The 48,798-nt window shown below is 69.6% G+C and carries 50 protein-coding genes and 1 pseudogene; 22 read left to right on the top strand and 29 right to left on the bottom strand.

The window, feature by feature from the left end:
- Window positions 1-71: 71 nt before the first annotated feature.
- The 6 genes from K206_RS0108555 to hemA form a co-directional block, all read right to left on the bottom strand.
- Entirely contained in the window at window positions 72-686 is a 615-nt protein-coding gene (locus K206_RS0108555; protein ID WP_020202000.1) for a UbiX family flavin prenyltransferase, read from the bottom strand.
- A 7-nt stretch (window positions 687-693) separates the two neighbouring features.
- Complete coding sequence (grxD, locus tag K206_RS0108550; RefSeq protein WP_020423715.1) at window positions 694-1,005, bottom strand: Grx4 family monothiol glutaredoxin; 312 nt, start codon at window positions 1,003-1,005, stop codon at window positions 694-696.
- A 119-nt stretch (window positions 1,006-1,124) separates the two neighbouring features.
- On the bottom strand, window positions 1,125-2,024 hold the full coding sequence (prmC, locus tag K206_RS0108545; protein WP_029043382.1) for a peptide chain release factor N(5)-glutamine methyltransferase: 900 nt from the start codon (window positions 2,022-2,024) through the stop codon (window positions 1,125-1,127).
- A 184-nt stretch (window positions 2,025-2,208) separates the two neighbouring features.
- Window positions 2,209-2,535, bottom strand: coding sequence for a hypothetical protein (locus K206_RS0108540; protein ID WP_020201997.1), 327 nt, complete (start codon window positions 2,533-2,535; stop codon window positions 2,209-2,211).
- 233 nt (window positions 2,536-2,768) lie between these two features.
- Window positions 2,769-3,851: a peptide chain release factor 1 gene (gene prfA, locus K206_RS0108535; RefSeq protein WP_020201996.1), complete on the bottom strand. Its 1,083-nt coding sequence runs from the start codon at window positions 3,849-3,851 to the stop codon at window positions 2,769-2,771.
- A gap of 152 nt (window positions 3,852-4,003) precedes the next feature.
- Window positions 4,004-5,308 (bottom strand): glutamyl-tRNA reductase, encoded by a 1,305-nt coding sequence (gene hemA, locus K206_RS0108530; RefSeq protein WP_020201995.1) that lies wholly within the window; start codon window positions 5,306-5,308, stop codon window positions 4,004-4,006.
- Window positions 5,309-5,580: 272 nt separating this feature from the next.
- Between hemA and K206_RS0108525 the strand changes: the two genes are divergently transcribed.
- Window positions 5,581-5,817, top strand: a complete 237-nt coding sequence (locus K206_RS0108525; protein ID WP_020201994.1) for a hypothetical protein — start codon at window positions 5,581-5,583, stop codon at window positions 5,815-5,817.
- A gap of 46 nt (window positions 5,818-5,863) precedes the next feature.
- Here the strand turns inward: K206_RS0108525 and K206_RS0108520 are convergent, their stop codons facing one another.
- Window positions 5,864-6,631 carry a 5'-methylthioadenosine/adenosylhomocysteine nucleosidase gene (locus tag K206_RS0108520; protein WP_020201993.1) on the bottom strand — a complete coding sequence of 256 codons (768 nt, stop codon included), beginning with the start codon at window positions 6,629-6,631 and terminating at the stop codon, window positions 5,864-5,866.
- Window positions 6,632-6,785: 154 nt separating this feature from the next.
- On the opposite strand from K206_RS0108520, the gene K206_RS0108515 reads away from it, so the two are divergent.
- The 8 genes from K206_RS0108515 to K206_RS0108480 all read left to right on the top strand — a co-directional run bounded on the left by K206_RS0108515 (window position 6,786) and on the right by K206_RS0108480 (window position 13,276).
- A complete protein-coding gene (locus K206_RS0108515; protein ID WP_020201992.1) occupies window positions 6,786-7,817 on the top strand; it encodes a DUF2157 domain-containing protein in 1,032 nt (343 codons plus the stop codon).
- Window positions 7,814-8,941, top strand: a complete 1,128-nt coding sequence (locus K206_RS0108510; protein ID WP_020201991.1) for a DUF4401 domain-containing protein — start codon at window positions 7,814-7,816, stop codon at window positions 8,939-8,941. The genes K206_RS0108515 and K206_RS0108510 overlap by 4 nt, the downstream gene beginning before the upstream one ends.
- Window positions 8,938-9,438 carry a GDYXXLXY domain-containing protein gene (locus tag K206_RS0108505; RefSeq protein ID WP_020201990.1) on the top strand — a complete coding sequence of 167 codons (501 nt, stop codon included), beginning with the start codon at window positions 8,938-8,940 and terminating at the stop codon, window positions 9,436-9,438. Before K206_RS0108510 ends, K206_RS0108505 begins: the two co-directional genes overlap by 4 nt.
- Before the next feature lie 452 nt (window positions 9,439-9,890).
- On the top strand, window positions 9,891-10,553 hold the full coding sequence (locus K206_RS0108500; RefSeq protein WP_020201989.1) for a CsgG/HfaB family protein: 663 nt from the start codon (window positions 9,891-9,893) through the stop codon (window positions 10,551-10,553).
- Window positions 10,554-10,601: 48 nt separating this feature from the next.
- Window positions 10,602-10,988, top strand: a complete 387-nt coding sequence (locus K206_RS0108495; RefSeq protein WP_020201988.1) for a DUF4810 domain-containing protein — start codon at window positions 10,602-10,604, stop codon at window positions 10,986-10,988.
- Complete coding sequence (locus K206_RS0108490) at window positions 10,985-11,641, top strand: GNA1162 family protein (protein ID WP_020423711.1); 657 nt, start codon at window positions 10,985-10,987, stop codon at window positions 11,639-11,641. Before K206_RS0108495 ends, K206_RS0108490 begins: the two co-directional genes overlap by 4 nt.
- 802 nt (window positions 11,642-12,443) lie before the next feature.
- A complete protein-coding gene (locus K206_RS0108485; RefSeq protein WP_029043379.1) occupies window positions 12,444-12,773 on the top strand; it encodes a type II toxin-antitoxin system PrlF family antitoxin in 330 nt (109 codons plus the stop codon).
- Window positions 12,770-13,276, top strand: a complete 507-nt coding sequence (locus K206_RS0108480; protein WP_020423710.1) for a type II toxin-antitoxin system YhaV family toxin — start codon at window positions 12,770-12,772, stop codon at window positions 13,274-13,276. Before K206_RS0108485 ends, K206_RS0108480 begins: the two co-directional genes overlap by 4 nt.
- 29 nt (window positions 13,277-13,305) lie before the next feature.
- On the opposite strand, the pseudogene K206_RS41500 reads toward K206_RS0108480, so the two are convergent.
- The 4 genes and pseudogenes from K206_RS41500 to ychF all read right to left on the bottom strand — a co-directional run.
- A pseudogene (locus K206_RS41500) lies at window positions 13,306-13,617 on the bottom strand (hypothetical protein); the annotation flags it as partial.
- Between the two features lie 9 nt (window positions 13,618-13,626).
- The gene (locus tag K206_RS0108475; RefSeq protein ID WP_020201984.1) at window positions 13,627-13,941 is read right to left on the bottom strand and encodes a DNA-binding transcriptional regulator; all 315 of its coding nucleotides are present in this window, start codon (window positions 13,939-13,941) and stop codon (window positions 13,627-13,629) included.
- Between the two features lie 122 nt (window positions 13,942-14,063).
- On the bottom strand, window positions 14,064-14,276 hold the full coding sequence (locus K206_RS44260; protein ID WP_231401584.1) for an addiction module toxin RelE: 213 nt from the start codon (window positions 14,274-14,276) through the stop codon (window positions 14,064-14,066).
- Window positions 14,277-14,467: 191 nt separating this feature from the next.
- Window positions 14,468-15,559: a redox-regulated ATPase YchF gene (ychF, locus tag K206_RS0108465; protein WP_020201982.1), complete on the bottom strand. Its 1,092-nt coding sequence runs from the start codon at window positions 15,557-15,559 to the stop codon at window positions 14,468-14,470.
- Between the two features lie 150 nt (window positions 15,560-15,709).
- Here ychF and K206_RS0108460 point away from each other — a divergent pair, with 150 nt between their 5' ends.
- From K206_RS0108460 to K206_RS0108440, 5 genes are all read left to right on the top strand, one after another.
- Window positions 15,710-16,966, top strand: a complete 1,257-nt coding sequence (locus K206_RS0108460) for a UbiH/UbiF family hydroxylase (protein ID WP_029043378.1) — start codon at window positions 15,710-15,712, stop codon at window positions 16,964-16,966.
- A 42-nt stretch (window positions 16,967-17,008) separates the two neighbouring features.
- Window positions 17,009-17,767: a DsbC family protein gene (locus K206_RS0108455; RefSeq protein WP_020201980.1), complete on the top strand. Its 759-nt coding sequence runs from the start codon at window positions 17,009-17,011 to the stop codon at window positions 17,765-17,767.
- A 97-nt stretch (window positions 17,768-17,864) separates the two neighbouring features.
- Window positions 17,865-18,854, top strand: a complete 990-nt coding sequence (locus K206_RS0108450; protein WP_020201979.1) for an MDR family oxidoreductase — start codon at window positions 17,865-17,867, stop codon at window positions 18,852-18,854.
- Window positions 18,855-18,935: 81 nt separating this feature from the next.
- Window positions 18,936-20,741: a M61 family metallopeptidase gene (locus K206_RS0108445; protein ID WP_020201978.1), complete on the top strand. Its 1,806-nt coding sequence runs from the start codon at window positions 18,936-18,938 to the stop codon at window positions 20,739-20,741.
- A 42-nt stretch (window positions 20,742-20,783) separates the two neighbouring features.
- Window positions 20,784-23,234: an FUSC family protein gene (locus K206_RS0108440; RefSeq protein ID WP_020201977.1), complete on the top strand. Its 2,451-nt coding sequence runs from the start codon at window positions 20,784-20,786 to the stop codon at window positions 23,232-23,234.
- A 41-nt stretch (window positions 23,235-23,275) separates the two neighbouring features.
- Here the strand turns inward: K206_RS0108440 and K206_RS0108435 are convergent, their stop codons facing one another.
- Window positions 23,276-24,637 (bottom strand): AAA-associated domain-containing protein, encoded by a 1,362-nt coding sequence (locus tag K206_RS0108435; RefSeq protein WP_052165825.1) that lies wholly within the window; start codon window positions 24,635-24,637, stop codon window positions 23,276-23,278.
- A 45-nt stretch (window positions 24,638-24,682) separates the two neighbouring features.
- The gene (locus tag K206_RS0108430) at window positions 24,683-26,437 is read right to left on the bottom strand and encodes an ABC transporter permease subunit (protein WP_020201975.1); all 1,755 of its coding nucleotides are present in this window, start codon (window positions 26,435-26,437) and stop codon (window positions 24,683-24,685) included.
- Between the two features lie 248 nt (window positions 26,438-26,685).
- Between K206_RS0108430 and K206_RS0108425 the strand changes: the two genes are divergently transcribed.
- Window positions 26,686-26,994, top strand: a complete 309-nt coding sequence (locus K206_RS0108425; protein ID WP_020423708.1) for an acylphosphatase — start codon at window positions 26,686-26,688, stop codon at window positions 26,992-26,994.
- On the opposite strand, the gene K206_RS0108420 is transcribed toward K206_RS0108425, so the two are convergent.
- The 8 genes from K206_RS0108420 to rpe form a co-directional block, all read right to left on the bottom strand.
- Window positions 26,991-27,794, bottom strand: coding sequence for a uracil-DNA glycosylase (locus tag K206_RS0108420; protein WP_020201973.1), 804 nt, complete (start codon window positions 27,792-27,794; stop codon window positions 26,991-26,993). The genes K206_RS0108425 and K206_RS0108420 overlap by 4 nt on opposite strands.
- Before the next feature lie 72 nt (window positions 27,795-27,866).
- Complete coding sequence (locus K206_RS0108415) at window positions 27,867-28,505, bottom strand: inorganic triphosphatase (protein ID WP_020201972.1); 639 nt, start codon at window positions 28,503-28,505, stop codon at window positions 27,867-27,869.
- A 93-nt stretch (window positions 28,506-28,598) separates the two neighbouring features.
- Window positions 28,599-29,402: an indole-3-glycerol phosphate synthase TrpC gene (trpC, locus tag K206_RS0108410; RefSeq protein WP_020201971.1), complete on the bottom strand. Its 804-nt coding sequence runs from the start codon at window positions 29,400-29,402 to the stop codon at window positions 28,599-28,601.
- A gap of 37 nt (window positions 29,403-29,439) precedes the next feature.
- Window positions 29,440-30,477, bottom strand: a complete 1,038-nt coding sequence (gene trpD / locus K206_RS0108405; protein WP_043365885.1) for an anthranilate phosphoribosyltransferase — start codon at window positions 30,475-30,477, stop codon at window positions 29,440-29,442.
- A gap of 62 nt (window positions 30,478-30,539) precedes the next feature.
- A complete protein-coding gene (locus K206_RS0108400; RefSeq protein ID WP_020201969.1) occupies window positions 30,540-31,109 on the bottom strand; it encodes an aminodeoxychorismate/anthranilate synthase component II in 570 nt (189 codons plus the stop codon).
- 23 nt (window positions 31,110-31,132) lie between these two features.
- Complete coding sequence (gene trpE, locus K206_RS0108395) at window positions 31,133-32,650, bottom strand: anthranilate synthase component I (protein ID WP_020201968.1); 1,518 nt, start codon at window positions 32,648-32,650, stop codon at window positions 31,133-31,135.
- A 517-nt stretch (window positions 32,651-33,167) separates the two neighbouring features.
- Window positions 33,168-33,899 (bottom strand): phosphoglycolate phosphatase, encoded by a 732-nt coding sequence (gene gph / locus K206_RS0108390; protein WP_020201967.1) that lies wholly within the window; start codon window positions 33,897-33,899, stop codon window positions 33,168-33,170.
- A complete protein-coding gene (gene rpe / locus K206_RS0108385) occupies window positions 33,896-34,609 on the bottom strand; it encodes a ribulose-phosphate 3-epimerase (RefSeq protein WP_020201966.1) in 714 nt (237 codons plus the stop codon). The genes gph and rpe overlap by 4 nt, the downstream gene beginning before the upstream one ends.
- Before the next feature lie 178 nt (window positions 34,610-34,787).
- Between rpe and apaG the strand changes: the two genes are divergently transcribed.
- Window positions 34,788-35,162, top strand: coding sequence for a Co2+/Mg2+ efflux protein ApaG (gene apaG / locus K206_RS0108380; RefSeq protein WP_020201965.1), 375 nt, complete (start codon window positions 34,788-34,790; stop codon window positions 35,160-35,162).
- A 48-nt stretch (window positions 35,163-35,210) separates the two neighbouring features.
- Here the strand turns inward: apaG and K206_RS0108375 are convergent, their stop codons facing one another.
- Window positions 35,211-35,420, bottom strand: coding sequence for a hypothetical protein (locus K206_RS0108375; protein ID WP_020201964.1), 210 nt, complete (start codon window positions 35,418-35,420; stop codon window positions 35,211-35,213).
- Window positions 35,421-35,508: 88 nt separating this feature from the next.
- Between K206_RS0108375 and K206_RS0108370 the strand changes: the two genes are divergently transcribed.
- Window positions 35,509-36,669, top strand: coding sequence for a murein transglycosylase A (locus K206_RS0108370; protein ID WP_020201963.1), 1,161 nt, complete (start codon window positions 35,509-35,511; stop codon window positions 36,667-36,669).
- A 14-nt stretch (window positions 36,670-36,683) separates the two neighbouring features.
- On the opposite strand, the gene paaK is transcribed toward K206_RS0108370, so the two are convergent.
- The 3 genes from paaK to paaG form a co-directional block, all read right to left on the bottom strand.
- Window positions 36,684-37,988 carry a phenylacetate--CoA ligase PaaK gene (gene paaK / locus K206_RS0108365; RefSeq protein WP_020201962.1) on the bottom strand — a complete coding sequence of 435 codons (1,305 nt, stop codon included), beginning with the start codon at window positions 37,986-37,988 and terminating at the stop codon, window positions 36,684-36,686.
- Between the two features lie 67 nt (window positions 37,989-38,055).
- The gene (paaI, locus tag K206_RS0108360; protein ID WP_020201961.1) at window positions 38,056-38,502 is read right to left on the bottom strand and encodes a hydroxyphenylacetyl-CoA thioesterase PaaI; all 447 of its coding nucleotides are present in this window, start codon (window positions 38,500-38,502) and stop codon (window positions 38,056-38,058) included.
- Between the two features lie 68 nt (window positions 38,503-38,570).
- The gene (gene paaG / locus K206_RS0108355) at window positions 38,571-39,383 is read right to left on the bottom strand and encodes a 2-(1,2-epoxy-1,2-dihydrophenyl)acetyl-CoA isomerase PaaG (RefSeq protein WP_020201960.1); all 813 of its coding nucleotides are present in this window, start codon (window positions 39,381-39,383) and stop codon (window positions 38,571-38,573) included.
- A 404-nt stretch (window positions 39,384-39,787) separates the two neighbouring features.
- Between paaG and K206_RS0108350 the strand changes: the two genes are divergently transcribed.
- On the top strand, window positions 39,788-41,122 hold the full coding sequence (locus K206_RS0108350; protein WP_020201959.1) for a sensor domain-containing diguanylate cyclase: 1,335 nt from the start codon (window positions 39,788-39,790) through the stop codon (window positions 41,120-41,122).
- A gap of 48 nt (window positions 41,123-41,170) precedes the next feature.
- Here K206_RS0108350 and K206_RS0108345 read toward each other — a convergent pair whose 3' ends face one another.
- Window positions 41,171-42,370 (bottom strand): acyl-CoA dehydrogenase family protein, encoded by a 1,200-nt coding sequence (locus K206_RS0108345; RefSeq protein WP_020201958.1) that lies wholly within the window; start codon window positions 42,368-42,370, stop codon window positions 41,171-41,173.
- A gap of 256 nt (window positions 42,371-42,626) precedes the next feature.
- Between K206_RS0108345 and K206_RS0108340 the strand changes: the two genes are divergently transcribed.
- Window positions 42,627-43,262 (top strand): GntR family transcriptional regulator, encoded by a 636-nt coding sequence (locus tag K206_RS0108340; protein WP_020423707.1) that lies wholly within the window; start codon window positions 42,627-42,629, stop codon window positions 43,260-43,262.
- 50 nt (window positions 43,263-43,312) lie between these two features.
- Here K206_RS0108340 and K206_RS0108335 read toward each other — a convergent pair whose 3' ends face one another.
- Window positions 43,313-44,227, bottom strand: a complete 915-nt coding sequence (locus K206_RS0108335) for an AraC family transcriptional regulator (protein WP_020201956.1) — start codon at window positions 44,225-44,227, stop codon at window positions 43,313-43,315.
- Between the two features lie 144 nt (window positions 44,228-44,371).
- On the opposite strand from K206_RS0108335, the gene K206_RS0108330 reads away from it, so the two are divergent.
- A complete protein-coding gene (locus K206_RS0108330) occupies window positions 44,372-45,154 on the top strand; it encodes an SDR family NAD(P)-dependent oxidoreductase (RefSeq protein WP_020201955.1) in 783 nt (260 codons plus the stop codon).
- A 291-nt stretch (window positions 45,155-45,445) separates the two neighbouring features.
- A complete protein-coding gene (locus K206_RS41495; protein WP_020201953.1) occupies window positions 45,446-45,592 on the top strand; it encodes a DUF3563 family protein in 147 nt (48 codons plus the stop codon).
- 29 nt (window positions 45,593-45,621) lie between these two features.
- On the opposite strand, the gene K206_RS0108315 is transcribed toward K206_RS41495, so the two are convergent.
- Together K206_RS0108315 and K206_RS0108310 are read right to left on the bottom strand one after the other, a co-directional pair.
- The gene (locus tag K206_RS0108315; protein ID WP_020201952.1) at window positions 45,622-46,281 is read right to left on the bottom strand and encodes a response regulator transcription factor; all 660 of its coding nucleotides are present in this window, start codon (window positions 46,279-46,281) and stop codon (window positions 45,622-45,624) included.
- Between the two features lie 40 nt (window positions 46,282-46,321).
- Complete coding sequence (locus tag K206_RS0108310; protein WP_020201951.1) at window positions 46,322-47,650, bottom strand: HAMP domain-containing sensor histidine kinase; 1,329 nt, start codon at window positions 47,648-47,650, stop codon at window positions 46,322-46,324.
- Between the two features lie 169 nt (window positions 47,651-47,819).
- Here K206_RS0108310 and K206_RS0108305 point away from each other — a divergent pair, with 169 nt between their 5' ends.
- Complete coding sequence (locus K206_RS0108305) at window positions 47,820-48,596, top strand: enoyl-CoA hydratase (protein WP_020201950.1); 777 nt, start codon at window positions 47,820-47,822, stop codon at window positions 48,594-48,596.
- Window positions 48,597-48,798: the final 202 nt, after the last annotated feature.

Here is a 48,798-nt window from a genome sequence, read left to right as displayed (position 1 = left end):
CGGCTACTACGGCGGCGGCCGCCGCTACCGTTACTGGCATTGAGGCGGACGGGGCCGCGCCCGCCGCGGCCTCAGGCCTGGCCGTTGAGCCCGCCCCAGCTCGGCGCCAGCGTCTGCGGCACGTCGATCAGGTCGAGCACGCGGCCGACGGTGTGGTCCACCAGCTGGGCCACGCTCTGCGGCTTCTGGTAGAAGCCCGGCACGGGCGGGAAGATGATGCCGCCCATCTCGGTGACGGCGGTCATGTTGCGCAGGTGGGCCAGGTTCAGCGGCGTCTCGCGCACCATCAGCACCAGCTTGCGGCGCTCCTTGAGCGTGACGTCGGCGGCGCGCGTGATGAGGTTGTCGGACAGGCCGTGCGCCACCGCGGCCAGCGTGCGCATCGAGCACGGCGCCACCACCATCGCGTGGGACGCGAACGAGCCGCTGGCGATGGTGGCGCCGATGTCGCGCACGTTGTGCACGACGTGCGCGAACGCTTCGACCTCGGCCTTGCCCATGTCGAGCTCGTGCTGGAGGTTCATCACGCCCGCGGGCGAAATCAGCAGGTGGGTCTCGACGCCGGGCACGGCGCGCAGGATCTGCACCAAGCGCACGCCGTAGACCGCGCCGGTGGCGCCGGTGATGGCGACGATCAGGCGCCGCGGCTTGCCGGCGCCCCGGCCCGCATCACCGGCTGCGCTCATCGCGTGCTCAGGCCTTGAGCAGCGATTGCAGTTCGCCGTTCTGGTACATCTCCATCATGATGTCCGAGCCGCCGACGAATTCGCCGTTGACGTAGAGCTGGGGAATGGTCGGCCAGCTCGCGTATTCCTTGATGCCCTGGCGGATGCCTTCGTCTTCCAGCACGTTGACCGTGGTCGGCGCGTCCACGCCGCAGGCCTTCAGGATCTGGATGGCGCGGCCGGAGAAGCCGCACATCGGGAACTGGGCGGTGCCCTTCATGAACAGGACCACCGGGTTGCCCTTGACGATCTGGTCGATCTTTTGTTGCACGTCACTCATGATGTCTCTTTCGGTTGCGCGGGGCCGGTCGTGCCGGCGGCCGCAGGCGGGGGAAATCGGCAGGCGCGCGGAGTGCACGCCATGAAGGAAACGATTTTACCGGAATCAGCCGTTCCCGTTCAGGCGCCGCCGCCGGATGCCGGCGGCGCCACAAAGCGCCGCGCGCCGCTGCAGCGCTCGTGGCCGGCGAGGTCGCGCGCGGTGAAGATGTCGGCCAGGCCTGCCGCCGCCAGCAGCCCGCGCGCGGCCTCGCCCTGGTCGTAGCCGTGCTCCATCAGCAGCCAGCCGCCGGCGCGCAGGCGCGCGGCGGCGCCGGCGACGATGGCGGCGAGGTCGGACAGGCCGTCGCCGTGGTCGGTCAGCGCGTCGACCGGCTCGAAGCGCAGGTCGCCCTGCGTGAGGTGCGGGTCGCCTGCCGGGATGTACGGCGGGTTGCTGACGATCAGGTCGAAGCGCAGGCCGTCCGGCAGCGCGGCGTACCAGTCCGACGCCAGGAAGCGCACGTTGGCCGCGCCGAGCGCGCGCGCGTTGTCCTGCGCCACCCGCAATGCGCCCGCCGAGACATCGGTGGCCCAGACTTCCGCGTCCGGCCGCTCGCAGGCCAGCGTGACGGCGAGCGCGCCCGAGCCGGTGCCCATGTCGAGCAGGCGCGGCGCGGCCAGCGGCGCGATCAGCCTGAGCGCGGTCTCCACCGCGATCTCGGTGTCGGGCCGCGGAATCAGCACGTCCGGCGTGACGCGGAACGGGCGCCCGAAGAACTCGCGCTCGCCGAGCAGGTAGGCTACAGGCTCGCCGGCGAGCCGGCGCGCGAGCAGGGCGCCGAAGCGGTCGCGCTCGGTGGCGGCCAGCGTGTCGCCGTCGCGCGTGATCAGTTGCGTGCGGGTCAGCCCGGTGACGTGCGTGAGCAGCATGCGCGCCTCCAGCGCCGGCAGGCCGGCCGCCGTGGCCAGCGCCAGGGCATGGCGCACCGTGACGGTTTCAGGCAGGACGGCGGGCTGGGCAGGGGCGGGGCTGGACATGGGTGAAAGTCAGGCGGCGGACGGGTAACAAGCGAATGACAAGCGGGTGACAGGCGGGTGCCGGAAAAACGACGGGACGGGCGCCGGGAAAGGCGCCGGGAAGGGCGCCGGAAAAAAGGAAAACCCCGCCTGGCGCGTGCCTCGGCGGGGTTCGCAGTGTAGCGCGCTTGTCCGCGCGGCGGCATTACTTGTTGACGGCGTCCTTGGCCTTGTCGGCGCCGGCGTTCACGGCATCCTTGGCGGCATCCTTGGCGCGCTGCATCGCGTTGCCGGCGTCCGTCTTGGCCTGCTCGGCGGCGGCGGAGACGTCGGCTGCGGCACCGCTGGCGGCGGCCTTGGCGGCGTCGGCGGCATTGCTGGCTGCGGCTGCGGCATCGCTGGCGGCGGCCTTGGCGGAATCGGCGGCGTTCTGCATGGCGCTGTCGGCGCTAGGCGTGGCGGGCGCTTCTTCCTTCTTGCCGCAGGCGGTCAGGGCAGCGGTGATCATCAACAGCGCGAGCAATTTCTTCATGATTTCGTCCTTTTGTCCATTAGGAGGGTCGACACGCCGCCCTCTGTGTGGCGACTCGGTCGAAATCGATTATAGACAGCGGCATATGTCACGCCAGTGCTGTTTCAAGCATTTACAACAGATACAAAGGTTTTCGTTAAGAGCCGATTTATAGGTCGCGAGATGGGTTATCGCGGCCCCGGCCGCCATAACCGGCGCCCGATAATGGCGGCGCCGCGCGGCCATTCATGCGATTAATGGTCCTCGCCGAGCGCCGCGAGCTGGTCGGCCTGGTGTTCCGCCGCCAGCGCGGACAGCAGTTCGTCGAGGTCGCCGTCCATGATCGCCTCGATCTTGTACAGCGTCAGGTTGATGCGGTGGTCCGTGACCCGGCCCTGCGGGAAGTTGTACGTGCGGATGCGGTCGCTGCGGTCGCCCGAGCCGATCAGGTTGCGGCGGGTGCTGGCCTCCTTGGCCTGCGCGGCGCGCAGCTGCGCGTCCATCAGGCGCGCGGCCAGCACCTTCATGGCCTTGTCCTTGTTGCGGTGCTGGCTGCGGTCGTCCTGGCACTCCACCACGATGCCGGTGGGGATGTGGGTCAGGCGCACCGCCGAGTCGGTCTTGTTCACGTGCTGGCCGCCGGCGCCGGAGGCGCGGAAGGTGTCGACGCGCAGGTCGGCGGGATTGATCTGCACCTCGGCCACTTCGTCGGCCTCGGGCATCACCGCCACCGTGCAGGCCGAGGTGTGGATGCGGCCCTGCGCCTCGGTGGCCGGCACGCGCTGCACGCGGTGGCCGCCGGACTCGAACTTCAGGCGCGAGAATGCCGCGTCGCCGGCGATGCGGATGATGACTTCCTTGTAGCCGCCGAGGTCGGAGGGCGACTCGCTCATCACCTCCACCTGCCAGCGCTGGCGCTCGGCGTAGCGCGTGTACATGCGCAGCAGGTTGGCGGCGAACAGCGCGCTTTCCTCGCCGCCGGCGCCGGCGCGGATTTCCAGCAGCAGGTTGCGGTCGTCGTTGGGGTCCTTGGGCAGCAGCAGCTTCTGCAGGCTGATCTCCAGCGCCTCCAGGCGCGCGCGCGCGGCGCCGATCTCGTCGGTGGCGAACTCCTTCATCTCGGGGTCGTCCAGCAGCGCCTGCGCGGTGGCCAGGTCTTCCTGCGCCTGGCGGTACTGCGCGTACTGCTCGGCCACCGGCGACAGTTCCGCGTGCTCGCGCGTGAGCTTGCGGTAGACGTCGATCTTGGCGGTGGCGTCCTCGCGGGCGAGCAGGGCGTTGACTTCGTCGAGTCGCTCGGACAACTGGTCGAGCTTGGCTAGCATGCTGGCTTTCATGGGTATCCGGGCAGGGTCGCGCTGAAGCGGAGGTCGTACTGGGTTGGGGCGGATGCCGGCAGGCGGCGTCGGGATTGCATGTCCGGGCAAGATGCCGCGGCAGGCAAGGGCTGGTGGCGCGCAGGACGCGCGCCGCCGGTGGCAGAGCGCTGCTAGCGCTCGGAGTGGCTGCTGTGGCGGAACAGGCCCGGCACCAGGCGCAGCAGGGTTTCGCGGTCGTCGCCCTGGGTGTGGTTGAGCGCGTGGGTGGGACCGTGCAGGAACTTGCGGGTGAGCGCGCCGGAGAGCGCCTCGAGCACCGCTTCGGGGTCGTCGCCGCGCGCCAGCATGCGGCGCGCGCGGTCCAGCTCGGCCTGGCGCATGGCCTCGCCCTGCGCCTGCAGGTCGCGGATGACGGGCACCACGCTGCGGGTTTCCAGCCAGTGCATGAAGTTCTGCACGCGGCTTTCGATGATGGCCTCGGCCTGCGCCACGGCGGCCTGGCGCATGGCGTTGCCTTCGCGCACGATGGCGCCGAGGTCGTCCACGGTGTACAGGAACACGTCGTCCAGGCGCGCGACTTCGGGCTCCACGTCGCGCGGCACGGCCAGGTCCACCATCATGATCGGGCGGTGGCGGCGCAGCTTGACCGCGCGCTCCACCGCGCCCAGGCCGATGATGGGCAGCGAGCTAGCGGTGCAGGACACCACGATGTCGAATTCATGCAGGCGCGCGCCCAGGTCCGACAGGCGGATCGCCTCGGTGGTCAGGCCCTGCTCGGCCAGTTGCTCGGCCAGCTTCTCGCCGCGCTCCACGGTGCGGTTGGCCACCACGATCTGGCGCGGCGTCTGCGCGGCGAAGTGCGTGGCGCACAGCTCGATCATCTCGCCCGCGCCGATGAACAGCACGCGCTGGGTCGAGACGCTTTCGAAGATCCGCTGCGCCAGGCGCACCGCGGCGGCGGCCATCGACACCGAATGCGCGCCGATCTCGGTCTGGCCGCGCACTTCCTTGGCCACCGCGAAGGTGCGCTGGAACAACTGGTTCAGGTAGGTGCCGAGCGCCCCGGCCTCGCCGGCGGTGCGCACCGCGTCCTTCAACTGGCCCAGGATCTGGGTTTCGCCCAGCACCATCGAGTCCAGCCCGCTGGCCACGCGGAACGCATGGCGCACGGCTTCGGACTGCGGCAGCGAATACAGGTGGGGCGCCAGTTCGCCGGCCGGCACGTTGTGGTGCTGCGCCAGCCAGCGCAGCGTGTGCTCGAAGCCGGCGTCGCCGTTGACCAGCACGTCGGTGGCGCAATAGATCTCGGTGCGGTTGCAGGTGGACAGGATGGCGGCTTCGGTGCCGTTCCTGCCCGCCAGGTGCGTGCGCAGCGCCCCCAGCGCCGGCTTGATCTGCTCAAGCGGAAACGCCACCCGTTCGCGCAGCGAGACGGGCGCCGTGGTGTGATTGATACCGATCGCAAGCAGTTGCATGGTGGGGGACACGTCTTTGGGTCCGGGCCCCGCGGGGTGCCATGCTCCAGGCTGGCTGCCGCGCGGGCTTCAAAAGGCAAATCTGCGGCGCGGTTTCCACGCGGCGGATTCCGGCGCATTGCGCCGCCGAACCGGGCTACATTATAACGCCCGATGCAGAATTTGCTTCGGAAGGGCGGGGTCGGGAACGGTTTACCGTATCCTCGGAGCCACGTGGCGCCGGCGCTCGTGCCGCAAACGCTGCGTCATGGCACGGATTCTTGGGAAAAGTGATGCTTGGGACGCTGATTGTGGGCGTATTGGTCGGACTCGCCGCGCGCTCGCTCCACCCCTCGGGGCGGGTCAGCGTGCCGGCGGCCGTGGTGTTCGGCGCGCTTGGCGCGATGGCGGCCTTCTATGGCGGCCGCGCGCTGCACTGGTTCACGGACGGGCAGATGGCGGGCTGGTTTGCCGGCGTCGCCGGCGCCGGCGTGCTGGTCGGAGTCTGGGGGCTGGCGCGGCGGCGCTGACCGGCATTCTTGCCCGGGTTATCGCGGTGGCCCGTGGCGAATCGGTTTATTTGCGGTTGCGCAAGAATCGCCCCAATACCCCTTCCGAATAATGGCTGGCCACCTCGGTCAGGAACGCGGAAAAATCCACGTGCGCGGTATCGTCGGCGCGGTCCGACAGGGTCCGCATCACCGCATGGCGCACGCCATATTCATGGCAGACCTGCGCCACCGCGGCGCCTTCCATTTCCACCGCCAGCACGCTCGGCAGGCGCTCGCGCAATTCCGCCGCGGCCGCGGGCGAGCCGATGAACTGGTCGCCGCTGGCGATCATGCCCACGTGCAGCGCGGGCGCGCCGACGCCGAAGCGGGCCAGCACATCGGCGGGAATCGCCGTGGGCAGCTCCTCGCGCAGATAGCCGTCCACGGCCGCGCGCAATTCGGCGGTCAGCGCCGGGTCGGCGGGGAATTCGGCGCGGTCGAGCAGCGGCACCTCGTGGCGGGCGAAGAACGGGCGCGCGTCCAGGTCGTGCTGCAGCGTGCGGTCGGCCACCACCACGTCGCCCACGCGCGTGCGCGCGCCGATGCCGCCGGCCAGGCCGGTGAAGACGATCTCGTCCACGCCGAACTCGCGCACCAGCGTCACCGTGGTGGCCGCGGCCGCCACCTTGCCCATGCGCGCCAGCACCAGCACGCAAGGCTGGCCGTACAGGTGGCCGACGTGATAGTCGCGCATGCCGATGCGCCGCACGGTGGCGCGCGCGTCGTCGTGGCGCATGGCGGCCACGAGGCCGTCGACTTCATCGTGGATGGCGGCGAGGATACCGAGGGTCATGGCGGGCGCAGGTAGAGAAACGCACAGCATACCGGCCCGCCGGGCGGTCGCAAAGCGGTGGCGGCGCCGGCAAGGAAAGCTGCGCGGCCGCGCGCGCGTTTGCTACAGTGCACAGGCGTATCCATCACACGGGACACCCATGCAGCCATCCTCGATGCAAAGCATGCAAGACCGGCGCGCCGTGCGCCAGGCGCTGGCGGACTGGCGCGAGCAGCATGCCATCGCCGCTGACGGCGTGGCCGCCGCCTGGCCGCGCGCCGAGCCCGACGCCGCCGCGTGGCGCCACTGGCTGGACCGCGCGCTGCTGGCGCTCGGCGCGGCGCTGCTGTGCGCCGGCGTGATCGTCTTCTTCGCCTTCAACTGGCAGGACCTGCACAAGTTCGCCAGGTTCGGACTGCTGGCCGGCGCGTTGAGCCTGCTGGCCGCCTTCGCGTGGCTGCGCCCGGGCGGCGACATGGCTGCCCGCGCCGCGCTGTGCGGCGCGCAGGTGGTGGCCGGTGTGCTGCTGGCCGTGATCGGGCAGGTCTACCAGAGCGGCGCCGACGCCTGGCAACTGTTCGCGCTGTGGGCGCTGCTGGCGGTGCCGTGGGCGCTGGCCGCGCGCGCCGCGCCGCACTGGTGGCTGGTGCTCGTGCTGGCCAACGTGGCGCTGCTGCGCTACTGCAGCGTGCGGCTGGGCGTGGGCGGCATGTTCGACCTGCTGTTCGGCGCGGCGGGCGAGCGCGGCACCACGCTGTTCCTGCTGGCCGCCGCGCTGGCGCAGCTCGCGCTGTGGTTCGCGCTGCGCGCCGCGCTGCCCGCGCTCGGTTTTCGCGGCCTGGCCGGCGCGCGCATGCTGGCCGCGCTGGCGTGCGCGTATGCCGGCTGGCTCGGCATCGGCAGCCTGCTGGACAGCCGCTTCGACGCCGCCATGTTCGGCCTTGCGCTGCTGGCGCTGGGCGCACTGCTGGCCTGGTTCCGGCTGCGCGCGTTCGACGTGGTGGCGCTCAGCCTCGCCAGCTTCGCCCTCATCGTGGTGGTGGTGACGGCCGCCGCGCGCGTGCTGCTGGACGGCAGCCACGCGGGCTTTGGCGCGTTCCTGCTGCTGGGGCTGCTGACCATCGGCCTGTCCGCCACGGCCGCCGCGTGGCTGCTGCGCGCCCAGCGCCAGCACGACGCGGCCTTCGCGCAAGGAGAGCCGGCATGAGCAACCAGCGCGAAGTGGTGCAAGTAGTGCAGCGGCTGTGGCAAGACCTGGTCGCGCGCGGACTGGTGCACGCGCAGCCTGTGCCGGCGCAGGCGCGCGCGCCGCGGGCGGTGCGGCTGCTGATGGGCGCGGCCGGCTGGCTGGGCGCGATCTTCTTCCTGGCCTTCCTGCTCGGCTCGGTCTTCGTGGCCGCGCGCGACAGCGGCGTGGCGATGGCCCTGTGCGGCGCCGCCATGATCGCGCTGGCGGCGGTGCTGTACCGGAGCCGCACCGGCATCGCGCTCGAACAGTTCGCGCTCGCCGTGAGCCTCAGCGGGCAGAACCTGCTGGCGTTCGGCGCGGGCCAGGCCTACGGCGGCACCCGCCTGCTGGAGACCGCCGCGTTCTGGATCGCGCTGGCCTTGCTCGAAGCCGTGCTCTACGCGCTGGTGCGCAACCGGCTGCATCGCTTCCTGTGCGCGCTCGGTGTGTGGAGCGGCGCGGCGGTGGCGCTGCAACTGGCGATGATGCCGGACCTGCGCCATGCCTGGGAATGGACGGCGCTGTCGCTGGTCTGGCTGGCGCCGCTCGCGCTGGCCCTGCTGGCCGGATTCACGTGGGCCGAAGGCCGGCTCTGCGCCGCGGGCCGGCACGGCTGGCTCGAGCCGGCCGCGGATGCCACGCTGCTGTTCGCGCTCGGCGCCGCGCTGGTGGTGACTGGCCTGGGCACGCCCTACACCTTCCTGTTCGATGCCGAGACCGCGCGCCGCGCCACGCCATACTGGATGGCCGGCGCGCTGTGCGGCGCGGTGCTGGCCGCCTTCGTGCTCGCCGAGAGCGGCCGCCTGCGCCTGGCCGGCCCGATACGCGCCGCGGCCGTGGCGGGCGCGGTGCTGTTCGGCGCGCTGCTGGCCGGCGCGCCCGCAGTCGTTGCCGCCGCGCTCGCGCTCGGCCTCGCGCTGCGCCGCGGCTCGCTGCCGTGGCTCGGGCTGGCCGTGGCCGCGCTGGCCGGCGGCTTCATCTGGTACTACGGCGCGCTGCACTGGACGCTGCTGATCAAGTCCGCCACGCTGGCCGGCGCCGGCCTCGCCGTCCTGGCATTGCGCGCCGGGCTGCAACGCGCCGGCGCAAGGAGCTCGTCATGAAACGCTGGATCCTGATCGCCTGGGTGCTCACGCTCGGGCTGGCCGCCGCCGCCGTCGGCACCAAGGAGCACCTGCTCGCGCGCGGCGACACCGTCTATCTGCGGCTGGCGCCCGTCGATCCGCGCTCGCTGATGCAGGGCGACTACATGGCGCTGAACTTCGCCATTGCCGACGCCATCCGCGCGGCGCGCCAGCGGCAGGATCTGCCCGCCGAGCGCGAGCAGGTCGCCGTGGTCCGCCGCGACGCGCGCGGCGAAGCCAGCCTCGTGCGCCTGCATGCCGGCGAGCCGCTCGCCGCGGGCGAGCAACTGCTGCGCTTCCAGACCGTGCCGTCGCGCTGGGGCGGCGTGCAGGTGCAGGTATCGACCGACGCCTATTTCTTCCAGGAAGGGCAGGGCGCGCGCTTCGAGAAAGCGCGCTTCGGCGAGTTCCGTGTGGGGGCTGAGGGGCAGGCACTGCTGGTAGGGCTGCGGGACGAAAACCTGCAGCCCCTCTGAAACTGACATTCGCATACGATTCACGGCCACGCACCCGGCGATACCCCGTTTCGTTTTATTTCGAGATGGCTATATAAGACCGCTCTGATTGCGTGTCGCGGCATTGCCACAACGCGCAATGATTCGCGCAGGTCCTGCTTGGTATCGTCTTCAAGACATGGCGCAACGCTGTGCGCGCGATGCGCAAAGCCGCGCCTTGCGCCTCGATCCCTGCGTGCCTTGACGGCACGTTCAGCCCAGGCGATCGCCGCACGGATTTCGTCATTTCCCGCAAGCCGCCGGCACCATCCATTCGCCCTGTACACCCGACGATGGAAGGGTGCGGGCATGGCGGCGCGCTGCCGTTACTCTTATCGGTTGTCCGGATTTCCGCGACCGCCCCGCGCGGCGGAGTCCGATGTTTGATGGGGCAATGAAGAGGAGAAATCTTAGTGAACAAGAAATCCAGCGCAATGCACCTGCTCGGGGCCGTGGCCTTGGCCGGGCTGCTCGGCGGCTGCGCGACGGAGACGTCGACCGCGCTGCCGGTGCAGAAAGTGGAAAGCGCGAGCCGCCCATACGCCGGCGTGCGCACGCCGATCGCCGTGGGCAAGTTCGACAACCGCTCGAGCTACATGCGCGGCGTGTTCTCGGACGGCATCGACCGCCTCGGCGGCCAGGCCAAGACCGTGCTGATCACGCATCTGCAGCAGAGCAACCGCTTCAACGTGCTCGACCGCGACAACATGGCCGAGATCAAGCGCGAGGCGGAGATCAAGAGCCAGGCGCAGCGCCTGAAGGGCGCCGACTACGTGATCACCGGCGACGTGACCGAATTCGGCCGCAAGGAAGTCGGCGACCAGCAGCTGTTCGGCATTCTCGGCCGCGGCAAGTCGCAGGTGGCCTACGCCAAGGTCGCGCTCAACGTGGTCAACATCGCCACCTCGGAAGTCGTGTTCTCCAGCCAGGGCGCCGGGGAATACGCGCTGTCCAGCCGCGAGGTGATCGGCTTCGGCGGCACGCAGAGCTACGACTCCACGCTCAACGGCAAGGTGCTCGACCTGGCCATGCGCGAAGCGGTCACCAACCTGATCAGCGGCATCGAAAGCGGAGCGTGGAAGCCGGGCAATCCGTAAAGCCGGTGAGACCGGCCAGGCCGGTTCGTTTGTCGAAGAGGAGAAGAAGTGAAAGAAGTCAAAAAGCAAAAGCAGTACCGGCCGTGGCGCCCCGTGGCGCTGGCCTTGACGGGAAGCGTTCTGCTGGCCGGGTGCGCGGCACCCAAGACCCTGTACCAATGGGAAAGCTACCAGCCCCAGGTCTATGAATACTTCAAGGGCGAGCCCAAGCAGGCGCAGATCGAAGCGCTCGAGCGCGACATGCAGAAGATCGCGGCCGCCGGCGCCACGCCGCCGCCGGGCTACCACGCCCACCTGGGCATGCTCTACGCCGAGATCGGCAAGGACGACCAGATGGTGCAGGAATTCCAGACCGAGAAGACTCTGTTCCCCGAGTCGGCCACCTATGTCGATTTCCTGATGAAGAACGTCAAGCGGGGTGAAGACAAGAAATGAAGCCCATGTTCAAACGCCTTTTCGCCGCCGCCGCGATCACCGTGCTCGCGGCCGGCTGCGCCGCGCCGCGCAAGAACGTCGACTACACCGCGTTCAAGTCCAGCCGCCCGCGCTCCATCGTGGTCCTGCCGCCGCTCAACGAATCGCCCGAGGTGAAGGCGACCTACAGCATGCTGTCCCAGGTCACCTACCCGCTGGCGGAGTCCGGCTACTACGTGCTGCCCGTGGCGCTGGTGGACGAAACCTTCAAGCAGAACGGCCTCACCACCCCCGGCGACATCCACCAGGTCGCTCCGGCCAAGCTGCGCGAGATCTTCGGCGCCGACGCCGCGCTCTACATCACGGTATCGAAGTACGGCACCTCGTACATGGTCATCAACAGCGTCACGGCCGTGACCGCCAGCGCCAAGCTGGTCGACCTGAAGACCGGCGCCACGCTGTGGAGCGGCAGCGCCTCGGCCACGGACGACCAGGGCAACAGCGGCGGCGGGCTGATCGGCGCGCTGGTGGCCGCGGCGGTCAAGCAGGTGCTCAACAACGTCACCGAAGCCGGGCACAAGGTGGCCGGCGTGACGAGCACGCGGCTGCTGTCGGCCGGGCATCCGGGCAGCATCCTGTTCGGGCCCCGGTCGCCTCGGTATGAGACGGATTGAGGTTGGTTGTGCTTGGGTTTGAGCGGCTGGTTTGAAGGGCTGCTTGGACTTGGGAGCCCCGCGGGTTGATGGACTTGCGGGGCTTTTTGTTGGGGCGGCAGAGTCGGTATGCCGAATGCTCGGAATTGTCTTGTGAGCCGATTCTCAAATGCTGCGACAGCAGCGCTGACGCACAGAGCAAACACTATACTGGGCTAGCCGCAGAAACGAGCGCGGTCGGGATTGGCGTCTCGGGGACGTAGGAAGACCACCGTCAGGTAGTGTGTGAACGGTTCAGGAGGCAACTCTATGTGCAGACGTTCGTTCGCCCATATCGGGCGATTTCTATCCCAGCAGAAACCAGTATGTTCTCAACGTGTGTTGGTTGCACAAAGGGGGACATACGATGCATAAGCACACCCGCTTTGGTATCACCGCCGAACATACAGGCGTCGGACATTCGTGACGGCACATGCGCCAGCGGAAATCCCGCTCAGCCTTGCGGCCGAGAAGGCGGCCCAGCTTCATGCGCTGCTTTCGATGGCGAGCGATTACGCTGCCGCGGGTACGCTCGAAAGGCAGCCGGATGACATGCAGGGCCGGCTGCTTTCGTTGGCGGCTGGGCTGGTGAACGAGACGTTGGTGTCAGCGAACTGGCCGCGTTGCATAGCGGAGGGACGTGCGGCACGTAGCACGGCGACCGCAGCGAAACAAAAGCATCGCAGACATCATGTCTAGCGGATCTTTTCAGACGTTCGCATTGACTTGGTAATGCGATTGCATTACCTTGTTTGTTGTTTCTTTTCTTTTGATGGGAGCGCCCATGTCCGCCACCGTCGAGGCCGAATCGACCCTGACTGATCGTTACCAGACCACCGTGCCGGAGACTGTCCGGCGGGCTCTGGGCCTGGGTAAGCGCGACAGGATCCACTACACCATTCGTCCTGGCGGCGAGGTCGTGCTGTCGCGGGTCGAGGCACAGACGGAGGACGATCCTGTACTCGCCCGGTTCCTGGACTTCCTTGCCCACGACCTCGTCACGCATCCGGAGCGGCTGCAGATAATTGATGCCAGTCTGGTGCATCGCCTCCAGTCGCTGGTCGGTGGCGTCGAAGTCGATCTTGATTCTGCGCTGTCGGCGGATGACGAATGAGGGCGCACAAGTCTGCGCCATTGCTGATCAATGGCTGGACGATCTTTGCACATCCGCTGTTCCTTGATCAGTTCGCGGCGTTGACTCGGCAGGTCGAATCGCTCAGGCAAAAGGACCCGGCCGGGTATATGAAGAAGAATGCCAGCAAGCGGCTGGCGGCCATCTCCAAGTTGGTGTTCGAGGTCATTCCGCAGGATCCCTCACGGCCGGAATATCGCCAAGGCAATGCCCTTGGCGATAGCCATAAGCACTGGTTCCGGGTGAAGTTCTTCCAGCAATACCGTTTGTTCTTTCGCTATCACGCGCCGAGCAAGATCATCGTATTCGCGTGGGTCAACGACGATGACACCCGGCGTGCTTATGAGAGCAACGACGACGCGTACCGGGTGTTTCGCAGGATGTTGGAGAGCGGGCATCCGCCTGATGACTGGGCGCAGTTGCTTGGCGAAGCATCTCAAGATGAATTGCGGCTGCACCGAGTGGGTCTTGAACGACTCGATTGAGTCCGCGAATTTCCCGAGAGCAGCGTTGCTCAGTCCGGTGTGGCCGTGGTCCGCTGGGCATCTGTCTCGTCTGAAGTCTCCAATTCGAAATCCAGATCGTTTCCGATTGAAGACGCTGGAATCCGATAACCCATCGCCTGGTAGCCGCGCCGTCGCCGATCCCACATCCGCAGCAGGGCGGGGTGGCCGGAGTCGATGAAATCGATGATACACACGCGAGTCTTGTTTGCATGTTCGCGGTGGAGGCGGCCTGCGTATTGTTGCAGCGTTCCCTTCCACGAGATCGGCATGGCGAGCACGAGGGTATCGAGCGGAGGATGGTCAAATCCCTCGCCGACCAATTAATCCCCTCACACCGCCGCCAGCCGTTCCACCGTATCAGGAAACTTCTCGACCAGGCGGATCAGCAGGGCGGCCTGGGCATTTGGCTTGGCCCGGCCCTGCTCCCAATTTTCCAGCGTGCGGGGGTTGGTGCGCAGGTAGCTGGCGAACACCGGCCGCGACAGGTGCAAGCGCTTCCGCAGCGCGAGCAGTTCGCCGGCGGTGATCTCGGGCGCCGGCTTCATCTCCACCTCGTGCGTACGCAGTGTCTGCTTGCCAGTACGCGCATCGGACAGGGCATCAAAACCCTCGGCAATTTCCGCAAACAGGTTCCGTTTTTTCATCGCCTGACTTCCAGTTCTGCTTTCAACATACGCTTGAGCGCTTTCTTCTCGTCGGCGCTCAAGTCCTTCAACTTATTCTTGTCGTACAGGGTGAATAGCCAGAATTGCCGGCCACCGTCCCATCAGTAGTAGATCACCCGCAGGCTACCGCGCTTACCTTTGCCCCTGCGCGGATCACCATGCCGCAGTTTGCGCAGGCCGCCGGTGCCTTCGATCACATCGCCGGCCTCCGGATTGATCATCATGGCCGATTGCAGTCCACGGAACTCATCATCATCCAGGTAAGCGGTCCGGTATCGGGCGAAGGCGGGCAATTCGACGAAGACGGCTTTCATGGATTCAAGTTATACGCAAATTGCGTATAGATGGCAATCTATACGCCGAGTTGCTGGCTCTCGACTGGCATGGGCTGCAGGGTGCTCGCCAGCAACATCCCAAATGAAAAAGCCCCGCCGGCTTCACGCCTTGCGGGGCTTTTCCCTTGCGAGCCGGTCAGAGATGGCCGCTGAGGATGCTCAAACGCTGATCAAACGTTAAACAAGAAATTCATCACATCCCCATCCCTGACCACATACTCCTTCCCTTCCGCCCGCATCTTCCCGGCTTCCTTCGCCCCCTGTTCGCCCTTGTAGGTAATGAAGTCCTCATAGGCGATGGTCTGCGCGCGGATGAAGCCGCGTTCGAAGTCGGTGTGGATCACGCCGGCGGCCTGCGGGGCGGTGTCGCCCACGTGGATGGTCCAGGCGCGGACTTCCTTCACGCCGGCGGTGAAGTAGGTCTGCAGGCCGAGCAGGGTGAAGCCGGCGCGGATCACGCGGTCCAGGCCCGGTTCTTCCATGCCGAGGTCGGCCAGGAATTCGGCCTTGTCGGCGTCGTCGAGGTCGGCGATCTCGGCTTCGATGGCGGCGCACACGGCGACCACCGGCGACTTGGTCTTGGCGGCGTGGGCGCGCACGGCGTCCAGGTGCGGGTTGTTCTCGAAGCCGTCTTCACGCACGTTGGCCACGTACATGGTGGGCTTGGCGGTGATCAGGCAGAGCGGCTTGATGGCGGCCCATTCTTCGTCGGACAGGTCGAGCGTGCGCACGGCCCTGGCTTCGTTGAGCACGGCCTGGGCCTTTTCCAGCACGGCGACCAGGCGCAGCGCTTCCTTGTCGCCGGCGCGCGCGGGCTTGATGTAGCGGGCGTGGGCCTTTTCGACGGTGGCGAGGTCGGCCAGCGCCAGTTCGGTATTGATCACTTCGATGTCGGACAGCGGATCGACCTTGCCGGCCACGTGAATCACGTTGTCGTCTTCGAAGCAGCGCACCACGTGGGTGATGGCGTCGGTTTCGCGGATGTTGGCGAGGAACTGGTTGCCCAGGCCTTCACCCTTGGAGGCGCCCGCCACCAGGCCGGCGATGTCGACGAACTCGACCACGGCCGGCAGCACGCGCTCGGGCTTGACGACCTCGGCGAGCTTGGCAAGCCTCGGATCCGGCACTTCCACCACGCCCACATTGGGCTCGATGGTGCAGAACGGATAGTTCTCGGCGGCGATGCCGGCCTTGGTCAGGGCGTTGAACAGCGTGGACTTGCCGACGTTGGGCAGGCCGACGATGCCGCATTTGAGGCTCATGGTAGAAAGCTTGAAATAGCAAAACCCCTATTCTAGCGGATGGGCGTGTGCGCACCGTGCCCGGGGTGGCCGGCGGCGGCGGTCCGGCGCGGCGTTGGCCGGCGCACGGGACGGGCGCGGGCGAAGTGCCGGGATGGCTATAATCCAGCCATGACTCGTCCATCTCCCTCCCGTTTCCAGGTTGCCGTGGTCGGCGGCGGTATCGTCGGCAAGGCTTGCGCGTTGTTGCTGGCCCAGCAGGGCATGCAGGTGGCGCTGGTCGCGCCGCGTCCGCAGGCGAGCGCGCCGGCGGCGGACCAGTGGGACAGCCGCATCTATGCGTTCTCGGCCAGCTCGCAGGCGCTGCTGGCGCAGTTGCGCGTGTGGGAGGCGCTGGACCCGGCGCGGGTGCAGCCGGTGTGCGACATGCGGGTGTCCGGCGACGCCAGCGCGGCGCGCGAGGATGCCCCGGCCGCGGGCGACCTGCATTTCTCGGCGTATGCGGCCACGGTGCCGCAACTGGCGTGGATCATCGAGTCGGGCCAGGTGGAGCGCGTGCTGGATACGGCATTGCGGTTCCAGCACCAGGTGCACTGGTTCGACGATACCGCCGCGGCGTTCCAGCGCGACCACGATGGCGCCACGCTGACGCTGGCCGGCGGCGACAAGGTGCGCGCGGCGCTGGTGGTGGGCGCGGACGGCGCGCGCTCGTGGCTGCGCGACCAGTGTCATATCCCGGTCTCCAAGCGGCGCTACCGTCAGCTTGGCGTGGTGGCCAATTTCGAATGCGAGCAGCCGCACCAGGACACGGCCTGGCAGTGGTTCCTGGGCGCGCCGGCCAAGCTGATGGCGGACGAGGAGCCGGCCAACGGCGAGATCCTGGCGCTGCTGCCGTTGCCGGGGCGGCGCGTGTCGATGGTGTGGTCGGCCGACGAGCCGCACGCGGCGGAGCTGCTGGCCTTGTCGCCGGAGGCGCTCTCGGCCACCGTGATGCAGGCCGCCAGCGGCGCGGTGGGCCGGCAGTTCGGCGCGCTGCGCTGCGTGACGCCGGCGCAGGGTTTCCCGCTGGTGCTGCAGCGCGCGGAGCAGTTCGCGCAGCCGCACGTGGCGCTGGTGGGCGACGCGGCCCACGTGGTGCATCCGCTGGCCGGGCAGGGCATGAACCTGGGCCTGCGCGACGTGGCGGAACTTGGCCGCGTGATGGCCGCCAAAGAGTCGTTCCGCGGCGAAGGGGACCTGCGCCTGCTGCGCCGCTACGAGCGCGCGCGCGCCACGGACCTGCTGTCGCTGACGGCGGCCACCGACGGCCTGCACCGGCTGTTCTCGCTGCCGGGCGGCATGGCGCGCACGGTGCGCAATGCCGGCATGCGGGCGGTGGGCGGCCAGCCGCTGCTCAAACGTTTTCTCATCGGCCGCGCGCTGGGCTGAGTCCCGAAGCGCGCGCCGGATCACCGGATACCTGGAGTCATCATGTTGCAATTCCTGCGCCGCCGTCCCGCCCTGTCGGCGACCGTCGCCACTCTCGCCGGCGGCCTGGCGGCGGCCGGCTTCGCGCTGCACGCCGTGGCGGCGAGCGAGCCGGGCACCGACCGCATCAAGGAGTCGATCCAGAAGATGCTGGGCGGGCGCGCCGAGGTCAAGAGCGTGGGCAAGACGCCGGTGCCGGGCCTGTTCGAGGTCAATATCGGCGGGCAGGTGGTCTATACCGACGCCACCGGGCGCTACGTCATCAACGGCGAGATGGTCGACACCAAGACCGGCACCAACCTGACCGAGGAGCGCGTGGCGGACCTGAACCGCATCAAGTGGTCGGACCTGCCGCTGGCGCGCGCCATCAAGTGGACCAAGGGCGACGGCAGCCGCCAGGTGGCGGTGTTCTCGGACCCGAACTGCGGTTACTGCAAGCGCATCGAGCAAACCTTCCAGCAGATGGACAACATCACGGTCTACACCTTCCTCTACCCGGTGCTGTCGCCGGACTCGGAGGTCAAGGCCAAGCAGGTCTGGTGCGCGACCGACCGCACCAAGGCCTGGCGCGACTGGATGCTCAACCGCGTGGCGCTGACCGGCAACGGCAGTTGCAAGACGCCCGTGGACGACAACCTGACGCTGGGTCAGAGTCTCAACATCACCGGCACCCCGGCCGTGTTCTTCATGGACGGCACGCGCATCCCCGGCGCCGCCGACGCCGCCACGCTCGAGCGCAAGCTCGCCGGCCTCAAGAAGTAAGCTCTCGCGCCGGCGGCCATGCCCGGCGCGCCGCGCCGGGTCGGCCGGCGCCTCGTTCATCTGACCTTCGCTATCCGCTGACGCGGAAGGAGACATCATGACGTTCCAGGCATTGCTGCTGACCCAGGACGGCGGCGCCACCCAGGCCGCCGTCACCGCGCTCGAGGAATCCGCCCTGCCGGCGGACGGCGACGTGCTGGTCGCGGTCGACTATTCCACCATCAACTACAAGGACGGCCTGGCCATCACGGGCCGCGCGCCGGTGGTGCGCAAGTGGCCGATGGTGGCGGGCATCGACGGCGCCGGCACGGTGCTGGAATCCGCGCACCCGCGCTGGCGGGCGGGCGACCGCGTGGTGCTCAACGGCTTCGGCGTGGGCGAGACGCACTGGGGCTGCCTGGCGCAGCGCGCGCGCCTGAAGGGCGACTGGCTGGTGAAGTTGCCGGACGCCTTCACCGCGCAGCAGGCGATGGCCATCGGCACGGCCGGCTACACCGCCATGCTGTCGGTGCTGGCGCTGGAGCGCGCGGGCGTCGCGCCGGGCGATGGCGAGGTGCTGGTGACCGGCGCCTCGGGCGGCGTGGGCACGGTGGCGATCGCGCTGCTGTCCAAGCTCGGCTATCGCGTGGCGGCGTCCACCGGCAAGACCGCCGAGGCGGATTTCCTCAAGGCGCTGGGCGCGGCCGAGGTGATCGACCGCACCGAGCTGGGCAAGCCCGGCAAGCCGATGCAGAAGGAGCGCTGGGCCGCGGTGGTGGACTCGGTGGGCTCGCACACGCTGGTCAACGCCTGCGCCCAGGTGCGCTACGGCGGCGCGGTGACGTGCTGCGGGCTGGCGCAGGGGCTGGACTTCCCGGCCTCGGTGGCGCCGTTCATCCTGCGCGGCATCACGCTGTACGGCATCGACAGCGTGATGGCGCCGATGGCCAGGCGCGAGCAGGCCTGGCAGCGGCTGGCCACGGATCTGGCGCCGGACCGCCTGCGCGCCATCACCAGCGAGATCGGCTTGTCCGGCGCCATCGAGGCGGGCCGCAGGATCGTCGAGGGCGGCATGCGCGGGCGCGTGGTGGTGAACGTCAACGCCTGACGGCCCGGCCGGCCGCCAGCGCAGCGCGGCACGGCGCGGCATGGCGGAAGCGCGTGCGGGCATGGCGCTACAATCACGCTCATGAAGCCGATCCACTACGCCATCGCCCCGCTTCAACCGGAAGCGCACCTGTTCGCCGTCACCGTCACGGTGGACGCCCCCGATCCCGCCGGCCAGCAGTTCTACCTGCCGGCGTGGATTCCCGGCAGCTACATGATCCGCGACTTCGCCCGCAACATCGTGCGCATCCGCGCCGACGCGGGCGGCCGGCAGGTCGCGCTGGCCAAGCGCGACAAGCAGAGCTGGCAGGCCGCGCCGGTGGACGGGCCGCTGACGCTGAGCTACGAGGTGTACGCGTGGGACCTGTCGGTGCGCGCCGCGCACCTCGATGCCACGCACGGCTTCTTCAACGGCAGTTCCGTGTTCCTGTGCGCCGAGGGGCGCGAGCACCAGCCCTGCACGGTGGACATCCTGCCGCCCGCGGGCGAGGCCTACGCCGGATGGCGCGTCGCCACCGCCATGCGCGAGGCGCCGGGCCGCGGCGGCGCGAAGCGCTACGGCTTCGGCCGCTACCAGGTGGCCGACTACGACGAACTGGTCGACCACCCGGTCGAGATGGGCACCTTCGCGCTGGGCAGCTTCGTCGCCTGCGGCGCCCGGCACGACGTGGTCTTCACCGGCCGCGTGCCGCAACTGGACCTCGAGCGCGTGTGCCGCGACCTCAAGCAGATCTGCGAAGCGCAGATCCGCCTGTTCGAGCCGAAGACCGAACGCGCGCCGTTCCTCGACAGCAATCGCCGCTACGTCTTCATGACGATGGTCACCACCGACGGCTACGGCGGGCTGGAGCATCGCGCCAGCACCGCGCTGATGTGCGCGCGCGCGGACCTGCCGGCGCGCGGCAAGGCGGAGGCCACCGAGGGCTACCGCACCTTCCTCGGCCTGTGCAGCCACGAGTATTTCCACACCTGGAACGTCAAGCGCATCAAGCCCGCGGCGTTCGTGCCGTACCGGCTGCGAGAGGAAACCCACACGCCGCTGCTGTGGCTGTTCGAGGGCTTCACCAGCTATTACGACGACCTGATGCTGGTGCGCAGCGGCGCCATCACCGAGGCGCAGTACGTCGAGCTGCTGGCCAAGGCCTGGAACGGCGTGCTGCGCGGCAACGGCCGCACCAAGCAAAGCGTGGCCGAAAGCTCGTTCGACGCCTGGACCAAGTATTACCGCCAGGACGAGAACGCGCCCAATGCCATCGTCAGCTACTACACCAAGGGTTCGCTGGTGGCGCTGGCGCTGGACCTCACCATCCGCGCCCGGACCCGCAACCGCCGCTCGCTCGACGACGTCATGCGCGCGCTGTGGCAGCGCTACGGCAGCGATTTCTACGCGCCGGGCGCGCAGCAGCGCGGCGTGACCGAGGCCGAGGTCCATGCCCTCATCGATGAAGTCACTGGCCTGCGCCTGGGCACGCTGCTGCGCGCGCTGACCGAAGGCACCGGCGAGCTGCCGCTGGCGGCGCTGTTCAAGCCGTTCGGCATCAAGGCGGCGCCCACGAAGCCGGAGCGCAATGCCGCGCTCGGCATCAAGACCAAGACCGAGGACGGCTGGGTGCGCGTCACCCAGGTGCTCGACGGCGGCGCCGGCCAGGCGGCCGGGCTGTCGGCGGGCGACCTGCTGGCCGCGCTGGATGGCCTGCGCGTGGCGCCCGGGCAGCTGGACAAGCTGCTGGCGCGCTACCGCGCCGGCGACCGCGCCGAGTGCCACGTGTTCCGCCGCGACGAGCTGCACGTGTTGCCGCTGACCTTCGCCCGCGAGCCGGCCGCGCAGTACACGGTGACGGCCGAGGGCGGCCGCCAGCCCATGCGGGCCCGCTGGCTGGGCCAGTAAGACCGGCCGCGTCCCGCCCCGAGGCCAGCCCCAAGCCGCCACATGGAATACGCGCACGATCCCCGCACCTTCATCTACTCGCACTACGTCTACCGGGGCCTGCGCTCGGCCACCGGGGTGATCGGCGCCACGCTGGTGGCCATGCAGTTCACCGACCTGCCCACCGCGATGGTGGTGTCGATCGGCGCGCTGTGCACCAGCCTGATGGACCTGCCCAACCCGCTGAACCACAAGTTCAACGAGATGCTGGCCAGCGTGCTGCTGTGCACGGCGGTCACGCTGGCGGTGGCGATGGCCACGCCGTTCCCGCGCGTGATGCCGCTGGTGCTGGTGCTGGTGACGTTCATGGCCGGCATGATGACGGCCTACGGCAACAAGACCTTGCCGCTGCAGTTCTCGGCCTTGTTCGTCATGACGCTGACCGTCAACGAGGATTTCGTGGTGCGGCGCGCGCTGGAGCACGCGCTGCTGTTCGGCGCGGGCGCGGTGGCCTACATGGGCTACGCGATGGCGGTGAGCTGGGCCACGCAGCGGCGCACCAAGCAGCAGGTGCTGGCCGAGGCGCTGTACGAGATGGCGGGCTACCTGGAGATCAAGGCCGGCTTCTACGATGCCGGCAACGACTACGAGGCGCAGTTCAACCAGCTCGTGCGCCAGCAGATCGTGGTGGCCGAGCGCCAGCAGGCCGCGCGCGACCTGGTGCTGCGCGGCAACCGCACCACGCATGACGGGCTGCTGGTGCAGGCGCACCTGCGCATGCTGGACCTGTACGAGTACATCCTCTCCACCAACACCGACTACCCGCTGCTGCGCCAGACCTTCGCCGGCACGCCGGTGCTGGACCACCTGCGCCGGCTGGTGCAGCTGATGTGCCAGGACGTGGAGTCGATCGCCTACGACATCACGCGCGGGCGCTACTCCTATGCCGAGGTGGACTACCGCCAGGAGCTGCGCGCGGTCGAGGCCGAGATCGCGCAGCTGCGCCATCACCACATCCCGCCCGCGGCGATGACCGCGCTGGCCGAGACGCTCGACATGATCAAGGGCGCCATCGCGCTGGTGGCGCAGCTGCACGAGGCCTCGCGCACGCCGGTGGAGCCCAGCAAGGTGCTGCCCGGCCCGGACATGACGCCGTTCCTGACGCGCCAGCGCTACGAGCTCAAGGTGCTGCGCGACAACCTGAACTGGAAGTCGCCGGCGTTCCGCTTCGCGCTGCGCATCACGCTGGCGGTGGGCGCGGGGCTGTGGATCGCCGACCACCTGCCTTACGTCTCGCACAGCTACTGGATCCTGCTGACCATCATCGTCATCCTGAAGCCCAACTTCAGCATGACCAAGCAGCGCTACAACGACCGCCTGATCGGCACGCTGATCGGCTGCGCGATCTCGGTGGCGGTGCTGCGCGTGGTGCACCAGCCGCTGGTGCTGCTCGGCGTGCTGTTCGTGGCGCTGGTGGCGGGCACGGCGTTCTCCACCATCAAGTACCGCTACACCGCGGTGGCCGCTTGCGTGCAGGTGCTCATCCAGATCAACCTGCTGCTGCCGGGCAGCACCACGGTGGCCGGCGAGCGGCTGATCGACACGGTGATCGGCGGGGTGATCGCCTCGGTGTTCAGCTTCGTGCTGCCGAGCTGGGAGTACCGCGCGCTGCCCGCGCTGGTGGAGAACGTGCTGCAGGCCAACCGCCGCTACATCGCCGCCACGCGCGACCTGCTGCTGCGCGTGGCCAAGGACGACTTCGCCTACCGCGTGCAGCGCAAGCAGTTCATGGACAGCCTGTCGGCGCTGATCGGCTCGTTCCAGCGCATGCTCGACGAGCCCAAGAGCCGGCACCGCGCGGTGGACAACCTGAGCCGCTTCATCGTGCAGAACTACCTGGTGGCCGCGCACGTGGCGGCGGCGCGCATCCAGGTGCGCGAGCACTACGGCGAGCTCGACGTGCCGGCGGCCGAGGCCGCCATCCGCCAGGCCATCGACGCCGCCACGAACAGCCTCGCGCTGGCGAGCGAGCGGCTGGTGGAGGACGACCGCGCGGGCGGGCGCGGCGTGGGATTCGTGCGCCCCGGAGAGCCGGCCACCGCGGCGGCGGCCGCGGTCGGGGCCGGGGCCGGGCCCGCCATGCCCAGGGCCGGCGCCGAAGCGGGGCCGGGCCATGTGTCCGCGGCGGGCGCCGCGCCGCTGGCGGCGGCCGTGCTCAACGCGGCGGTGGATGCCACTTCCACCGCCGACGAGGCCAGCGCGCGCCGCGCGCGCCTGGCCGATTCCGCCGACCGCCGCCGCGCCGACGTGCTGGTGCAGGCCGCGGCCTCGGGCGAGCTGGCCAAGGCCACCGCGGCCCGGCGCGAGCCGGGCGGCGGCAGCACGGCAAGCTCCACCGGACGCAGCGCCAACGCCATCCTCGAGCGCCGCCTGCGCGCGCTGCGCGAGGACGCCGCCAAGATCGCGCTGCGCACCGGCGCCATCGGCCGCGCCATGCGGCAGCGCCAGCGCTAGCGCCGCCGCTTCATCGCTGCTTCGTTGCAGCTTCGCCGCCGTCAGGGCTGCGCGCCGGCGCCGGGCGCCGGCAGCGGCTCCTCGCGCGGCAGCGTCAGCATGCCGCTGTTGTAGCTGTATTCGTACACCTCGCCGTAGCGGCCCCATTCGATGCCAATGGTCAGCACGCGCTCGGCTTCTTCCGGCTTGAGGAAGTCTTCCAGTTCGCGCAGCACGTGTTCCTCGCGGATCTCGCCGTCCTCGGACTGCTGCAGCTCGCGGCGGATGTGCGCGGCCAGCGCCACGTGCAGCAGCAGCTGCTTGCCGAACAGCACCTTGCGCTCGGGCGGCTCGGTCTCGTAGTAGGCGCGGCCCAGGCCGGTGGCGGTGATGTCGCCGCGCTCGATGGTGGCCAGCTGCAGCAGGTGCAGCGCCTCGCAGGCGGGCAGCAGGTCGTCGTCGGTGAGGCCGGCTTCCTCGGCCAGGTGCGGCAGGTCGGCGCGGCCGTGGAAGGGCGCCTCGCACAGCAGGTCGAGGATGGCCTCCATCTGGCTGATGTCGGCGTCCGGCAGGCGGTAGCCGATGTTGCTGGCGGCCGCCAGCGCGGTGACGCGCGGCCCCAGCGCGGCCGGTGAGGTCATCAGCGTGTAGACCTCGTCGATCAGGCCGCGCACCTGCGCGGAGTCGCGGTTGCGCGGGCGCGGGAACGGCACCTTGACCTCGGCGCGGATGCGGCCCGGGTCGCTCGACAGGATGACGATGCGGTCGGCCATCATGACCGCCTCTTCGATATTGTGCGAGACGATCAGGATGCACTTGATGTTGGTGCGGCCGTCTTCCCACAGGTCCAGCATCTCGTCGCGCAGGGTCTCGCCGGTGAGCACGTCGAGCGCGGAGAAGGCTTCGTCCATCAGCAGCAGGTCGGGCTCGGTCACGAGCGCGCGCGCGATGCCCACGCGCTGGCGCATGCCGCCGGACAGCTCGCGCGGCAGCGCGCTGTTGAAGCCGGACAGGCCGATCATGTCGATGGCCGCCTCGGCGCGGCGCGCGCGCTCTTCCTTCTGCACGCCCTGCGCTTCCAGGCCCAGCTCCACGTTCTGCTGCACGGTCAGCCACGGGAACAGCGCGAACGACTGGAACACCATCGCGATGCCCTCGGCGGTGCCGCGCAGCGGCTGGCCGCGGAAATGCACCTCGCCGCGGTCGGCGCCCACCAGCCCGGCCATGATGCGCAGCAGGGTGGACTTGCCGGAGCCCGACTTGCCCAGCATGGCGACGATCTCGCCGCGGCGCAGCGTGAGGTCCACGCCTTCGAGCACGGCGCGGTCGGTGTGGTCGGCGGTGCGGAACATCTTGGAGACGCCGCGTAGTTCGACCACGGGTTCGGCTACGGTTGCGGCGGTGGTGGCGGGGGAGCTTGCCATGATGGAATTCCGGTGCGGGTGCTGAAAGATCGGGTCAAAGCGCAATCAAAGACGGGTGCGTTCCTGCGCCAGCAGGTAGAGGCGGTTCCACAGCAGGCGGTTGAAGCCCACCACGAACACCGCCATCACGCCGATGCCCAGCGCGATGCGGGGAAAGTCGCCCTTGGCGGTCATCTCCGCGATGTAGCTGCCCAGGCCCGTGGCCACCAGCGTGCGGTCGCCCCAGGTCACGTATTCGGACACGATGCTGGCGTTCCACGAGCCGCCGGCCGCCGTCACCAGCCCGGTCAGCAGGCTGGGGAACACCGCCGGCACCAGGAAGCGCTTCCACATCAGCCAGCCGCGCAGGCCGAAGTTGCGCGCGGCCAGCTTGAGCTCGGTGGGAATGCCCGAGGCGCCGGCGATCACATTGAACAGGATGTACCACTGCGTGCCGAAAATCATCAGCGGGCTGAGCCAGATCTCCGGGTTCAGGCCGAAGCGCACGATCAGCATGACCACCAGCGGGAACATCAGGTTGGCCGGGAAGGCCGCCAGGAACTGCGCCACCGGCTGGGCGATGCGCGCCGCCGCCGGGTTGAGCCCGATGCGGATGCCGATCGGCACCCAGATCAGCGCGGCCAGGAAGATCAGCACCACCACGCGCACCATCGTCAGCAGGCCGAGCCACAGCACGTGGCCCACTTCGGCCCAGCCCACCTCGGTGCGCACGAAGTGCATCACGCGGTACAGCGCCGCCACCGCGACGAGCGTGATCACGATGGTGCCGGCGCGCTCGATCCACAGCGCGCGCCGGGCGTCGCCGCCGCGCGACGCGGTGGCCTTGCGCCCCGAGCCCCAGGCCAGCGTGCGTTCGGCCAGCGCGGCGGTGCGCGCCAGCAGCAGGCTGACCCACTCCGAGCGGCGCAGCAGGTTGAGCAGCCACGATTGCGGCTCGTTCTCCTGCGCCAGGGTCTCGAAGCGGAAGCGGTCGGCCCAGGCGATCAGCGGGCGGAACAGCAGCTGGTCATAGAGCACGATGCCGACCAGCATGGCCAGGATGGCCCAGCCGATCGCGGCGAGGTTCTGCTGCTGGATGGCCAGCGAGATGTAGGAGCCGATGCCGGGCAGCTTGATGTCGTTGCCGGACACCGAGATCGCCTCGGACGCCACCACGAAGAACCAGCCGCCGGACATCGACATCATCATGTTCCACAGCAGCCCCGGCATGGCGAACGGCACTTCGAGGCGCCAGAACTTCTGCCACGCGGACAGCCGGAACATGGCCGCGGCCTCCACCAGGTCGCTGGGGATGGTGCGGATCGACTGGTACAGGCTGAACGCCATGTTCCACGCCTGCGAGGTGAAGATGGCGAAGATGGCCGCGCATTCCACCCCGACCAGGCTGCCCGGGAACAGCGCGATGAAGCCGGTCACGGTGATCGACAGGAAACCCAGCACGGGGATCGACTGCAGGATGTCCAGCGCCGGTACCATGACCTTCTCGGCCGTGCGGTTCTTCGAGGCCAGCGCGGCGAAGGCGAACGAGAACAGCAGCGACGCCGCCAGCGCCAGCAGCATGCGGATGCTGGTGCGCAGCAGGTAGTACGGCAGGTAGGCGATGTCCAGATGCACGTCCAGCGGCTCGCCGGGCCGGTAGGGCACGTCCATCTGCCGCGCGGCGAAGGCCACCAGCACGATCGCCGCCAGGATGATCGGCAGCAACGCCAGGTCGAAGCGGTTCGGCGGCGCGGTCAGCAACTGGCTGACGTAGCCAGGGGAGGTGCGCGCGCTGGCCTTGTCGTGTTCGGCTTGCTGCATTGTCTTGGCTGAAGTTCGGTGGCTGCGGTTGCCCGGCGGGACCGGGTGGCCCGGGGCCTGGATGGATCGGCGTGCGGGGCGGCGGCCGTGCGTGGATTCCGGAGGGGCGCCGGCCGGGTGCCGGCGCGTCGCTGTGCTGTCGGCGTTACCTCAAGCGGCCTGCCCATACTGGTAACGCTTAGGGTAGCCACCTAGTTTACCTATATCGCATGGCAAGGCCGTTTCATGCGGCGGCGTGGAGAAAGCAGATGGAACAGCAGACGGGACCCCAGTGGGCGCATCGGCCGACAACGTGGCACCTCGTGGTCACGGGGCGCGTGCAGGGCGTGGGCTACCGCGCCGCGTGCGAGGACCGGGCGCGCGCGCTGGGGCTGGGCGGCTGGGTGCGCAACCGGCGCGACGGCTCGGTGGAGGTGATGGCCTACGGCCCGCCCGAGCGGCTCGCGGCGCTGCGCGAGTGGATGCGCGGCGGGCCGCCGGCCGCGCAGGTCGATGGCCTGCGGGTGGAAGCCGGCGCGGGCGTGTTCGACAGCTTCGACTGCCTGCCGACGGTCTAGCGCGCGGGGGCCTGATGAGCGTGGCTCGCGTGCCAGTCGACCGGCGCCATGCCGTGCCGCGCCAGCCACGCGTTGGCCAGCTTGAAGTGGCCGCAGCCGAGAAAACCGCGATGCGCCGACAGCGGCGACGGATGCGGCGCTTCCAGCACGTAGTGCGTGCCGGCCAGCAGCGGCTTCTTGGCCTGCGCGTGGCTGCCCCACAGCAGGAAGACCAGGTTGGGGCGGGCCGCGGACAGGGCCCGGATCAGGCAGTCCGTCACCGCTTCCCAGCCGCGCCGGGCGTGGCTGGCGGCCTGGCCTTGCTCCACCGTCAGCACGGTGTTGAGCAGCAGCACGCCCTGGCGCGCCCAGCCTTCCAGGTTGCCGGAGGCGGGCGGCGCCGCGTTGTCGCCGTACTCGGCGGCGATTTCCTTGAAGATGTTGCGCAGGCTCGGCGGCACGCGCACGCCGTCCGGCACCGAGAAGGCCAGGCCGTGCGCCTGCGGGATCTCGTGGCCGCCTACCGTGCCGGTGCCGTGGTACGGGTCCTGGCCGAGGATCACCACCTTGACCGTTTCGGGCGGGGTGAGGTGCAGCGCGTGGAAGACGTCGCGCGGGAACACCGGCTTGCCGGCGGCGCGCTCGCCGTCGACGAAGGCGGCGAGTTCCCGCCAGCCTTCGCCGTGCATGCAGGGCGCGAGCAGCTCGCGCCAGGCGGCGGGCAGCGCGGCGGCCTGGGCGTCCAGGCCGTCGGCGGGCGGGGGCGCCTTGGTGGCGGCCGGGGCGAACAGGTCGGCCTGCGCGCTCGTGGGTTTGCTCATGCGGATGCCTGCGGGAAAGGGATCAGGAAAGGGATCGGGAAAGGGATCAGGGCAAGGTTCGGCGAGGGCGCGTCAGGCGTCGGCCGTGCCCGCGAGCCGGTAGCCGCGCGCGGCCTTGCTCTGGTCGGAAGGCTTGAGCGGCGCCACGTTCTGCAGGCGCCGCGCCAGCGCGCGCAGCGCGGCTTCGGCGGCGGCCTGCGCCGGGCCCTGGCCGTCCTTGCCGGGCAGCCATTCCAGCTCGAGTTCGTGGATGGCGTCGCGCGCGCCGGCGCCGGGCACCGTGATCTCGCCCACGTCGAGCGCGGCCTCGATGCGCGCGCCGTCCTGCTCGATCAGCCAGGTGCGGCGCGTGAAGTCGGTGCGGAACACCGGCGCCAGCGCGGCGGCCAGCGGCGCGAGCAACTCGCGCGCCTCGGGCGGGAAGGCGCCGAGTTCGATGGCCTCGGCGGCGGTCGCGGTTTCCCACTCGTTGCGGGCGGCGAGCCCCGCCTCGCTCCTGCCGGCGGTCTTGAGCGTCTGCAGCCACTGCGCGCCGCGGCGGCGCAGCCGCAGCGCGGCGCGCGCGCGGGCCAGGTCGCGCGCGGGGGTGTCGAGGTAGACGTTGAGCAGCGTGTGCTCGCCGCGCGCCTCGCCGTGCGCGTCCAGCCATGCCACCAGCGCGGGCATGGCGCCGTCGGGCACCGCCAGCTTGAGTTCGATTTCCTGGGCCATGTCGGTGTGCGGCTCCGGTGGGTGTGCGGGTGTGCGTGCGATTGGGCGTGCGGACGTGCGGTCGGGCGACGCGATTGGACGATGCCGGCCGGGTCAGGCGAACAGGCGCGCCAGTTCCACGCCCGGCTCGGGCGCGCGCATGAACGCCTCGCCGACCAGGAACGCGTGCACGTCGGCATCGCGCATGCGCTGCACGTCGGCCGGGCCGAGGATGCCGGACTCGGTCACCACCAGCCGTTCGGCCGGGATGCGCGGCAGCAGGTCCAGCGTGTTGTCGAGCGAGACCTCGAAGGTGCGCAGGTTGCGGTTGTTCACGCCGAGCAGCGGCGTCTTCAGGCGCAGCGCGGCGTCGAGCTCCTCGCCGCCGTGCACTTCCACCAGCACGTCCATGCCGAGCTCGTGGGCGCAGGCTTCGAGCTCGGCCATCAGGCCGGGGTCGAGCGCGGAGACGATCAGCAGGATGGCGTCGGCGCCCCAGGTGCGCGCTTCATAGACCTGGTACAGGTCGATCATGAAGTCCTTGCGCAGCGCGGGCAGCGGGCAGGCGCCGCGCGCGCGCTTGAGGAAGTCGGGATGGCCCTGGAAGAAATTCACGTCGGTCAGCACCGACAGGCAGGCCGCGCCGTGGCTGGCGTAGCTCTCGGCGATCGCCTCGGGCACGAAGTGCTCGCGCAGCACGCCCTTGGACGGAGAGGCCTTCTTCACCTCGGCGATCACGCCGGCGTGGCCGGCGGCGATCTTCTCGCGCAGCGCGCGCTCGAAGCCGCGCGGCGCCAGGCCGGGCTCGGCGCGCAGGCTCTCGGCCTCGGCGCGCAGGCTGGGCAGGTCGCGCTTCTTGCGCGCGGCGCTGACCTCGTCGGCCTTGACGGCCAGGATCTTGTTCAGGATGTCGGACATGCGGGTTTCTCTTGCGGTGCGCGGCGCGCGGTGCGGATTACTTGAACTGCTGCGTGGCGCGCACGAACTGGTCGAGCTTCCCGCGCGCGGCGCCGCTGGCGATGGCCTCGCGCGCGCGGCGGATGCCGTCCTCGATCGAGCCGGCCACGTTGGCGGCGTACAGCGCGGTGCCGGCATTGAGCGCGACGATCTCGCGCGGCGTGCCGGGCACGTCGGTCAGCGCTTCGAGCAGCATTGCCTTCGATTCGATGGCGTCGGCCACCTTGAGGCCGCGGTTGGAGATCATCGACAGGCCGAAGTCCTCGGGGTGGATCTCGTACTCGCGCACCTCGCCGTCCTTGAGCTCGCCGACCAGCGTGGCGGCGCCGAGCGAGACCTCGTCCATGCCGTCCTTGCCGTACACCACCAGCGCGTGCTTGGCGCCCAGGCGCTGCATCACGCGCACCTGGATGCCGACCAGATCGGGGTGGAACACGCCCATCAGGATGTTGGGCGCGTCGGCCGGGTTGGTGAGCGGGCCGAGGATGTTGAAGATGGTGCGCACGCCCATTTCCTTGCGGATCGGCGCCACGTTCTTCATGGCCGGGTGGTGGGTGGGCGCGAACATGAAGCCGATGCCGGTCTGCTCGATGCACTGGCCGACCTGCTCGGGCGTGAGCATGATGTTGACGCCGAGCGCCTCCAGCACGTCGGCGCTGCCCGACTTGGAGCTCACGCCGCGGTTGCCGTGCTTGGCGATGCGCGCGCCGGCCGCGGCCGCGACGAACATCGAGGCGGTGCTGATGTTGAAGGTGTGCGAGCCGTCGCCGCCGGTGCCGACGATGTCGACGAAGTTCTCGCGGTCCTTGATTGAACCCAGCGGCACCTTGTTGGCGAACTCGCGCATCACCTGCGCCGCGGCCGAGATCTCGCCGATGGTTTCCTTCTTCACGCGCAGCCCGGTCAGGATGGCCGCGGCCATCACCGGGGAGATCTGCGCCTGCATGATCTGCCGCATCAGGTGCAGCATTTCGTCATGGAAGATCTCGCGGTGTTCGATGCAGCGGGTGAGGGCTTCCTGTGGCGTGATGGACATGGCGGTCTCGTTCGTGTCGTGGGCAGGCGCGGGCGCGGTGGCGATGGGGGTGTCGAGCCGCCTCATCGGCGCGCCTTGAGGAAGTTGGCCAGCAGCGCGTGGCCGTGCTCGGACAGGATCGACTCGGGGTGGAACTGCACGCCCTCGATGTCGAACTCCTTGTGGCGCACGCCCATGATCTCGCCGTCCGGCGTCCACGCCGTCACTTCCAGGCAGGCCGGCAGCGTCTCGCGCTCGATCGCCAGCGAATGATAGCGCGTCACGTCGAAGTGCCGGGGCAGGCCGGCGAACACGCCTTCCTGCGTGGTCTCGATGCGGCTGACCTTGCCGTGCATGACCTGCTTGGCGCGGATCACCTCGCCGCCGAAGGCCTCGCCGATGGCCTGGTGGCCCAGGCACACGCCCAGCAGCGGCACCTTGCCGGCGAAGTGCTGCAGCACCGCCACCGAGATGCCGGCTTCCTTGGGGCTGCACGGCCCGGGCGAGACGCAGATGTGGTCGGGCTTGAGGGCCTCGATCTCCTCGATGGTGATCTCGTCGTTGCGGTAGGTGCGCACGTCGGCGCCGAGTTCGCCGAAGTATTGGACGAGGTTGTAGGTAAACGAATCGTAGTTGTCGATCATCAGCAGCATGGCGGTTCCCTGTTCCCTGGCGTTCAGATGTCCGAGTCCAGGCCGTCCTGGACCTGCTCGGCGGCGCGGATCACGGCGCGCGCCTTGGCTTCGGTTTCCCTCCATTCGGCTTCGGGGTCGGAGTCGGCGACGATGCCGGCGGCGGCCTGCACGTACAGGTTGCCGTCCTTGACGATGCCGGTGCGGATGGCGATGGCCAGGTCCATCTCGCCGCCGAACGACAGGTAGCCCACCGCGCCGCCGTAGATGCCGCGCTTGCGCGGCTCGAGCTCGTCGATGATCTCCATCGCGTGCACCTTGGGCGCGCCCGACAGCGTGCCGGCCGGGAAGGTGGCGCGCAGCACGTCGAGGTTGCTCATGCCGGGCTTGAGCGTGCCTTCGACCGAGCTGACGATGTGCTGCACGTGCGAGTATTTCTCGATCACCATCTGGTCCGTGACCTTGACCGAGCCGATCTCGGCGATGCGGCCGATGTCGTTGCGCGCGAGGTCGATCAGCATCACGTGCTCGGCGATCTCCTTCGGGTCGCCGAGCAGCTCGGTGGCGAGCTGCGCGTCCTTCTCCGGCGTGTTGCCGCGCGGGCGCGTGCCGGCCAGCGGGCGGATGGTGACGATGTGGTCTTCGCGCTGGTCGCCGTTGCTGCCGCTGCGGCGGGTTTCCTGGCGCACCAGGATCTCGGGCGAGGCGCCCACGATCTGGAAGTCGCCGAAGTTGTAGAAGTACATGTACGGCGACGGATTGAGCGAGCGCAGCGCGCGGTACAGCGACAGCGGCGCGTCGCGGTACGGCTTGACCAGGCGCTGGCCGATCTGCACCTGCATCATGTCGCCGGCCATGATGTATTCCTTGGCCTTGTGCACGGCGGCGAGGTAGTCGGCCTTGTCGAACTCGCGGAACACCTCGGTCTGCACCGACGGGCTCGTGACCGGCACGTCCACCGGCTGGCGCAGCTTCATGCGCAGCTCGCGCAGGCGCTGGCGCGCGCGGGCGTAGGCCTCGGGCGTGGTCGGGTCGGCGTAGACGATCAGGTAGAGCTTGCCGGACAGGTTGTCGATCACGGCCAGCTCCTCGCACAGCAGCAACTGGATGTCGGGCAGGTTGAGGTCGTCCGGCTTCTGCGTGGCGGCCAGCTTTTTCTCGATGTAGCGCACCGCGTCGTAGCCGAAGTAGCCGGCCAGGCCGCCGCAGAAGCGCGGCAGGCCGGGGCGCAGCGCCACCTTGAAGCGCTGCTCGAAGGCGGCGATGAAGTCGAGCGGGTTGCCTTCGTGGGTTTCCACCACGCGGCCGTCGGTCACGACTTCGGTGCGCATGCCGTGCGCGCGCAGCAGCGTGCGCGCGTGCAGGCCGATGAAGGAGTAGCGGCCGAAGCGCTCGCCGCCCACCACCGATTCGAGCAGGAAGGTGTTGACCCCGCGCGTCTGCGACTGCGCCAGCTTGAGGTAGAGCGAGAGCGGCGTTTCCAGGTCGGCGAACGCCTCCGCGATCAGCGGGATGCGGTTGTAGCCCTGCTCGGCCAGCGATTTGAATTCCAGTTCGGTCATGTCGATCCTCTTGTGCGGCGGCGCGGTGCCCTGGGCTGTGCGCTCGCCGCGATGTCGGCAACTTGGGGCTGGAAGGTCGTCAGACCCGCCCCGGGGAAGGACCTGGCGCGGAACAAGCGTCCGCGCACGGCCGGGGTGGGCGTGCAGCGCGTTCGGGGGACAGCAGGCGCGGGGCCTGGGATGTCGGGCGGCTGGGAATACTGTGAAGGTCCGGCAACCTGCCGGTCTGGCCGGCCCCGTTCCATGTTAGTGCATCGACGATGCAGCAGATCCGGGAAGACGGGGGCGGTCAGGAGACTCGCGAACGCACTTTACGCCTGTTGGAAGGCACGCCAGCGACGCCAGGGCCAGGCCTGCCGATCACTGCCAGAAGAGATGCGCTTGCGGTTCAGAAACATGAAATCGTGTTCAGCGATTTACGGTTTGGATGCGGCGGTCCGGAGAAAACCGTTGGGTCGTGTCCGGCGCCGCTGGAGGCTTGCCTGGCTTGCCGCCGGTGCCCGATCCGCCAATCGCTTTATCTGCAATGTGACGCAAGCACCTCAGCCGCCTGGGCAATGGAATCGACTATACCATCGGCGTCGACGCCTTGTACAGGGTTGCCGTGGTTGTAGCCGTAAGGCACCAGCAGCACGCCCATGCCGGCCGCGCGCGCGGCGCGGGCGTCGTTTTCCGAGTCGCCGATGGCGGCCATCTCGGCTGCTTCCAGCCGGAACGCCTCGGCCACCTTGAGCAGCGGCAGCGGATCGGGCTTGCGCAGGGCGAAGGCGTCGCCGCCGTAGACCAGCTCGAAGAAGCGCGCCAGGCCGGTCCTGGCGAGCAGCGGCTCGGTGAAGTTGTGCGGCTTGTTGGTGACGCAGGCCAGGCGCAGGCCGGCGCCCTTGAGCGCGGCCAGCCCTTCGGCCACGCCGGGGTAGACGTGCGAGAACTGGCCGTTGATGTGGATGTACTCGCGGTCGTACAGCGCCAGCGCGTCGGCGAACATGCCGTTGGCGTGGGCCGGCGAGAGGCGCGCGTCGAGCACGCGCCGGATCAGGTTTTCCGAGCCCTTGCCGACGAAGCTGACGATCTGCTCGCGCGCCAGCGGCGCCAGCGGCCCGAGATGCGGGTGCAGATGCGCCAGCGCGGCCAGCATGGCGTTGACCGCGGCGTGGAAGTCGCCGGCGGTGTCGACCATCGTGCCGTCCAGGTCGACGATGACGCCGCGGATGCCGCGCCAGTCGGTGCGCTTGAGCCGGGCCGTGCTCATTGCCGGCCCGCCTTGGCTGCCTTGGCCAGCTCGGCGCGCAGCGCCGCCAGCACGCCCTTGTAGCCGCCGTCGGCATCCGGCTTGCCGAACACGGCCGAGCCGGCCACGAAGGTGTCGGCGCCGGCCGCGGCGATCTCGGCGATGTTGTCCACCTTCACGCCGCCGTCCACCTCCAGCAGGATGCGCCGGCCGGTGCGCTCGGCGTAGGCGTCGATGCGCTGGCGCGCGGCGCGCAGCTTGTTGAGCGTCTCGGGGATGAAGGACTGGCCGCCGAAGCCCGGGTTGACCGACATCAGCAGGATCACGTCGAGGCGGTCCATGACGTGGTCGAGGTGGTTCAGCGGCGTGGCCGGGTTGAACACCAGCCCGGCCTGGCAGCCGTGGTCGCGGATCAGCGCGAGCGTGCGGTCGACGTGCTCGCTGGCTTCCGGGTGGAAGGTGATGATGTTGGCGCCGGCCTTGGCGAAGTCCGGCACGATGCGGTCCACCGGGCGCACCATCAGGTGCACGTCGATCGGCGCCGTCACGTGCGGGCGGATCGCCTCGCACACCAGCGGGCCCACGGTCAGGTTCGGCACGTAATGGTTGTCCATCACGTCGAAGTGGATCCAGTCGGCGCCGTCCGCGGTCACGCGCTTGACTTCTTCGCCCAGGCGGGCGAAGTCGGCGGACAGGATGGAGGGGGCGATGCGGTAGTCGGCGGTGCTCATGGCGGCGGGCTCGTGGGGGGTGCGTTCAGCGCAAATCCAGCGCGAAGTCCGGTATTTTACCCTTCCCGGGCGGGGCAAGGCCGCCATGCCGGACGCGCCACGCCCGGGCGCGCGGCTTGCCGCACCCCCGGCGTTGCCGCACAATGCGGCTACCCTATCCTGCCGCGATGTGCCGACAATGAGCGAATACGCGTTTTCCGTGGCCGTGCGTACCCAGTACCTGGCCGACCAGTCCGACCCCGAGCGCGGGCGCCATGCCTTCGCCTACACCATCACCATCCACAATACCGGCGAGGTGGCCGCGCAGCTCATCTCGCGCCACTGGGTCATCACCGACAGCGACAACGGCACGCAGGAGGTGGCCGGCCTCGGCGTGGTGGGCCACCAGCCGCTGCTCAAGCCGGGCGAGCACTTCGAGTACACCAGCTGGGCCACCATCTCGACGCCGATCGGCTCGATGAAGGGCGAATATTTCTGCGTGGCCGAGGACGGCCACCGCTTCGAGGTGCCGATTCCGGAGTTCGCGCTGGTGCTGCCGCGCATGCTCCACTGATGGCCGGTGCCGGCGCGGTGCCGATGTGATGCCGATGTGGCGAGGAACCTAGTGCCCCGGCGCGCTGTCCTGATCCTGGCGGGCGGCGCTGCCGTCCTGGCCCGCGCGCGAGGGATGATCGTCGGGCGCGCGGGTGGGGCGCGGGTTCTTTTTCGCCGTGCCCATCGTCCAGACCACGATGAAGATCAGCAGGAAGAGCGCCACGCCGGCCTCGAGGGCGAACAGCAGCATGGGATGGGCTTCGAAAAACTGGCTCATGGCAGGATCACTTGGAGGCGACGCTGGGCATTGTAGGGCATCGGCAGATGCGGCCGTCCTCGCGGTTCCGAGTTCTTACCCAATCAAGATGGCTTATCCGGATTCCTTTCCCCGTTTCTCCTTTTTCCTGCCGGCGCCCGTGTCCGGCGCCGCGCGCGCGCGGCGCGCCGGCTGGCTCGCGCTGGCCGCGGCGGCGACGCTGCTGGCCGGCTGCATGAGCGGGCCGCCGCCGCGCGTCGAGGGGCCCGGCGGCGCGCGCCCCGGGGTGCCGCCGGCCGCCTCCGGCCAGAAGGGCCAGTTGCAGGCCGCCAGTTGGGCCGAGATCGGCGGCTGGAGCCAGGACGACGTGCGCGCCGCGTGGCCGGCGCTGCAGGCCAGCTGCCAGGCGCTCAAGAAGCGCGCCGAATGGAACCGCGTCTGCGCGATCGGCCTGATGGTCGACGCCGGCGACCTGGGCGCCATGCGCGCCTACTTCGAATCCAACTTCCAGCCGTACCGCGTGGTCAACGGCGACGGCACCGACAGCGGCCTGATCACCGGCTACTACGAGCCGATCCTGCACGGCTCGCGCACGCGCCAGGGCCAGTACCAGATTCCGCTCTACCGCAAGCCGGCCCAGTGGGGCAGCCGGCCGCTGCCGGCGCGCGGCGAGCTGCTGCAGAACCCGGCGCTGCGCGGCCACGAGCTGGTGTGGGTGGACGACGCCGTGGAAGCCGCGTTCCTGCAGATCCAGGGCTCGGGCCGCATCCGCCTGCAGGACGGCACCACGATGCGGGTGGGCTTCGGCGGCACCAACGACCAGCCGTTCCGCTCGTTCGGCAAGTGGCTGCTGGACCGCGGCGAGATCACGCCGGCGCAGGCCACCATGCAGGGCATCAAGGGCTGGGCGCGCTCCAACCCGGGTCGCGTGGACGAGATGCTCAACGTCAATCCGCGCTTCGTGTTCTTCCGCGAGCTGCCGCCGACCAACGAAGGCCCGGTCGGCGCGCTCGGCGTGCCGCTCACCGCGGAGCGCTCGATCGCGGTCGATCCGGCCACCATTCCGCTCGGCGTGCCGGTGTTCCTGTCCACCACGCGGCCGCTGTCGGCCGAGCCGATCCAGCGCCTGATGTTCGCGCAGGACACCGGCTCGGCCATCAAGGGCGGGGTGCGCGCCGACTTCTTCTGGGGCGCCGGCGACGCGGCCGGCGAGGCCGCCGGCCGCATGAAGCAGGGCGGCCGCATGTGGGTGCTGATGCCGCGCAGCTAGGGCGGTGCGTCCGCTCAGCGCGGGCGCCGGTCGACGATGCGGCGCGCCTTGCCGACCGAGCGCTCGACGCCGCCGGCGGGCAGGATCTCGATGCCGACGGTCACGCCGATGTAGGCCTTGATGTCGTAGGTCAGCTGCGCGCTGGCCTGCCGCGTGCCGGCCGGGTCCACGCCGTGCGCGCACTCCACGCGCACGGTCAGCACGTCGAGATGGCCATCCTTGGTCAGCACGCACTGGTAGTGCGGCGCCAGCTCGGCGTGCCTGAGGATCAGCTCCTCGATCTGCGAGGGGAACACGTTGACGCCGCGGATGATCATCATGTCGTCCGAGCGGCCCGTGACCTTCTCCATGCGGCGGAACGCGGCGCGCGCGCTGCCGGGCAGCAGGCGGGTCAGGTCGCGCGTGCGGTAGCGCACGATGGGCAGCGCTTCCTTGCTCAGCGTGGTGAAGACCAGCTCGCCGAATTCGCCGTCGGGCAGCACCTCGCCGGTGTCCGGGTCGATCACCTCCGGGTAGAAATGGTCTTCCCAGATGGTCGGGCCGTCCTTGGTCTCGGCGCATTCGCTGGCCACGCCCGGCCCCATCACTTCCGACAGCCCGTAGATGTCCACCGCCGAGATGCCCAGGCGCTTCTCGATGGCCACGCGCATCTCGGGCGTCCACGGCTCGGCGCCGAAGATGCCCACGCGCAGCGAGGTGGAGGCCGGGTCGATGCCCTGGCGCTCGAACTCGTCGGCGATCGCCAGCATGTAGCTCGGCGTGACCATGATGACCTCGGGTTTGAAGTCCTGGATCAGCTGCACCTGGCGCTCGGTCTGGCCGCCGCCGAACGGGATCGCGGTGAGGCCGGCCTTCTCCACGCCGTAGTGCGCGCCGAGGCCGCCGGTAAACAGGCCGTAGCCGTAGCTGATGTGCACCTTGTCGCCGCGCCGCGCGCCGGCCGCGCGTACCGAGCGCGCCACCACGGTGGCCCAGTTGTCGATGTCGTTGAGGGTGTAGCCTACCACCGTGGGCTTGCCGGTGGTGCCCGACGAGGCGTGGATGCGCGCGATGCGGTCCTGCGGCACGGCGAACATGCCGAACGGATAGTTGTCGCGCAGGTCCTGCTTGGCGGTGAACGGAAAGCGGGCGAGGTCGGCCAGCGAGCGCAGCTGGTCCGGGTGCACGCCGGCGGCGTCGAATTTGCGGCGGTAGACCGGCGAGTTCCGGTAGGCGTGGTCGAGCGACCATTTCAGGCGTTCGAGCTGCAAGGCCTGCAATGCGTCGCGGCTGGCGGTCTCGATCGGCTCTAGCGGCAGATCTGTGAGGCGCGTGCTCATGGTGTCTCCTGCGCGTGGGGGCTTGTGTTTCCGGCTGGCGTGTTGCGGGGGTGTATGGCGGCGAAGCCTACCGCGCCGGCTCGGTCGGGGCGACCACGTGGCCCTTGATCTGCGCGGACTTGCCGCGGAACATCGCCACGGTCTCGCCGGCGCGGTTGGTGACGCGGATGTCGTAGATGCCGTGCCGCCCGGACAGGACCTGCTCGGTGGCCTCGGCCGTGAGCAGGTCGCCGCCGTGCACGGGCTTGAGGAACTCGATGCTGCAGCCGGCCGCCACCGTGTTGATGTTGTGGCTGTTGCAGGCGAAGGCGAAGGTGGAATCGGCCAGCGTGAACATCAGCCCGCCGTGGCAGATGCCGTGGCCGTTGAGGAATTCGGGCCGCACCGGCATCGACAGGCGCGCGTAGCCGGGGCGCACCGCCTCGAGGGTGATGCCGAGCCAGCGGCTGCAGGCATCGGCTTCGTACATGCTGGCGGCGGCCGCTTCGGCGAGGGCCTGTGGAGTCTGGGTCAAGCTGGTCTCCTGGTGGGGCGGGGAGGCGTGGGGAAGGCGTGCAATCGCCGGGCGTTGAGGCAAGTGGCCTAGCGCCCGGTGAAGCGGGGCGCGCGCTTTTCCAGGAAGGCGTTCACGCCCTCCGCGTAGTCATGCGAGGCGCCGAGCTCGCGCTGCAGGTCGCGCTCGAGGTCGAGCTGGGCGTCGAGCCCCTGACTCGCGCCGGCATGCATGGCGTGCTTGATGGCCGCCAGCGCGCGCGTGGGCTGCGCCGCCAGGTGCGTGGCCAGCGCCAGCGCCTGCTCGGGCAGCAGCGGATCGTCCATGACTTCCCAGATCAGGCCCCATTTCTCGGCCTCGTCGGCGCCGAGCTTGTCGCCGGTCATCGCCAGCCCGAGCGCGCGCGCCATGCCGACGCGTCTGGGCAGCAGCCAGGTGCCGCCCGAATCCGGGACCAGGCCGATCTTGACGAAGGCCTGGATGAAGCTGGCCGAGCGCGCCGCCAGCACCATGTCGCAGGCCAGCGCCAGGTTGGCGCCGGCGCCCGCGGCGGTGCCGTTGACGGCGGCCACCACCGGCAGGGGCAGCTTCTGCAGGCGGCGGACCAGCCGGTTGAACCAGACGTCGATCAGTTCGCCCAGATCGGTCATGGCGCCCGGCGTGAAGTCCAGGTCGGCCAGGTCCTGCCCGGCGCAGAAGCCGCGGCCCGCGCCGGTCAGCAGCAGCGCGCGGGCGCCGCCGGCCTCGACGTGGTCGAGCGCCTGCTGGAGCACGGCGTGCATCTCGCGCGTGAAGGCATTGAGCTTGTCGGGGCGGTTGAGCGTGATGACCGCGACCTGGCCGTGCCAGGCGAGCAGTACCGGGCCGGAAGTCAGGCTGGCCTGAGGGGGCGTGTCTGGCATCGTTGTCTCCTGCCTTGGGTGGTGGCTGGTGGTCCTGGCCGGCGCGCGGCCTCTCTTCTATATGGGAGGCGTTGTGGCCCGACAAAAAGGCCCAACAAAAAGGCCCGATAAAATTAACCGACCAGTCGGTCGGCAAATGATAGCAACTTATCCGGCGGTGCGGAAGCGGGTCGCGCGCCATTTTGAGCGCGCGCTCCGGTCCGGACCCGCCGCTGGCCCCGGCGCACATTGCCGACCCGGCTGCCGGCGGGCGTGGCTCGTTTACCCCACTACGGGACCGGTCGCCGCCGGCCTGCCGATCGGGCGGGGCCGCTTATGCAACAATGGCCCTCACGATACTTGAATTGGCAAGTTCACGGTGCCCGCGAAGGGTTTCCGCACAGCAGGCTCCCGCAAAGCAACATATGTCCGATCGGCTCAACCAATCGCAGGACTTCGAGGACGGCATCGCGGTTGCCGTTGCCATCGTCGGGCGCGATGCACGCGGCGAGCTTGCCGTCACCGCCTGCAACGACCACTTCTTCCGGATCACCGGCGGCGCGCGCGCGGAGATGCCGGTTTTTCCCGCCGCGTTCGACGCGCTGTTTCCCGGCGGCGCGCAGCCCGGGTTCCGCGCGAAACTCCAGGAATGCTTCCGGTCCGGCGCCTCGCAGGAATTCGAGCAGGTATTTCCTCAGGCACCCGGGCAGGCACCCGAGCAGGCATGCGGCCGCCCCGAAGGCGCGCGGCGCTGGCGCCTCACGCTGAAACCCTTCCGGCATGCGGACGGCGGCGCGGCCGTGTCCGAGATTCTCGTGACCGGCGTCGACATCACCGCGAAGCTGCATCTCGCGCACGAGTTGGAAGTCAGCACCTCGCGCTTTCGCGCGGTGGTCGACTCGGCCTACGACGCGATCGTCACGATCGACGAGCAGCGCAACATCACGCTGTTCAACCGCGCGGCGGAGAACCTGTTCGGCTACGCCTCGGCCGAGGTGATCGGGCAGCCGATCGAAACCCTGCTGCCGGAAAAATTCCGCGCGCGCCATCCGCAGCACGTGCGGCAGTTCGCGGACTCGGTGCAGATGAGCCTGCGCTCGCTGAGCCCGCCGCGCATGGACGAGAGCAACAGCGTGTACGGGCGGCATCGCGACGGCACCATCATCCCGGTCGAAATCTCGATCTCCAAGATCAACGTGGACGGCGTGACCGAGTTCACCGCGGTCATCCGCGACATCACCGACCGCGCCCGGCTGATCGAGCTGCTGAAGAAGCAGGCCGTGACCGATGCCCTGACTGGCCTGCCGAACCGCCGCGAGTTCCTGGACTTCGTCGACAAGGTGCTCGGCACCGACGACATCGTGTCGGTGTTCATTCTCGACATCGATTTCTTCAAGAAGATCAACGACGGCTTCGGCCACGACGTCGGCGACGAGGTGCTGCGCGTGCTGGCGAAGGCCGGCATGTCGATCGCGCACGAGTCCAAGCTGTTCGCGCGCTGGGGCGGCGAGGAGTTCGTCGCGGCCCTGCCCGGCGCGGATGCCGGGCTCGCGCGCAGCATCGCGGAGCGGCTGCGCCAGCGCGTGGCGCAGCAGGACTTCGAGCACGCGTGGCGCGTGGAGCCGGTTCCGTTCACCGTCAGCATCGGCGTGGTCACGCGCGAGGCCGGCGAGTCCGACGTCGACACGCTGATGCGGCGCGCGGACCGCGCGCTCTACCGGGCCAAGGCATCCGGGCGCAATCGCGTCGAGGTCGGATAGGCGCGGTGCCTCGCCGCCGCCGCCATCAGGGCCGGTGGCGGCGCCGGATCATGCGGCCGCTGCCCGCGATGCCTCCAGCGTATCGCGCTTGATCTTCCTGGCGAGCGACCACTTGTGGACCTCGGTCGGGCCGTCGTAGATGCGGAACGCGCGCAGCTCGCGGAACGCCTGCTCGACGATGGTGTCGCGCGACACGCCGTTGCCGCCCAGGACCTGCACGCAGCGGTCGGCCACCCGGTAGAGCGCCTCGGACACCGCCACCTTCGTCATGGAGCTTTCGGCGGTGCCGGACGAGCCGGCGTCGAGCACGCCGGCGCACCAGTCGATCATCAGCGCGGCCTGCTGCAGGTCGATCAGGTTCTCCGCGAGCATGAAGCCCACGCCTTCGTGGTCGATCAGCAGCTTGCCGAACGCCTTTCGCGTGGTGGCATACGCGCGCGCGATCTCGTCGGCGCGCGTCACGGTGCCGAACCAGCGCATGCAGTGCGACAGCCGCGCCGGCGACAGGCGCACCTGCGCATAGCGGAAGCCTTCGTCGGCCTCGCCCAGCACCTGGCCGGCGGGCACGCGCAGGTCGTCGATCACGACCTGCGCATGGCCGCCGGGCATCGAGCTGTCGATGGTGTCGAGCACGCGCTCGAGCCGGATCGCCGGGTGCGGCAGGTCGACCAGGAACATGGTGGCGCGCGCGTGCTCGCCCTCGCCGGTGCGCGCCATCACGATGCCGACCGCCGCGCCTTCGGCGCCGGTGATGAACTTCTTGCGGCCGCGGATGATCCAGTCATCGCCCTCGCGCACCGCGGTGGTCTGCAGCATCGACGGGTCCGACCCGGCGCCGCCGTCCTCGGCGGGCTCGGTCATGAAGAACGCCGAGCGTGCTTCGCCGCTGACCAGCGGCGCCAGGAAGCGCGCCTTCTGCGCCGCGGTGCCCACCTTGCCGAGCAGGTACATGTTGCCCTCGTCGGGCGCCATCGTGTTGACCGCGACCGGCCCGAGCGGCGACAGGCCCGAGCGCTTGAGCACGGCCGCGGTCTCGCGCTGGCTCAGGTGCGACCCGTCGGGCAGGATGTGCGGCGTCATCACGCCGGCGGCGCGCGCCAGGCCGCGCAGTTCCGCGACGAGCGCGGCCGACGGGCCGTGCGCGGCGCAGCGCGGATCCTGCTCGTAGGGCACGACCACGTCGCGCACGAAGCGCTCGACGCGCTCGGCGATCTCGCGGCTTCTTTCGGTGGGACAGGCGGTGAACATGGCTGGCATCTCCTTGTGGCGTATCGGGCGGGCGGCCGTACAGGTCGGGCGGCGCATCCGCCGTTCGTGGCTGGTTTTCCACAGGATTGTAGGACAATCTTGTAGGATTGCGCCATCCCTCGCCAATGAAGGCGACCGGCCCGGCCCGCCCGCCGGATCCGCTAGAATTGCGCCCGTGACTACCGCACCCACATCCTTCTCCCCTCCCGCCGGCGCCGGCGCGCCGGACGACGCCGGCCAGAGCGCCTCCGACACGGTGTTCTTCGGCATCATGGGCGGCCTCGAGCTCGGCAGCTTCGTGCCGGGCCAGCGGCTCGTGGAAGCGGATCTCGCCACGCAGTTCGGCGTGGGCCGCAACTCCGTGCGCGAGGCGCTGCAGCGGCTGGCCGCCGAGGGCATCGTCGAGCTGCCGCGCCATCGCGGCGCGGTGATCCGGCGCCTGAGCCTGCAGGACACGCTCGACGTGCTCGACGTGGCCGAGCGCATGACCGGCCTGCTCGCGCGCGCCGCCGCGCGCGGCAGCGGCGACCGCGCGCACGCGCAGGCCCTGCGCGCCGCGGTGCAGGCGCTGGCGGGCGCGGGCAAGGCCGAGAAGGCGGAACGGGCGGAGCGGACGCGCCCGGGCGAGGCGTTCTCGGGCGCGCGCCGGCATTTCTATCGCACGCTGCTGGAGATGGGCGGCAACCGCGAGCTGCGCCGGCTGTTCCCGACCATCCACATGCCGGTCGTGCATGCGCAGCACCGGCTCGCGTCGCTGCAGCAAATGCGGCTGGCCGACTACCGGCGCATCGCCGCGGCGGTGCTCGCGGGCGATCCCGACGAGGCCGAAGCCGCCGGCGCCGCGCACGTGCAGAACGTGCGCGCGGCGATTCTCGCCGGCCAGCCCGGCTAGTCCCGCATCGGGGCGCCGCGCCGCGCGCTTTCGCCGTGCCCGCGGCGAGATCACATGGCGTGCCTGGCCGCTTCCTCGCGCAGCGCGGCGACGTCGCGCCGCGGCGGCGAGCCGAACATGCGCGCGTATTCGCGGCTGAACTGCGACGGGCTTTCGTAGCCGACCTGGAACGCCGCGGTCTCGACATTGGCGGCGTCGGCCGCCATCAGGCGGCGCGCTTCCAGCAGGCGCAACTGCTTCTGGTATTGCAGCGGCGTCATCGAGGTCAGCGCCTTGAACTGCCGGTGGAACGCCGAAGGGCTCATCTGCGCGGTCAGCGCCAGCTCCTCGATGCGCACCGGCTGCGCGAAGCGCTCGCGCAAGGCGTGGATGGCGCCGATGACGCGCTGCGCGTGGCTGTTGGCCAGCGCCAGCCGCGCGATCTCGCCGCCGTGCGGGCCGGTCAGCAGCCAGTAGCTGATCTCGCGCATGAGCAGCGGGTGGAGCATCGGGATGGCGCGCGGCGTATCGAGCAGGCGCACCATGCGCAGCGCGCAGTCGGCCAGCGGCCCGTCGAAGTCGGTGACGAACACGCCGGAGCGGGCCTCGCCGCTGGCCTGCGGCGGCGCATCCAGCGCTTCCATCACGTCGCGCATGATGGCCAGGTCGAACTCGATGACCACGCCGAGATACGGCTTGTCCGGGCTGGCCTCGACGACGCGGCCGAACGCCGGCGCTTCGACGCTGACGATCAGCGCCTGCCCCGCGCGGTAGTCGAACCGCTTGTCGCCGAAGGTCGTCCATTTCGCGCCCTGCACGACGATGCACAGCGCGGGCTTGAAGATCAGGAGGCTGGGCGGCTTCTCGCGGTTCGAGCGCAGGATCGTGAGGCCGTCGATGGCCGTGGCGAACGGGCTCGCGCCGGTCTGCGCGTCGGTGTAGCGGGTGACGGCATCCAGCAGGGCATCGGGCGGGGTATCTGGCATGTGCGGGTCTCGCTGCGTCTGGCATTCCCGGCCGTTATAGCCACCTCGGCAGGATTAGGCAAGAAACAGGCGAGTTTCGGCATTCAACGCGGACGCGCGCGGGACTACCTTGTCACCACGCCAAACCACTTGCAGGAGCCAGCCATGCCCAACCACACCAGCAGCACCGATGCGCGCGCCCCGATCGCCATCGTCACCGGCGGCAGCCGCGGCATCGGCCGCAATACCGTGCTCAGCCTCGCCCGGCGCGGGGTCGATTCGATCTTCACCTACCACGCCAACCGCGCCGAAGCCGCGCAGGTGAGCGCAGAGGCCGAAGCAATGGGGCGCCGCGCCGTCGCGCTGCAGCTCGACGCCGGCGACAGCGCATCGTTCGACCGTTTCGTGCAGGCGGTCCGGCAGGCGCTGGCCGGCCTGGGCGCCGCGCGCTTCGACTACCTCGTCAACAATGCGGGCACCTCGCTGCACAACGCCTTCGCGCAGACGACCGAGGACGAGGTGGACAGCATCTACCGCATTCACTTCAAGGGGGTGTTCTTCCTGACGCAGAAGCTGCTGCCGCTCATCGACGACGGCGGGCGCATCGTGAACATTTCCTCGGGGCTGACGCGCGTGGCGCTCCCCGGCGTGGCGGCCTACGCGGCCATGAAGGGCGCGGTCGAGGTGCTGACGCGCTGCATGGCCAAGGAGCTCGGCCCGCGCGGGATCGCCGTCAACACCGTCGCCCCGGGCGCGATCGCCACCGACTTCAGCGGCGGCATCGTGCGCGACAACCCGGAGATGAACAAGCGCGTGGCGGACATGACGGCGCTCGGCCGCGTCGGCGAGCCGGACGACGTCGGCCCGATGATCGCCGCGCTGCTCTCCGGCGATAACCGCTGGGTCAACGCGCAGCGCATCGAGGTCTCGGGCGGCATGGCGATCTAGCGCTCACCGGTGCCAGTAGCCGACGCCGTAGTGCCACGCCCCGTAGGGCGGATACTTTCGCATGGCATTCATGATCCTCTCCTTGCTGGTCGATGCCGCGCGCTGGCGGCATCGGGACGACTGCATTGTGGCCGCGCAGAGTGAGGAGAGAATGAGGCGCCGGTCCGGGCGCCTGCCGGCGGGCCGCGCTCATTTTCGGCTCATTGTGGCTGCTTAGCATGGGTTGCACGGCCCCCGGCGGCGCAGAACGAACGCCGGCGGGGTCCGGTTCGAAACCCACCGGAGACCACCATGTTCGACACCCTGATGCTCAAGCTGAACCACTGGATGGAACGCAGCGCGCAGCGCCGCACCGAAGCCTGGCTGGCTTCGTCCAACGATGCCGACGAACTCGACCGCCGTCTGCGCGAGATGGATAGCCGCGGGCGCATCTACTGACGCCCGCCAGCCGCCAGGCCGGCGCCGCGCTACGTGGCCGGGATGCTCCAGCCCAGCCCGCGCACGTTGCGGATGACGGTGCTGCCGAACTTGCGGCGGATGCTGTAGATGATGGCGTCGACGGCGTTGCTCTCGACCTCCTCGCCCCAGCCGTACAGCCGCTCCTCCAGCTGCTCGCGCGACAGGATGGCGTTGGGCCGCTCGAGCAGCGCCAGCAGCAGCGCGTACTCGCGCGCGGACACGTTCTCCGTGCGGCCGTCGAAGCTCAACTGGCGCGCGTTGATGTCGAGCACGACCCGGCCGTGGCCGATGGTCGCGCTCGCGTAGCCCGACTTGCGCCGCACCACGGCGCGGATGCGGGCCAGCAGTTCCTTGCTCTCGAAGGGCTTGACGACGTAGTCGTCGGCGCCCAGGTCGAGCCCGGCGACGCGCGTGTCGACGTCGTCGCGCGCGGTGATGATGAGGACCGGCGTGGGGTTGTTGTCGCCGCGCAGCCATTGCAGCAGCGCCATGCCGTCCATGCCGGGCAGGCCGAGGTCGAGCAGGATGGCGGTGTAGGAGCCGTCAGCGATGGCGGAGCGGCCGAGATCGCCGTTGCGCACCCAGTCGACGCTGCACGACGCATCCTTCAGCGCATGCACCAGGCTCTGGCCGATCTGCGGATCGTCCTCGATCAGCAGGATTCTCATGGCAACGATCCTCCCTCGGGCGGCGCCGCGGCTAACGCGGCTATTGTATGGGCAGCACGATGCGCGCCACAACGCCCGAGGCGCCGTCCGGGCGCGCCGCCAGCGTCACGCGGCCGCCGTGGTTGGCCGCCAGCGTCTGCGCGATGGCCAGGCCCAGGCCGCTGCCTTCCTCGTCGGAGGCGCCGCCGCGGAAAAAGCGGTCGAACACGCGCGCGCGGTCGGCCGGCGGGATGCCGGGGCCGTTGTCCGCCACCTCGATCACCGCGCTGGCGCCCTCGCGCAGCACGCTGACGTCGACGCGGCAGTCCGCGCCGTCCGCACCCGCGCCGCCGTAGCGGATCGCGTTGTCGATCAGGTTCTTGACCAGCACGCGCAGGTCGGCCTCGGCGCACACCAGCGAGATGTCGTCGAGGCGCTCGGCGCCAAGGTCGACGCCGCGGTCGATGGCCAGCGGCAGCAGGTCGGCGATGACATCGGTCACGACCTGCGGCAGCGACACCGCCTGCGGGGCGTTCTGTGCGCCGCCCATCTCGGCGCGCGCCAGGCCCAGCAACTGCGCGATCAGCGAAGCGGTGCGGCGGATGCCGCGCTGCAGCTCGTCGAGCCGCCCGTCGCGGTCGGCCGGCGTGGCCTGGCGCAGGTTGTCCACCTGCAACTGCATCGCGGTGATCGGCGTGCGCAGCTCGTGCGCGGCGTTGGCGATGAAGCGGCGCTCCGCCTCGATCAGCGTCGACAGCCGGTCCATCATGCGGTTGATCGAATCGAGGAAGGGGCGCAGCTCGTCGGGCGCCTCCTTGTCTTCCAGCGGCTGCAGGTGGTTCAGGTCAGCGCGCGCCGCGCGCTGGCCAAGCCGCTCCAGCGGGCGCAGCGACAGCCGCACGGTGACGTGCACGATCAGCACCAGCAGCGGCAGCAGCGCCACCACCGGCAGCGCCGCCCACAGCGCGACGCGCCAGGCGTTGGCGCTGCGCACGCGGCGCTGCTCGGCGATCTGCAGGTAGGCATCGCCGGCCTGCAGGGCGAACGCATCCCAGAGCTGGCCGCCGGCCTCCAGCGACGAGAAGCCGGGCCGGGCGCGCGGCAGCGTCACGCCGGGATCGCTGGTGTGGCCGGGGCGCGCGCCGTCGCCGGGGCCCCACACCTGCACCACCACGTTCTTGGCCGGCAGCGGCGCGCCGCCCGGCAGCGTCGGCGGGGTGGGGCGGACGGCGGCGGCGGCCTCCTGCAGGTCGTCGTTGAACTGGTTGCCGAGGCTGCGCACGACCAGGTAGGCGCCGAGCGCCCCCAGCAGGCCGACCAGTAACGCGAGACTGCCGAGCGCCACGCTGAGGCGGCGGTGCAACGATCTGGCGACAAACGGGTTGGCCATCGCGGGCTCCGGTCGGTGCGATGGGGCGAGTGTGCCTCAGCCGCCGGCGGGTGCCAACCTGGCCGCATGGCGGTCCCGCGCCATATAGCCAGCGCCTGCCAGAGCGGGTATCGTCTCGCGGACGACTGACACCGGTCCACCATCGATCCACTTCCAAGGAGGAGAAGACATGCCGTATGACAACATCCTGGTCGAAACCCGCGGGCGCGTCGGCCTGGTGACGCTGAACCGTCCCAAGGCGCTCAATGCGCTCAACGACGCGCTGATGGACGAGCTGGGCGCCGCGCTGGCGGCCTTCGACGCCGACGAAGCCATCGGCAGCATCGTGATCACCGGCAGCGAGCGCGCCTTTGCCGCCGGCGCCGACATCGGCATGATGGCCAAGTACTCCTATATGGATGCGTACAAGGGCGACTACATCACGCGCAACTGGGAAACCATCCGCCGCATCCGCAAGCCGGTGATCGCCGCGGTGGCCGGCTACGCGCTCGGCGGCGGCTGCGAGCTGGCGATGATGTGCGACATCATCATCGCGGCGGACAGCGCCCGCTTCGGCCAGCCGGAAGTGAAGCTGGGCACCATGCCCGGCGCCGGCGGCACCCAGCGCCTGCCGCGCGCGGTGTCCAAGGCCAAGGCGATGGACCTGTGCCTGACCGCGCGCATGATGGACGCGGCCGAGGCCGAGCGCGCCGGCCTGGTGTCGCGCGTGGTGCTCGCCGACAAGCTGATCGAGGAAGCGCTGGGCGCGGCCGAGACCATCGCCGGCTTCTCGCTGCCGGTGGTCATGATGATCAAGGAATCGGTCAACGCCGCCTACGAGACCAGCCTGTCCGAGGGCGTGCACCTGGAGCGGCGCCTGTTCCATTCGACCTTCGCGACCGAGGACCAGAAGGAAGGCATGGCGGCATTTGTGGAGAAACGCGCACCCGCGTTCAAGCATCGCTGAATCTTGATAGGCGAATACCCGAGTAACTCCATCGGGTATTCCTGCCGCTCCGTTTTTCGGAAATACGGTATTTCCCTTAAAGATCAATGGCTTGATCTTGTCCGTTCGGGCTTGTCTTCATATTCGCGTAACAAATCGATTGCCAAGGCTCGATTGGGGCCTTAATATTCGCTCCCTCACAACACGAAGCTTGGCTGCAAAG

This window comes from Cupriavidus sp. WS, from assembly GCF_000395345.1.
In the GTDB taxonomy this organism is placed as follows: Bacteria; Pseudomonadota; Gammaproteobacteria; order Burkholderiales; family Burkholderiaceae; genus Cupriavidus; species Cupriavidus basilensis_B.
The sequence above is the reverse complement of the archived record's forward strand: the minus strand, read 5'-3'. Positions and strand labels throughout refer to the sequence as shown.

What these genes read in the sequence shown, in the direction of transcription:
- K206_RS0108555 (WP_020202000.1), bottom strand. Translation starts at nt 686, where the DNA reads ATGAGCGCAGCCGGTGATGCGGGCCGGGGCGCCGGCAAGCCGCGGCGC.
- grxD (WP_020423715.1), bottom strand. Translation starts at nt 1,005, where the DNA reads ATGAGTGACGTGCAACAAAAGATCGACCAGATCGTCAAGGGCAACCCG.
- prmC (WP_029043382.1), bottom strand. Translation starts at nt 2,024, where the DNA reads ATGTCCAGCCCCGCCCCTGCCCAGCCCGCCGTCCTGCCTGAAACCGTC.
- K206_RS0108540 (WP_020201997.1), bottom strand. Translation starts at nt 2,535, where the DNA reads ATGAAGAAATTGCTCGCGCTGTTGATGATCACCGCTGCCCTGACCGCC.
- prfA (WP_020201996.1), bottom strand. Translation starts at nt 3,851, where the DNA reads ATGAAAGCCAGCATGCTAGCCAAGCTCGACCAGTTGTCCGAGCGACTC.
- hemA (WP_020201995.1), bottom strand. Translation starts at nt 5,308, where the DNA reads ATGCAACTGCTTGCGATCGGTATCAATCACACCACGGCGCCCGTCTCG.
- K206_RS0108525 (WP_020201994.1), top strand. Translation starts at nt 5,581, where the DNA reads ATGCTTGGGACGCTGATTGTGGGCGTATTGGTCGGACTCGCCGCGCGC.
- K206_RS0108520 (WP_020201993.1), bottom strand. Translation starts at nt 6,631, where the DNA reads ATGACCCTCGGTATCCTCGCCGCCATCCACGATGAAGTCGACGGCCTC.
- K206_RS0108515 (WP_020201992.1), top strand. Translation starts at nt 6,786, where the DNA reads ATGCAAAGCATGCAAGACCGGCGCGCCGTGCGCCAGGCGCTGGCGGAC.
- K206_RS0108510 (WP_020201991.1), top strand. Translation starts at nt 7,814, where the DNA reads ATGAGCAACCAGCGCGAAGTGGTGCAAGTAGTGCAGCGGCTGTGGCAA.
- K206_RS0108505 (WP_020201990.1), top strand. Translation starts at nt 8,938, where the DNA reads ATGAAACGCTGGATCCTGATCGCCTGGGTGCTCACGCTCGGGCTGGCC.
- K206_RS0108500 (WP_020201989.1), top strand. Translation starts at nt 9,891, where the DNA reads ATGCACCTGCTCGGGGCCGTGGCCTTGGCCGGGCTGCTCGGCGGCTGC.
- K206_RS0108490 (WP_020423711.1), top strand. Translation starts at nt 10,985, where the DNA reads ATGAAGCCCATGTTCAAACGCCTTTTCGCCGCCGCCGCGATCACCGTG.
- K206_RS0108485 (WP_029043379.1), top strand. Translation starts at nt 12,444, where the DNA reads ATGTCCGCCACCGTCGAGGCCGAATCGACCCTGACTGATCGTTACCAG.
- K206_RS0108480 (WP_020423710.1), top strand. Translation starts at nt 12,770, where the DNA reads ATGAGGGCGCACAAGTCTGCGCCATTGCTGATCAATGGCTGGACGATC.
- K206_RS0108475 (WP_020201984.1), bottom strand. Translation starts at nt 13,941, where the DNA reads ATGAAAAAACGGAACCTGTTTGCGGAAATTGCCGAGGGTTTTGATGCC.
- K206_RS44260 (WP_231401584.1), bottom strand. Translation starts at nt 14,276, where the DNA reads ATGAAAGCCGTCTTCGTCGAATTGCCCGCCTTCGCCCGATACCGGACC.
- ychF (WP_020201982.1), bottom strand. Translation starts at nt 15,559, where the DNA reads ATGAGCCTCAAATGCGGCATCGTCGGCCTGCCCAACGTCGGCAAGTCC.
- K206_RS0108460 (WP_029043378.1), top strand. Translation starts at nt 15,710, where the DNA reads ATGACTCGTCCATCTCCCTCCCGTTTCCAGGTTGCCGTGGTCGGCGGC.
- K206_RS0108455 (WP_020201980.1), top strand. Translation starts at nt 17,009, where the DNA reads ATGTTGCAATTCCTGCGCCGCCGTCCCGCCCTGTCGGCGACCGTCGCC.
- K206_RS0108450 (WP_020201979.1), top strand. Translation starts at nt 17,865, where the DNA reads ATGACGTTCCAGGCATTGCTGCTGACCCAGGACGGCGGCGCCACCCAG.
- K206_RS0108445 (WP_020201978.1), top strand. Translation starts at nt 18,936, where the DNA reads ATGAAGCCGATCCACTACGCCATCGCCCCGCTTCAACCGGAAGCGCAC.
- K206_RS0108440 (WP_020201977.1), top strand. Translation starts at nt 20,784, where the DNA reads ATGGAATACGCGCACGATCCCCGCACCTTCATCTACTCGCACTACGTC.
- K206_RS0108435 (WP_052165825.1), bottom strand. Translation starts at nt 24,637, where the DNA reads ATGGCAAGCTCCCCCGCCACCACCGCCGCAACCGTAGCCGAACCCGTG.
- K206_RS0108430 (WP_020201975.1), bottom strand. Translation starts at nt 26,437, where the DNA reads ATGCAGCAAGCCGAACACGACAAGGCCAGCGCGCGCACCTCCCCTGGC.
- K206_RS0108425 (WP_020423708.1), top strand. Translation starts at nt 26,686, where the DNA reads ATGGAACAGCAGACGGGACCCCAGTGGGCGCATCGGCCGACAACGTGG.
- K206_RS0108420 (WP_020201973.1), bottom strand. Translation starts at nt 27,794, where the DNA reads ATGAGCAAACCCACGAGCGCGCAGGCCGACCTGTTCGCCCCGGCCGCC.
- K206_RS0108415 (WP_020201972.1), bottom strand. Translation starts at nt 28,505, where the DNA reads ATGGCCCAGGAAATCGAACTCAAGCTGGCGGTGCCCGACGGCGCCATG.
- trpC (WP_020201971.1), bottom strand. Translation starts at nt 29,402, where the DNA reads ATGTCCGACATCCTGAACAAGATCCTGGCCGTCAAGGCCGACGAGGTC.
- trpD (WP_043365885.1), bottom strand. Translation starts at nt 30,477, where the DNA reads ATGTCCATCACGCCACAGGAAGCCCTCACCCGCTGCATCGAACACCGC.
- K206_RS0108400 (WP_020201969.1), bottom strand. Translation starts at nt 31,109, where the DNA reads ATGCTGCTGATGATCGACAACTACGATTCGTTTACCTACAACCTCGTC.
- trpE (WP_020201968.1), bottom strand. Translation starts at nt 32,650, where the DNA reads ATGACCGAACTGGAATTCAAATCGCTGGCCGAGCAGGGCTACAACCGC.
- gph (WP_020201967.1), bottom strand. Translation starts at nt 33,899, where the DNA reads ATGAGCACGGCCCGGCTCAAGCGCACCGACTGGCGCGGCATCCGCGGC.
- rpe (WP_020201966.1), bottom strand. Translation starts at nt 34,609, where the DNA reads ATGAGCACCGCCGACTACCGCATCGCCCCCTCCATCCTGTCCGCCGAC.
- apaG (WP_020201965.1), top strand. Translation starts at nt 34,788, where the DNA reads ATGAGCGAATACGCGTTTTCCGTGGCCGTGCGTACCCAGTACCTGGCC.
- K206_RS0108375 (WP_020201964.1), bottom strand. Translation starts at nt 35,420, where the DNA reads ATGAGCCAGTTTTTCGAAGCCCATCCCATGCTGCTGTTCGCCCTCGAG.
- K206_RS0108370 (WP_020201963.1), top strand. Translation starts at nt 35,509, where the DNA reads ATGGCTTATCCGGATTCCTTTCCCCGTTTCTCCTTTTTCCTGCCGGCG.
- paaK (WP_020201962.1), bottom strand. Translation starts at nt 37,988, where the DNA reads ATGAGCACGCGCCTCACAGATCTGCCGCTAGAGCCGATCGAGACCGCC.
- paaG (WP_020201960.1), bottom strand. Translation starts at nt 39,383, where the DNA reads ATGCCAGACACGCCCCCTCAGGCCAGCCTGACTTCCGGCCCGGTACTG.
- K206_RS0108350 (WP_020201959.1), top strand. Translation starts at nt 39,788, where the DNA reads ATGTCCGATCGGCTCAACCAATCGCAGGACTTCGAGGACGGCATCGCG.
- K206_RS0108345 (WP_020201958.1), bottom strand. Translation starts at nt 42,370, where the DNA reads ATGTTCACCGCCTGTCCCACCGAAAGAAGCCGCGAGATCGCCGAGCGC.
- K206_RS0108335 (WP_020201956.1), bottom strand. Translation starts at nt 44,227, where the DNA reads ATGCCAGATACCCCGCCCGATGCCCTGCTGGATGCCGTCACCCGCTAC.
- K206_RS0108330 (WP_020201955.1), top strand. Translation starts at nt 44,372, where the DNA reads ATGCCCAACCACACCAGCAGCACCGATGCGCGCGCCCCGATCGCCATC.
- K206_RS41495 (WP_020201953.1), top strand. Translation starts at nt 45,446, where the DNA reads ATGTTCGACACCCTGATGCTCAAGCTGAACCACTGGATGGAACGCAGC.
- K206_RS0108315 (WP_020201952.1), bottom strand. Translation starts at nt 46,281, where the DNA reads ATGAGAATCCTGCTGATCGAGGACGATCCGCAGATCGGCCAGAGCCTG.
- K206_RS0108310 (WP_020201951.1), bottom strand. Translation starts at nt 47,650, where the DNA reads ATGGCCAACCCGTTTGTCGCCAGATCGTTGCACCGCCGCCTCAGCGTG.
- K206_RS0108305 (WP_020201950.1), top strand. Translation starts at nt 47,820, where the DNA reads ATGCCGTATGACAACATCCTGGTCGAAACCCGCGGGCGCGTCGGCCTG.